This window comes from Pseudomonas lini, assembly GCF_001042905.1.
Lineage (GTDB): Bacteria > Pseudomonadota > Gammaproteobacteria > Pseudomonadales > Pseudomonadaceae > Aquipseudomonas > Aquipseudomonas lini.
In genome coordinates this window covers 515,577-573,247 of the sequence record NZ_JYLB01000005.1, presented here as the reverse complement: position 1 = coordinate 573,247, position 57,671 = coordinate 515,577, and the positions used below count along the sequence as shown (strand labels likewise).

The window sequence follows — 57,671 nt, the reverse complement described above, 5'->3', positions numbered from 1 at the left end:
CCGAGCAGGTCAACCAGCCACTGCACGGTTTCCGGCAGCTCTTCCTTGTTATCGATCTTCGGCACGTCGTCGTTGTGTTTCTCGACGTCGGTTACCTGAACCACCAGCATGGCGTGGTGAGCGGTCAGGGAGCGGCCGCTTTCAGAGAAGATGTTCGGGTGCGGCAGGCTCTGCGCGTCGCAGAACTCCTTGAGCATCCCGACCACGACACCGGCGTAATCGTCCATGTCGTAGTTGATCGAACTGGCGTTACGCGAGTGAGTACCGTCGTAGTCCACACCCAAACCGCCGCCGACGTCGATGTGATCCACCGGCAGGCCAAGGTTGCGCAGCTCGCCGTAATAACGGATCGCTTCCTTGAAGCCGTGCTGGTAGTCCGCCAGGTTGGCGATCTGCGAACCCATGTGGAAGTGCAGCAGGCGAATGCCCTGGTCCAGGCCTGCAGCGCGGAAACGCTCGACCACCGACAGCAGTTGCGCCGCCGACAGGCCGAACTTGGATTTTTCACCACCGGTGTCTGCCCACTTGCTTGACGCCAGGGACGACAGACGCACGCGCAAGCCGACCTGCGGCTTGACCTTGAGCGACGCTGCTTCTTCGATCACCAGACCGACTTCAGATTCTTTCTCGATCACGATGAACACGTTGTGGCCGAGCTTCTGGCCCATCAGCGCCAGACGGATGAACTCGCGGTCCTTGTAACCGTTGCAGACGATGGTGCCGCCCTTCGGCGCCAGCGCCAGTACCGCCAGCAGTTCCGGCTTGGAGCCGGCTTCCAGACCGATGGAAACGTTCTGGGTGGCGATGATGTTTTCGATCACCGCTTCTTGCTGGTTGACCTTGATCGGGTACAGAGCAGTGTACTTGCTCTGGTATTCCAGGCGTTCGATGTTGGCGTCGAACGCACCCGTCAGCTGACGCACGCGGTCTTGCAGGATGTCAGGAAAACGCACCAGCAACGGTAAGGACAAACCGCTTTTGCGCAGTTGGTCGACTTGCTCGAAGAGGTCGATAGGCGAACTGGTCGGGCCGTTCGGACGAACTTCGACGCGACCGGCGTCATTGATCGCGAAATACCCGGCCCCCCAATGGCGAATCCCGTAAACACTGCGGCTGTCCGCAACTGTCCATTGGCTGCCATCGTCTTTGCGTGTGCGTCGTACGGACATCGAAGTCCCCTATAAAGAAGTCATAGAGCGTCGCCTGGGTTCAGGCCGGCGCAGTCTAAAGTATGAAAATGACGGTTCGTCAACGAGGGGGTAGACCTCGCTGACCGCAGTGAGTTTAGAAACCGGTCATGAACAGGCTCTGTGAAAACCATGGAGACGACGCCAGACCTGAATGAAATCGGGACTGGATCAAGCCGCGGGTGGTTTTCACAGAGGCTGCTAGCCGCCGGACTTCTTCGCCTTGAAACCGTGTTTGATCAGCTCGGCCAAGAGTAGCTCGACATGATCGCCCTGGATTTCGATGATTCCGTCTTTCAACGCCCCGCCGGTCCCGCAACGTTTTTTCAACGTGGTGGCCAGATCCTTGAGCGCGTCTTCGGCCAACGGCACACCGGTGATGGTGGTCACCGTCTTGCCGCCACGACCCTTGCTTTCGCGACGCACGCGAGCGATGCCGTCGCCGGCCGGGATAACGGTTTGTTTGCAGATGCAGGCATCCACCGGTTGACTGCAATCCGGGCAATGACGACCTGCGTCGGTGGAAAATACCAGGCCACCAAGGGCGGCGAAGGATGCGGCTTTTTTGGCCACCGGCAATCCTCTTGGGAGGACAAAGACTGGTCGTGGCAGGGCCATCGACCGCGAAGCCCCACTCAGGCAGGGGCAGCGCTACTGAAACGGTACAGCTCTGTGTATGAGCGTAGGAGCTGACGAGTGCAACGAGGCTGCGATCTTTTGATTTTGCCGTTAAATCAAGATCAAAAGATCGCAGCCTCGTTGCACTCGTCAGCTCCTACAACAAGCATTACCGGTTCAGTTTGAAAAGGTCGCGCAGTGTAACGGCAAAAACGCCGATTGCTAAGAGCCAATCGGCGCCAATTTATAGCTCTTTTGCGACGTTATTCCCTTGGGCGCGAAGATAGCGCTGCAAGGCCGCCAGAGAGTCCGGGCAATAAGGCTTCTGCGTGATTTCCAGCAGGACCTGATCGATCGGGATGAAACGCGCTTCAAGCACTTCTTCCGGTTGCAGGATCAACGGGCCGTCCCACACCGCCGAAAACGCCGAACACCAGAGTCGGTTGCCGGTGTCCTCGAAGAAAAAGTGATCATGGGCGGTCAGTTCCACACCGCTCACGCCCAGCTCTTCTTCCAGCTCACGGGCCGCCGATTCGGCGTAAGTCTCAGTGGCCAGCACCATGCCGCCGGCCGCCACGTCCCAGTAACCGGGGTATATCGCTTTGCTCAGGGTACGTCGGTGCACGCACAGTTCACCGGCAGAATTGAACAGCATGATGTAGGTGCCGCGCCCGATCAGCTCGCGTTCGCGCAGCTCGGAGCGGACCAGCGCGCCGAGCAGGTTGTCCTGCTCGTCGACCCAGGCGATCTGTTCGGCATCGGAGGCCGCGCGATGGGCGGCCTCACGCATGTCATCAACGGAACTATCGACCATGACTCAGCCCTGATTGAGCAGTTGACGCAAATCGATCACCGCGGCGTTGGCCCGGGAAATGTAATTGGCCATGACCAGCGAATGGTTGGCCAACACACCGAAGCCGCTGCCGTTGAGGATCATCGGGCTCCAGACCGGCTCTTGCGAAGCCTCTAGCTCACGAATGATCTGGCGCACGCTGACTGTGGCGTTTTTCTTCGCCAGCACATCGGCGAAATCGACTTCGATCGCGCGCAGCAGGTGGGACAACGCCCAAGCCTGACCGCGGGCCTCATAGAACACGTTATCGATCTGCAGCCATGGGGTTTCGACGACTTCTTCGTCAACTTGCGGCACCTGACCGAGCGCCGGCACTTCGGTTTTCAGCGCGGTGTTGAGCTTGACCCGACCAACACTGGCCGACAGCCGTTGCGACAGCGAACCCAGACGGGTTCCGACATCACCCAGCCAATTGTTCAGGTTGTCGGCGCGGGCATAGAACAGCGCACTTTTCTGGTCAGGCCCCGACAGACGTGCCTGATAGCGGCTCAGGGAGTTGATGCCTTCCAGGTACTCGGATTCACTGGATGGCAGCACCCAGCTTTTGTTGTCGAAGTTGAAACGCGGCTCGGCCTTGGCCAGGTCGGCGTCTTCGGCGGACTGCGACTGCGAGCGGGCGAAGTCTTTACGCAACGCACGACTCAGGTCGCGGACCTGGACCAGCACGCCATATTCCCAGCTCGGCATGTTGTCCATCCACAGGCCCGGCGGGAAACGGTCGTTGGAAATATAGCCCCCCGGTTTGGTCAGCAAAGTACCGGCGACGGTCTTGAGGGTTTCCACCGTGGTGTACCCGACAACCATCTGCTTGCCTTCTTTCTCGGCCGCCACCTGGGCATTCTGCTGAACCGGGAACAGCGCCGGCTCCTGGCTCCAGTACCAGCCCAGCGCGATCGCCACCAACAGGTAAAGAACAATCAGAGTGGCCAGCGCCCGGCTGAACAACAGGCCGCCAAAATAACTGCGGGTGGCCGATTTCGGTTCAGCGGCACGCTCAGGCGCGCTGCCTGTGCGGTTCTTCCAGTCCAGCATGGCGGTATCCTTTCAATCACTTGAGTTCATCGGTTCGACCACAACCATACAACAACGTGCCTTTGACCGGCACCTGCCGTTGGGCTTATCCCGAAAATTACCGCCCGAACCTGTGGAAACCGTTGCCAATGAACTCAAGCATCCATGCCCGCGCTAAACGCCGATGACCTCCATTGAAATCTGCCGCACCTCGGCCGGCGCAAAAAGATGGGCGATGCCTTCGCCGTCGGTTTTTCTCTGGGCAGCCTGCCCGTCCACGGTCGCGATGTAATGCTGCTGCGCCAGCGGCTCGGCCGTTACGCTGTCGACGAGGCGGAAGATTCTTGGCGATCGTGAGGCCTGGACTGGCGGATTCTTCATCAATTCGATGATCTTCTGATCGAAGATCCGGACCGGTATCGGCCAGTCGCCAAAGTCAGCCTCCGCCCGGATCAGCCACCATTCGCCACGCTCGACCTGCTCCAGCACCTCGCTGTCGATATCAATCAGCAGGTCCGCACGCAACTCGTCGAGGCCTTCGACGGGTTGCCGATCAAGCAACGCCTGGCGCACGTGATCCAGCGCTTGCTCACTGGAATATGCATGCTGGCGCTCCCACGCGGACAGATGCATTTCATTGACCAGCCTCATACTTGAGTCTCGGCGCTCCATTCGTCAGAGCCCATGGTTCGGCTGATCTCATGCCGCCAATAGATCCGTCGGTAACTGAAGTGGACCTTTTCCAGCTGAGTGAGGTAAGCAGTAGCGGGATCCTGGCAATGCGGCATCAGCACTTCGGCGCCGATGATCACCGCGTCTTCAAGCTCCATCGTGTAGAAATGCTCCTGCGTTCCGTGAGCCGAGGTGCGATACCACTCGACGCGGCACTTGCTGAGCAACTCCCCGGAGCACAGAGCGATGTTGATCAGCGGTGATGCCTTGTCGATGGCTTTGGTGACGACCAGGGGTTTGTGCATCCGACGCCCGGCTCCCGACCCTTTCGGTACGAAGATGCCGTGGCTGAGGGCCTGAATCATGATCTGGTCTTCACGACCCAATTGGTAGACGTTGCCCACCGATGCCTCGGTGAAGGCCCCGGCGCTGATCAAGCCTTGTCGTTCACCTTTGAGGGTCATGAAAGCGGGGGTTGGCATGGTGCGGCTCCTTTTTAGTTGGGTTGCGGGGCGGGGAAGTGACTGGGTTCGTCGTACATGTCTTCGATTTCGTCGAAGGGCGTCCAGGGTTTGGCGAGTGCGAGGGTGATGAGGTAGCGTTCTTCGGTCGGATTTCGGTAATCCTCGAAGCGACCCAGGACCAGCATGACCTGATACTTGTCGCCGGCTTGCCAATTGGATTGCCCGTGCAGAATCCCTTTCCGAAGCCAGGCTCGCCATTCAGGGGTATCGGCGATCGTGGGATTTCTTCGCAGCCCCTTCGCCACCCAGCCTTTTTCACGCCATTGGTCTTGCAGGTCGAGAACCACCTTGAGGGCATCATCGATTAGTAGCGGCTCGACCTGCGGGGACATGCGGATGCCGTAAATGACATTGTCATCAAAGTCGACAGTAAAAAAGCGCGCCGCAGGCGTGGTGAACCCAAACTGCGGATCGACGAATCGCAATCTTGCATCGGTCATGGGAATACCGAACCAGATGTGCCCGCGTATCTCCGGACTAAAGGGGGCTGAAGAGTTTCTGCGCAGATCTTCATACGTCCCCCCCATTTCCAAGACGATTTCGGGTTCATCCCAGAGAGGTTGCGTCAGCTGATGTATGGCGGCCCATGTCAAGACAGCCAGCAGTAAAAGGTTCGCCGCGTAGCGCCAATCGAACAGCCGTGGTCGCAGATTCATAGCTTGCTACCGCTCGATACGATCTCGTTAATCGACTGTTCTAATGCATTACGGTTGTGGTCGTTGAGCATCTGATCAAAGCGTGCTGCTGCCTGAAGTACGAACTCCATTCGCTGATTGATCTCTGACAAGTCCGCCAGTGGGTTGCTGCCAAAGCCGATGGTGCGACCATCCGTGACGCGCTGGCATTGACTGGTGAGTGTCAACTCAATTGCCTGGGCAACACCTGAAGGAAAACCTGTGACGTAGGAAGCGTGGTTGCCTCGCAGCAAAGCTGTCAGTTGGCGGTCTTTATAAATTGTCGGCTGCAGAATATTTTTTTGTTCATGCAACGCCAAATACTCCACGCTCCTGGCAATGTCCCCTGCTTCTATCGCCTCAAAAGCCAGCAAAACTTCGGGATAATCCCGTCCGAACTGGAGTTTTTCCTGCCCAACCGGCCATAGCACCGGAAACTTTGGATGCCCATAGATTTCGACCCGAGCGTCCAGGCACTGCTTCAACTCCTTCAATCCCCGCTTCGCATAAAACTCATGCAGCGGATAAACATCCAGAAACAACGTGGTATTCCCCAACGCCATCATGTCGTACACATGTCGGAATTGTTGCTGCACCAATGACAAGTCCTCTTCTGCGGAACGGAAATCCACAGAGGGCACAGGATTGCGAGCATCGGCTTCTTTATAGTCACGCAACGCGCCTGCCTGTTCGGACATCCTGTCCGGAGTCAAAATCCCTGACTCACGGCGACTGTCCCGCAAACGCTGCCGCGCTTCATACTCATCGCGAATAAGATCAATGCTGTCCGCCGCATGGAGCAGTCCGCAACCAACCTGCTTCGAGGCGAAGGCCGCTAACCCTGCCCACTGGAAGCGCCGGTCATGCAGCCACAATCGGGCGTAAGCGGCATTGATCGCGCGGTTACGCTCTACCGGGTCAGCAATCAATTCACCATCCGGTGCGACGATTTTTTCTGCCTCACGCTGATAGGTACGCCAGAGGCATGAGCAAGTAAGAATCGGCACGTCCGTAACCAGGGTCTTGCTGCCATAAAGCCGCACCTCCTTACACTCACAGTCAGCAACGGGCGTGCTGTTGTGATTCAGGCGCTGATCATCGATGGGGTGTTCTTTGAAACACTGGGTCATGGTTTGCGGACGAGCGTCTAAGGGAATCCCTGAACCCTAACAGTCGTAAACGCCGCCCGAATCATGCCAATGAAAAATCAGAAATCCCTGACAGACGACGTATGCCGGACGCTCGGAAGTTCCTCTGAAACAAGCGGGAAACGTCCAGAAACAGCCTATACGCTGGCTCATGTGGACATCGACCGGAAAAACAAAACCGACCGGTCAGAAACTGAATGAAGTCGCTTTGCAGATTATTGACGTACGACACTCATGCAATCGAAAAGAGGTGCTAGCATAGAGCCACCAGTCGATCTCAGCATGCACCCTAACTAGTAGTCAGGATATGACCGAGCCAGAAGACCCCAGCCGTGAGCGCCTCAAGCACCACTTTGCCCAGCGGGTAATTCATCAGGCACGTCAAATTCTTGAGATATGGCAACGCCTGCAACGCAACGAATGGTCCACCACCGACTTGTCGGAGCTGAGTGAGGCCAATCTGCGCTTGCTGCGCTTTGCCGAACGTTTCGAACAGCCGGAACACACCCAGCTGGCGCGCCACATCGGCCAGTCGCTGGAAGCGGTCGACGCCAATCGCGGACGTCTGAGCAGCGGACTGATCACTGACCTCAATCGCCTGATGCAGCGCCTGTCCCGCACCGGCCTGCGTCATGGCGACCAGCTCGAACACACTTTTCTGCCGCCGCTGCGCAAACCGATCTACGTGATGTTGCAGGATCACGACCGGGCCGAGCGGCTGGCCAAGCAACTTGAATTCTTCGGGCTCAGTGCCCAATCCCTGGACAGTGTCGCCGCGTTCCGCTCCTCGATGGTCGAGCGGTTGCCGGCGGCGATCGTCATGGATGTCGACTTCAGTGGCGCCGGCATCGGCCTGAAACTGGCGGCCGAAGCCCAGGAAGGCCTTGAACAACCCTTGCCGCTGTTGTTTTTCAGCCTGCACGAAACCGATACCCCGACCCGCCTCGCCGCCGTGCGCGCCGGAGGCCAGGAATTTCTCACTGGCACCCTCGAAGCCTCGAGCCTGCTGGAAAAGATCGAAGTCCTGACCTGCGTCGCCCAGTACGAACCCTATAAAGTGCTGATCATCGACGATTCCCGCGCCCAGGCCTTGCACACCGAACGCCTGCTCAACAGCGCCGGGATCGTCACGCGGACCTTGATCGAACCGATCCAGGCCATGGCCGAACTGGCGGACTTCCAGCCGGACCTGATCATCCTCGACATGTACATGCCGGCCTGCACCGGTACTGAACTGGCCAAGGTGATCCGGCATAACGACCGCTATGTCAGCGTGCCGATCATTTATCTGTCGGCCGAAGACGACCTGGATAAGCAGCTCGACGCCATGAGCGAGGGCGGCGACGACTTCCTGACCAAACCGATCAAGCCACGGCACCTGATCACCACCGTGCGCAACCGCGCGGCGCGGGCACGCAATCTGAAGGCGCGGATGGTGCGCGACAGCCTGACCGGTTTGTACAACCACACCCACATTCTGCAATTGCTCGAAGACTGTTCATTCCGCGCCCGCCGCGAAAACAAGCCGCTGAGCTTTGCGATGCTCGACATCGACCACTTCAAACGGGTCAACGACGGCCACGGCCATCCCATGGGCGACCGGGTGATCAAGAGCCTGGCGCTGTTCCTCAAGCAACGGTTACGCAAGACCGACTTCATCGGCCGTTACGGCGGTGAAGAGTTCGCCATCGTCATGCCGGACACTGATATCGAATCGGCCTACAAGGTGCTCGATGAAATCCGTCAGCGCTTTGCCGAAATTCACTACCCGGCTCAGCCCCAGGACCTCTGGTGCACCTTCAGCGCCGGCGTCGTCGAATTGCGCGAAGACTCTGACAGCCTGCTGATGGCCAGCCAGGCGGACGAGGCGCTGTACCGTGCGAAGAACGCCGGACGTAACCGCGTACAAGCCGCGCGGGAGTCAAAGCAAAGTGCCACTTTTTCATCGGAATCGACCCATTCGGTCATAACTCTGTAACAGAAACGCAATAACTTCAGGCACTTACCATTCTGCCGTTGGTAGACCATGATGCGCCTGAAGCTGTTGACCAATCTCAATACCCTCCTTCTGGTCGCCGTGTGCGTGGCCCTTGGCGCCACACTCTGGTGGTCGCAAAAAGCCCTGGAGCGCCCCTATCTGTTGATGGAGCGTTACTTGGGCCTGTCTCAGCAGTTCCAAAATGAAGTGGCGCGCAACGTCGAGGATTACCTGGCCAGCGGCAATGCCCTGCGCCTGAGCAGCGCCAGTCAGGCCCTCGACACCTTGCAAAAGGAACTCGGTGAGTTACCACCGGCATTGGCTGACACCTTGCGTCCGAGCCTGTCGAACCTGGCTGAATTCAGCAAAACCGACCTGCTGGCCGCTGGCAAACTCGCGGGCGACCCGCAAGCACTGCTGCTGCAAGCCGAACGCGAACTCGGCGCCAGCCTCGATCAGCTCAGCCAATACGCCAGCGGCAATGCGACGTATCTGACGCCCTTGCTCGTTGCCTCCCAGCATCTGGGCAAACTGTCACTGGCCCGAGACAAACTGGTCAGCAGTGGTCGTAGCGAGCTGGCCGCCGATGTCGAACGCGAAGTCGCCAACATCCGCACTCAAGCCGAGCAACTGGACGCTTTACCGCTGCTTGGTGTGACTGCCAGCACTGAATCGAACACCGATGATTTCGCCGCGATGATGGGGCTGGAGAACACCGAGAAAACCGTCGCCGAAGATGCCGGCGTCGGCCTCAAGCGTGAACTCAATAGCTTGCTCACCCGCTACCCTTCGGAACTGGCGCGCACTCGCGAACAGATCCAGAAACGCGCCGACCTCAGCACCGCGACGCACTTGAAAATCGCCGCCGTGCAGCAGTCCATCGCCGAGCTGGAGCCGGTGGTGCGTGCCCAGCACGGGCAGATTCAGAGCGAAGTGCGGTTGATGCAAGGGGTGATGATCGGGCTGATTCTGCTGATCGCATTGCTCATCGATACCTTGCAGCGACGCCTGGCCCGAACCCTGACCAACCTCGCCCCGGCGCTGTCGACCTGGGCCGAAGGTGACTTCAGCCGCGACATTCAACTGGGCGCGACCAACCGCGAACTGCATGACATTCAAGCCTCGCTCAATCGCTTGCGCGCCTATCTGGTCGACCTGGTAGGCACCATTCGCCTCAACGCCGAGCAAGTCGCCGGCAGCAGCCGAACGTTGGCCGAATTGAGCAATGACCTGCACAGCGGCGCCGAGCATCAGGCCGGCGACACCGCGTTGATCCGCGACTCTCTCGGTGAACTCGAGGCGACGATTCAACAAGTCGCCGGTGACGCCAGCCAGGCTGCCGATGCCAGTCGTCATGCAGGACTGGCGGTGGAACACGGTCAAAAAGTGATCGGGCTGAGCCTCACCGGCCTGCATGCGCTGGTGGGCGAAGTGCAAGGCAATGCGCAGATGATCGAACATCTGGCCGAAGAGTCGGCGACCATCGGCGGTGTGCTCACGGTGATCCGCTCGATTGCCGACCAGACCAACCTGCTGGCCCTGAACGCCGCCATCGAAGCGGCCCGCGCCGGAGAAATGGGCCGAGGATTTGCGGTAGTCGCCGAAGAGGTTCGCTCACTGGCGCAACGCACCGCCGGGGCCACGGCGGAGATCCAGACGCTGATCGCCGGCCTGCAAACCGCCGCGCGGCAATCGGTCGAAGGCATGCGCGCTCAGGTCGAACACGCCGAAGCCACGGCCAATCAGGCTCAGGCGGCTGACGGTGCGCTGGATAAAATCGTCGGGGCGATCCAGACCATTTCCGACACCGCCGTGCGCATCGCCGATGTCACTGCCCAGCAGAGCGGCGCTGTCAGCGAAATCCGCGATCACAGCGAACGGATTCACCAATTGGGTGGGGATAACTTGCTGCGCATCGGCGAGGGACGTGAGCAAGGGGAGAATTTGTTGGTGCTGGGTGGACGGTTGCATACCGCCGTTCAGGCCTTCCGAGTCTAAGGGCTGCGGGCCCGAACGCAACTAACGAGCTGGACTATTGTATGAAACGTCTATTTAGCTATGCGGTGGTTTTTAGTCGTCGTTTTGATGCTAGGGTTTAGCGCTTCAATTAATCGTGCGAGCACAGGAGTGCCCCGTGATAGTTCCACCTTCGCCCCCAGGCGTATCTGTGGAGGAAAACATAGCAGTTGGCCTCCATAAAACCGCATACACAATCGTCACCTCCTGCCTGCTGGCGGTATGCCTGGTTTACATCGGCTGGACATGGCTTATGTCTTCCAGCACCCCGGTGCTGACCGATGTAGTACTCAAACTACCCCTTGGCGAAAATGGCTTCATCTACGGTGTCAAGGATGATCGAGGCGGAGCAACGGTGCCGTTCAGCTATCGATACTATGCCTATCGCGAACTGACATCCGACGAACAAATAGCGTCTGAACTCAAGACTGCCGGTCCGTTTCTCGTCACCCGAGATCCAGCCGTAAAGGTCGATGTCCAAGGCTCGGTCATCAATGTATCGACCAACCAGGAAGTCTACGAGTATCACAGCAGCACGCTGTTTCGGCATACCAACAGCACCCATTACACCCCTGTAACAATCAACTTGTGCAACCACTCCAGCGATCAATCAACAAAGTAAGCTCGACGCTGCCCACCGGAGCGACCAGAAAAACCGTCAAGATGGCGGTCTATATACAACCGTTCAGGCCTTCCGCGCCTGATAATCCGCCATCGCGGGCAAGCCCGCTCCCACAGGGTATGCGCTGTCCTTGTGGGAGCGGGCTTGCCCGCGATGGCGTCAGAACAACCACCGCAAAATGCCCCGCCCTGCACACCCCGTCACTGTCCGCTATCATGCCCACACTTTCGATACGCGAGATTGTCATGCGCCGTTTGCTCTGCCTGCTGTTTTTAGTGCTCGCCCTGCCGGCCTCTGCCGCCGGGTTGCTGGACAGTCGGCCCAGTTCCACCCTGGGTTCGATCAACAACAGCGCAGACTTCCTGCCGGTGCGCGCAGCCTTTAAATTGAGCCTGGTAGAAAGCACGCCGCAATCGATCAAGCTACGCTTCGTCGCCACCGAGGGTTACTACCTCTATCGCCATCGCTTCCAGTTTCGCGCCGAACCGGCCGACATTGGCCTCGGCGCAGCGCAACTGCCCAAGGGCGAACAAAAGCACGATGAGTTCTTCGGCGATGTCGAGGTTTACCACGGCATTCTCGATATAGACCTGCCACGCACTGATTCCCGCGCCTTTACGCTGGTCGTGACCTATCAGGGCTGTGCCGACAAAGGCCTGTGTTACCCGCCCGAGACCGAGCGCCTGAGTATTGATGGCAGTGACGCCGCGACCACATCCTGGAGCTGGCGCGAACTGGCGCTGTTTTTTCTTGCAGGTGTTGGCCTGACCTTCACCCCCTGCGTGCTGCCGATGCTGCCGATCCTTTCCGGGGTGGTCCTGCGCGGGCAGGTCGGTGGTTTACGCGGTTTCAACTTGTCGCTGGCTTATGTGCTGCCAATGGCCGTCTGTTTCGCCCTGCTCGGTGCATTGATGGGAATGTTCGGCGCACAGCTCAATCTTCAGGCGCGCTTGCAGTCGGCCTGGGTGCTGGTGCCGTTCGCGATGTTTTTCGCAGTGTTTGCCCTGGCCATGTTTGGCGTATTCGAACTGAAACTCCCCCATGCCATCAGCAGCCGCCTGGACCGGATTGCCGGGCGTACCGAGGGTGGTTCGTTGTGGGGCGCGGCGGTGCTGGGCGTGGTGTCGAGCCTGCTGGTTTCGCCTTGTGTTTCGGCACCACTGGCCGGCGCGCTGCTGTACATCAGCGCCAGCGGCGATGCTCTGGGCGGCGGATTGAAATTGTTCATGCTCGGCCTGGGCATGGGTGCTCCGCTGTTGCTGGTGGCAACCGGCGGCGCGGCTTGGCTGCCGAAAAGTGGTCCATGGCTGATCTACGTGAAAAACGCGATTGGGGTGCTGCTGCTGGGGCTGGCGATCGCTTTGCTCAGCCGGGTATTGCCGGGCCAGATCACTTTGCTGTTAATCGGCTTGCTCGCCGGTGGCGTCGGGTTGTTTATGGGCGCACTGGAATTCGTCTATAAACCGCCAAGAAAACGCCTGGGGCAATTGCTCGGGATGTTCCTGCTGTTTTATGCCCTGGCCTGTTGGTATGGCGCCTTCAGCGGCCAAACCGATCCGTTCAACCCCATTGGTCAACCGCGCAATGTCGCCGGCAACGGTCAACCGCAAATCGTCGGCAACTGGCAAACCATTACCACGCCAGCCGAACTGGACCGCGTCCTCGCCGAAGCCAAATCCTCCGGAACGCCACTGCTGCTCGACTGGTACGCCGACTGGTGCATCAGTTGCAAAGTCATCGAACACGAAGTTCTCAACGATGCCAATGTTGTCGAACGCCTCAAAGGCTATCGATTGATCCGTTTCGACATCACCGCCAGCAACGCCGAACAACGCGCCCTGCTCGACCGCTACGCGCTATTCGGTCCTCCGGCGCTGATGTTTTTTGGCAAAGATGGCGTCGAACGTGCCGATGTGCGGGTGATCGGCGAGATCAACGCGAAAAACTTCGCCGAACGTGTTGCGAAAGCAAATGACCGGATTTAATTAGCCGGTCACATATTTCGCGTAAACATCGGCCATCGTGCTGGCTATTGCATAGAACTGGACAGTCACAAAGGCTTTGCGGCATAGTCGCCTGGTTCTGACAATTGCACACAGATGACAAAGGAGCAGCAGATGGCGACCCTATTGGTTTTACACGGCCCCAACCTGAACTTGCTCGGCACCCGGGAACCGGGCGTCTACGGTGCAACGACGCTGGCGCAGATCAATCAGGATCTGGAACAGCGGGCGCGCAATGCCGGCCACCATTTGCTCTACCTGCAAAGCAACGCCGAGTACGAATTGATCGATCGCATCCACGCGGCTCGCGACGAAGGTGTGGACTTCATTCTGATCAATCCAGCAGCTTTTACGCATACAAGTGTCGCATTACGTGACGCGCTGCTGGCAGTGAGCATCCCATTCATCGAAGTGCATTTATCTAACGTGCACAAACGCGAACCTTTCCGCCATCACTCTTACTTCTCCGACGTAGCGGTGGGAGTGATCTGCGGCCTTGGCGCCAGCGGTTATCGACTGGCCCTGGAGGCCGCACTAGAGCAGCTTGAAAGACAGGCAACGGCTTGAACAACAAGCGTTAAACGCCCCTGACCGACCCTTGGGAGTTGATGATTCATGGATATCCGTAAAGTTAAGAAACTGATCGAATTGCTGGAAGAGTCCGGTATCGACGAGCTCGAGATCAAGGAAGGCGAAGAGTCCGTACGCATCAGCCGTCACAGCAAGACGCCGGCTCAGCAGTACTACGCTCCCGCTCCTATGCATGCTCCGGCGCCTGCGCCTGTCGCTGCTGCCCCGGTTGCCGCCGCTGCTCCTGCAGCTCCGGCTGCGCCTGTGCTGAACGGCAACGTTGCCCGTTCGCCGATGGTCGGTACTTTCTATCGCAAATCTTCGCCGTCCTCGCCGTCCTTCGTTGAAGTCGGCCAGACCGTGAAGAAAGGCGACACTCTGTGCATCGTCGAAGCCATGAAGATGATGAACCACATCGAAGCTGAAGCCAGCGGTGTGATCGAATCCATCCTCGTCGAAGACGGCCAGCCGGTTGAGTACGACCAACCGCTGTTCACCATCGTTTGAACCGCGGAGAAACTTTGATGACTGCGAAGTTGGAAAAAGTTCTGATCGCCAACCGCGGTGAGATCGCCCTGCGGATTCTGCGTGCCTGTAAAGAGATGGGCATCAAGACTGTCGCCGTTTACTCCAAGGCCGACAAAGAGCTGATGCACCTGGGCCTGGCAGACGAATCCGTCTGCATCGGTCCGGCCTCGGCCGCGCACTCTTACCTGCACATTCCGGCCATCATCGCCGCTGCTGAAGTGACTGGCGCCACCGCCATCCACCCAGGCTACGGCTTCCTTGCGGAAAACGCCGACTTTGCCGAACAGGTCGAGAACTCCGGCTTCGCGTTCATTGGCCCGAAAGCCGAAACCATTCGCCTGATGGGCGACAAGGTATCGGCCAAGCACGCCATGATCGCTGCTGGCGTTCCAACCGTTCCGGGTTCCGACGGCCCACTGCCTGAAGACGAAGAAACCGCTCTGCGCATCGGTCGCGAAGTCGGTTATCCGGTGATCATCAAAGCCGCTGGCGGCGGTGGTGGTCGCGGCATGCGCGTCGTTCACAAGGAAGAAGACCTGATCTCTTCGGCGAAACTGACCCGCTCCGAAGCGGGCGCAGCGTTCGGCAACCCGATGGTCTATCTAGAAAAATTCCTGACCAACCCACGTCACGTGGAAGTTCAGGTGCTTTCCGATGGCCAGGGCCATGCTATCCATTTGGGCGACCGCGATTGCTCGCTGCAACGTCGTCACCAGAAGGTTCTCGAAGAAGCGCCGGCACCGGGCATCGACGAGAACGCGCGCGAGGAAGTTCTCGCACGCTGCGTCCGGGCTTGCATCGACATTGGCTACCGTGGCGCCGGCACCTTCGAGTTCCTGTACGAAAACGGCCACTTCTACTTCATCGAGATGAACACTCGTGTCCAGGTAGAACACCCGGTATCGGAAATGGTCACAGGCATCGACATCGTCAAGGAGATGCTCAGCATCGCCGCTGGCAATAAGTTGTCGTACACCCAGGATGACGTCGTTATCCGCGGTCACGCGCTGGAATGCCGGATCAACGCCGAAGACCCGAAAACCTTCATGCCTAGCCCAGGCACGGTCAAGCATTTCCATGCTCCAGGCGGCAACGGCGTTCGCGTCGATTCGCACCTGTACAGTGGTTATGCCGTTCCGCCGAACTACGATTCGTTGATCGGCAAGCTGATCACCTACGGCGCAACCCGTGACGAAGCCATGGCGCGCATGCGCAATGCGCTGGACGAAATCGTTGTCGACGGGATCAAGACCAACATCCCGCTGCACCGCGATCTGGTCCGTGATGCTGGCTTCTGCGAAGGCGGAGTCAACATCCACTACCTGGAACACAAGCTGGCTGGCGAAAAGCATTAAGCTGTGATCCATACCAACAAAGCCGCTTTCGAGCGGCTTTGTTGTTTCTGGCGGAAAAGAAAGATCAAAAGATCGCAGCCTGCGGCAGCTCCTACATTTTGAACGCATTCCCCTGTAGGCGCTGCCGCAGGCTGCGATCCTTTGCTTTTCAACCATGGTCGTCTTCTGCCTCGCGCTCGCGTAAACTTGCGCGCTTCTCGCAGCCCGCTAGGCTGCAATCTATATTTTTCAAAGGTGCCCGCCATGCCTTGGCTGCAAGTCCGTCTCGCCATCAGCCCAGAACAAGCCGAAACCTACGAAGACGCGTTCCTTGAAGTGGGCGCCGTGTCGGTGACCTTCATGGACGCCGAAGATCAGCCGATTTTCGAGCCGGAACTCAATACCACCCCACTGTGGTCGCACACGCACCTGCTGGCGCTGTTCGAAGGTGGCACCGAAGCCGCCAGCGTACTGGCCCACCTAGAACTGCTGACCGGCAGCCCGTTGCCCGAGCATCACAGCGAAGTGATCGAAGACCAGGATTGGGAACGCAGCTGGATGGACGGTTTCCAGCCGATGCGCTTCGGTCAGCGCCTGTGGATCGTCCCGAGCTGGCATGCCGCGCCCGAGCCTGACGCGGTGAACCTGCTGCTGGACCCAGGCTTGGCGTTCGGCACCGGTACTCACCCGACCACCGCGCTATGCCTGGAATGGCTCGACGGTCAGGACCTGAAAGATTGCAACGTGCTCGACTTCGGTTGCGGCTCGGGGATTCTGGCGATTGCCGCCCTGCTACTGGGCGCCAAGCAAGCCGTCGGCACGGACATCGACGTGCAGGCGCTGGAAGCCTCCCGCGACAATGCCGGGCGCAACAACATTGCCGACGAACTCTTCCCGCTGTATCTGCCGCAAGACCTGCCACAGGTTCAGGCCGACGTGCTGGTCGCCAACATTCTTGCCGGCCCGCTGGTTTCGCTGGCGCCGCAACTGTCCAGCCTGGTCAAGCCGGGCGGTCGTTTGGCGCTGTCGGGCATCCTCGCTGAACAAGGTGACGAAGTCGCCGCCGCCTACGCTCAGGACTTCGATCTGGACCCGATCGCCAATCGCGACGGCTGGGTACGCATTACTGGCCGTCGGCGCTAGAATGAACGCCTGCATAAACCGGATTGCCGCATGACCGACAGCTTCGTCACCCAGTGCCCGCATTGCCAAACCAGCTTCCGCGTCAGCCATGCTCAGTTGAGCGTGGCCCGTGGAGTGGTTCGTTGCGGCTCGTGCTTGCAGGTGTTCAACGCCGCCAAGCAGTTACTCGAGCAGCGGGCCGGCAAGGAGACGGTCAAACCGGTTGCACCGGCGCCCGTCGAACCGACCGTGCAGCGAGCCATCAGCCAAAAGCAATGGACCGCTGCCGAAATGGATCTGGACAGCCTGGATCTGGACGAAGAGCTCGCCCGGCTCGAACAGCGGGAAATCCAGCCAACAACGGAATTCACTCGGCCCCGCGAAGACAGCCTCAGCGCTCGCCGAGATATCACCGAGCACGACCAGGAGCCCTGGTCCGACAGTCTCTTCAGTGAATCGGCCGCCGATCGCGCACAAACCCTCGACGCGCCCACACCAGAACCGACGATCGAGCCGAGCAAACACTCGCGCACCGAGCCTTCGCTGTCGCTGGAGCCCGTGGAACTGGGCGACGAGCCCGAAATACAACAGCTGCGCCTGCACGACCCGCTCGACGCCCCGATCCCCTTTGGGGGCCTGTCGGCGACCACCGAGGAGATCGACGACGATCTGCCCTCGGTCGAGCCCCTGCGCAAGCGACGCGAACGCAGCGCACCGACCCTGCGCGCGGAAGAGCTGAAGGACCTGACCGACGATCCGTTGCAACTGGACTGGCAAAAACGTCGTTCACCCTGGGGTCGGCGCTTTTTCTGGCTGCTGCTGATCCTGCTCGGCGCCGCCGGCCTCGCCGGCCAATACGTCGCCTACCACTTCGACGAACTGGCACGCCAGGACCAATACCGTCCATGGTTCCAGCAACTGTGTCCGCAGATCGGCTGCACCGTGCCATCCAAAGTCGACATCGCGAAAGTCAAAAGCAGCAATCTGGTAGTCCGCAGCCACCCGGACTTCAACGGCGCCCTGGTGGTCGATGCCATCATCTACAACCGTGCGCCCTTCTCCCAGCCCTTCCCGCTGCTGGAGCTGCGCTTTGCCGACCTCAACGGCCACCTGATCGCCAGCCGTCGCTTCAAGCCCGGCGAGTACCTCAGCGGCGATCTCGAGGGGCTGGCGGAAATGCCGCCGCAAACGCCGATCCATATCGCGCTGGACATTCTCGATCCAGGCTCCAAGGCGGTGAACTACAGCCTGAGCTTCCACTCGCCCGAGTGAAACGGTTCACCGTTACAGGCTTGACGGCAGATTTCTGACTGTGCCCGTTCAAACCAAACCGCTGGCGATAACAGAATAACTGTTCAGATTTTGTTCAATTCAGCCTTTATCCAGTCATCGAGAGCGGGTATCATGCCAACCCTTTTTCGAACTCTCATGATCCGGCCCCACAACAGGGAAGTCCTATGTCGGCGGTACGCATCGGTCCATATACATTGCACAACGGCTTGATCCTCGCCCCCATGGCGGGTGTCACCGACCAGCCCTTTCGTCAGCTGTGCAAACGACTGGGCGCGGGCCTTGTAGTCTCGGAAATGGTCACCAGCGACATGAGCTTGTGGAACACCCGCAAATCGCGGATGCGCATGATCCACGAAGGCGATCCCGAGCCCCGCTCGGTACAGATCGCTGGCGGAGATGCGCAGATGCTGGCGGATGCGGCCCGGGCCAACGTTGAACTGGGCGCACAGATTATTGACATCAACATGGGCTGTCCGGCCAAGAAGGTCTGCAACAAGGCCGCCGGCTCCGCCCTGTTGAAAGATGAAGCATTGGTGACCGAGATCCTGCAGGCCGTGGTGGCCGCGGTCGATGTGCCGGTCACCCTGAAGATCCGCACCGGCTGGGACCGGGCGAACAAGAACGGCCTGACCGTGGCGAAGATCGCCGAACAGGCAGGCATTACGGCGCTGGCGGTGCATGGCCGCACCCGTGCCGATCTGTATACCGGTGAAGCCGAGTACGACACCATTGCCGCGATCAAGCAGGCGGTGTCGATTCCGGTCTTCGCCAATGGCGATATCGATTCGCCCGAGAAAGCCCGGTACGTGCTCGACGCGACCGGTGCCGATGGCCTGTTGGTGGGTCGGGCTGCCCAGGGGCAGCCATGGATTTTTCGTGAAATCGACCATTATCTGCGTACCGGCGAAAAACTCCCGGCACCGGAACTGATCGAGGTGGAACGTATTCTGCTTGAGCATCTGGCTGCGCTGCATGCCTTCTATGGCGACGTCATGGGCGTGCGCATAGCTCGCAAGCATGTGGGCTGGTATCTCGCAACCTTGCCGGGCGCCAGGGAGTTCCGCGCCCACTTCAATCGTTTGGAAGATACGGAAGCACAATGCGCCTACGTTCGGGCCTTCTTCGCCGAACGCTACAAGAGCCTGACAGGGGACGGAGAAGGGGTGGCTGCATGACGATGATGACCGAGACTTTAGTGAGTGGAACAACACCCGTGAGCGACAACGTGAATTTGAAACAGCACCTCAATACGCCGAGCGAAGAAGGTCAGACCCTTCGCGGGAGTGTCGAGAAGGCGCTGCACAATTATTTCGCCCACCTTGAGGGCGCTGCCGTCACGGATGTGTACAACCTGGTGCTCTCCGAAGTCGAGGCTCCCCTGCTCGAATGCGTGATGAACTACGTCAAGGGCAACCAGACCAAGGCCAGTGAGCTGCTCGGGCTGAACCGGGGCACCCTGCGCAAGAAACTCAAGCAGTACGATTTGCTGTAAGCATTCAATCAAACCAGAAAGGCGCCCGCTTAAAACCGGTCGCCTTTTTTGCTGACTCCTTTGCTTTTGATGGAAATTGAAATGACCGACCAGACTACCCGCCTGCCGATCCGCCGCGCCTTGATCAGCGTTTCCGACAAGACCGGGATCCTTGAATTCGCCAAGGAGCTCGAAGCCCTGGGCGTCGAGATCCTCTCCACCGGCGGGACGTTCAAGCTGCTGCGTGACAACGGCGTTGCCGCAGTGGAAGTCGCGGATTACACCGGTTTCGCAGAAATGATGGACGGTCGGGTGAAAACCCTGCACCCGAAAATCCACGGCGGGATCCTCGGTCGTCGCGGTGTCGACGACGCCATCATGAACGAGCACGGCATCAAGCCGATCGATCTGGTTGCGGTCAACCTGTACCCGTTCGAAGCCACCATCAACAAGCCAGGCTGCGACCTGCCGACCGCTATCGAAAACATCGACATCGGCGGCCCGACCATGGTCCGTTCGGCAGCCAAGAACCACAAAGACGTGGCTATCGTGGTGAATGCCAGCGATTACGCCAACGTCCTGGAAAGCCTCAAGGCCGGCGGCCTGACCTACGCTCAGCGTTTCGACCTGATGCTCAAGGCCTTCGAACACACCGCCGCCTATGACGGCATGATCGCCAATTACATGGGCACCGTGAATCAGGCGGCTGAAACCCTCAGCACCGAAGGTCGCAGCGAATTCCCGCGCACCTTCAACAGCCAGTTCATCAAGGCGCAGGAAATGCGCTACGGCGAGAACCCGCACCAGAGTGCGGCGTTCTACGTTGAAGCCAAGCCTGCCGAAGTCGGCATCGCCACCGCGACCCAACTGCAAGGCAAAGAGCTGTCGTTCAACAACGTGGCCGACACCGACGCCGCGCTGGAATGTGTGAAGAGCTTCGTCAAGCCGGCCTGCGTGATCGTCAAGCACGCCAACCCGTGCGGCGTGGCCGTTAGCCCGGACGCTGAAGGCGGCATCCGTCAGGCCTACGAACTGGCCTACGCCACCGACACCGAGTCGGCGTTCGGCGGCATCATCGCGTTCAACCGTGAGCTGGATGCTGAAACTGCAAAGGCCATCGTCGAGCGTCAGTTCGTCGAAGTGATCATCGCCCCTAGCGTCAGCGAAGAAGCTCGCGCCATCGTGGCTGCCAAAGCCAACGTACGCCTGCTGGCCTGCGGCGAATGGTCGGCTGATCGCGCTCCGGCCTGGGACTACAAACGTGTCAATGGCGGTTTGTTGGTACAGAGCCGCGACATCGGCATGATTGGCAGCGAAGACCTGAAAGTCGTGACCAAGCGCGCCCCGACCGAACAGGAAATCAACGACCTGATCTTCGCCTGGAAAGTCGCCAAGTACGTGAAGTCCAACGCCATCGTCTACGCCAAGAACCGTCAGACCATCGGTGTTGGCGCCGGCCAGATGAGCCGCGTGAACTCCGCGCGTATCGCTGCGATAAAGGCTGAACACGCAGGTTTGCAGGTAGCAGGCTCGGTGATGGCCTCCGACGCCTTTTTCCCGTTCCGCGATGGTCTGGACAACGCGGCCAAGGTCGGTATCACTGCGGTGATCCAGCCAGGTGGCTCGATGCGTGATAACGAAGTGATTGCTGCAGCTGATGAAGCCGGCATCGCCATGGTCTTCACCGGCATGCGCCACTTCCGTCACTAATACGACGATCAACTGTGGGAGCGGGCTTGCCCGCGATGCAGGCGCCTCGGTTTGCCAGGCAGACCGAGGTGATGCTATCGCAGGCAAGCCAGCCCCCACAGAAAAGCAGCTCAGCGCTGCCTCCAGAATTAGCGTCATCCGAGGTTTTTGAAATGAATGTTTTGATCATTGGCAGCGGTGGCCGTGAACACGCCCTGGCCTGGAAAGTGGCTCAGGATCCGCGCGTGCAGAAAGTTTTCGTTGCCCCGGGCAACGCCGGCACCGCCATTGAAGCCAAGTGCGAGAACGTCGCTATCGACGTGCTCGCCCTCGAGCAGCTTGCAGATTTCGCGGAGAAAAACGTTTCCCTGACCATCGTCGGCCCGGAAGTACCGCTGGTCGCCGGTGTCGTCGATCTGTTCCGCTCCCGTGGCCTGGATTGCTTCGGGCCGACCGCTGGCGCTGCTCAGCTGGAAGGCTCGAAAGCCTTCACCAAAGACTTCCTGGCTCGCCACAAGATCCCGACTGCCGACTACCAGAACTTCACCGAGATCGAGCCAGCCCTGGCTTATCTGCGTGAAAAAGGCGCACCGATCGTGATCAAGGCCGATGGCCTGGCCGCCGGTAAAGGCGTGATCGTGGCCATGACCCTGAGCGAAGCCGAAGACGCGGTGCGCGACATGCTCGCAGGCAACGCGTTTGGCGACGCCGGTTCCCGCGTGGTGATCGAAGAGTTCCTGGATGGCGAAGAAGCCAGCTTCATCGTCATGGTCGATGGCAAGAACGTATTGCCGATGGCCACCAGTCAGGACCACAAACGCGTCGGCGACGGCGACACCGGCCCGAACACCGGCGGCATGGGCGCTTACTCCCCGGCCCCGGTCGTCACGGCCGAAGTCCACCAGCGGGTCATGGACCTGGTGATCTGGCCGACCGTGCGTGGCATGGCCGAGGAAGGTAACGTCTACACCGGTTTCCTCTATGCCGGCCTGATGATCGACAAGGCGGGTAACCCAAAAGTTATCGAGTTCAACTGCCGTTTCGGCGATCCTGAGACCCAACCGGTGATGCTGCGTTTGCAGTCGAGCCTGGTGTTGCTGGTCGAGGCCGCCCTGGCGCAAGCGCTGGACAAGGTCGAAGCGCAATGGGATCCACGTCCGAGCGTCGGCATCGTATTGGCCGCCGGCGGATACCCGGGTGACTACGCCAAAGGCGTTGCCATCAACGGCCTGGATGCAGCCGCGGCACTGGAAGGCAAAGTCTTCCATGCTGGTACTGCGCTCAAGGACGGTCAGGTGGTGACCGCCGGTGGTCGGGTGCTGTGCGCAACCGCCATGGGCACCAGCGTCGACGCAGCCCAGCAGCAAGCTTACAAACTGGCAGCTAAAATCGACTGGGAAGGCTGCTTCTACCGCAAGGACATTGGCTACCGCGCCATTGCCCGCGAGCGTGGCGAAAATCAGGAATAAGCCATCCATTCGGCCAGGCAAGGGCTTGCGGCCCTTGCCTGACTATTCCGGCGCCGCGCATAGTTATACTCTGGCATTAACCTACGAAGGGATTTCGCCGTGCGCTGGCTCAGGATTGCCATAGGCTTCACCGTCACTCTGCTGACCTTGCTCTGCATGCTCCCGGCCCAGGCCGCGCAAGGCAGTGGCTGGGCGGTATTGCTCGACGAACAGGGCGACCTGCAGCTGAGCGACATCCGTTCCAGCCGCTACACCAATCAATTCAGCCCCATCGAACTCGAGCGCCTCACCGCGGCCGCGCCCGAGGGTGCGCTATGGCTGCGTTTCAGGCTCGCGCCCGGCAAGCATGAACAGTTGCTGCGAGTGTTCGCACCGGACCTGTCGCACCTCAATCTGTATGTGCTCGACGGCGACCAGTTGATCGATCAATTGAATACCGGTGGCGGGCAGCTCCAGGCTACGCGCCCCCTCCCCAGCAGCGACTTCATGTTGCCGCTGCCACAAAGCGACAAAACCCTCGACGTTTACTTGCGGCTGGTCTCCGAACACCAGTTGCGGCCTTACATCACCCTGCAATCGGCGGTCATGACCGCGGCTACTCAGAACCTGACGCTGATCTACGGGCTGCTCTTTGGCTGCATCGCAATGCTGATCCTGCATAACCTGACCCGTTATGCCTATACACGCTCACGCAGCAGCCTCTGGCTGGCGGCGTGCGAAGTATTGTTGCTGCTCAGTCTGGTGTTGCTGCTGAATCTGGCCGGCCCATGGTTACCGAACTGGCCCTCCTTGCAGACACCTGGTGCCTACCTCGCCTTGTTGCTGACCGCACCTTGCGGCCTGATGTTCGCCTACCGTTTCTTCGCCCCTCTCGGCCCACACCCACTGAACAAGCTGCTGCTGGGCGACATCCTGCTCATCGTGGTCTGCGGTCTGCTGTTGCTGTTCGTCAACACACTGCCGCTGAACCTCATCACCTATGGGCTGGTTGCCCTGGCCGGCCTGAGCATGTTGTTCGTCAGCGCCCATCACTGGCAAAAAGGTTATCGCCCGGCGCGCCTGTTCGTGGCGGCCATGGTGGTATTCAACCTCGGCACATTGATTATTCTGCCCGCGCTGCAGGGGCTGACCCTTGTCGCGCCGCAAGGGCTGATCATTATTCTGCTGGTGTTTATCTGTATCAGTGGCCTGTTGATGAGTATTGCCTTGGGCGAGCGACAGCGCAGCATCACCGAAGACCGTTTCAGCGTCAGTCGCGATCTGGCCGCCAGCAATGCAGAGATCAACGCCAAAGCCGAATTCCTGGCGAAGATCAGCCACGAAATCCGCACCCCGATGAATGGCGTGCTGGGCATGACCGAACTACTTCTGGGCACACCGCTGTCGGTCAAGCAACGTGACTATGTGCAGACCATCCATAGCGCTGGCAACGAGCTGCTGACACTGATCAACGAAATTCTCGACATCTCCAAACTCGAGTCCGGGCAGATCGAACTGGACGACGTGCAGTTCGACCTCAACGCCCTGATCGAAGACTGCCTGAGCATCTTCCGCGCCAAGGCTGAACAGCAGAACGTCGAGCTGATCAGCTTTATCCAGCCGCAAGTACCACGCGTCATCAGCGGAGATCCGACGCGTCTGCGCCAGACCTTGCTGAGCCTGCTGGAAAACGCCCTGAAGAAAACCGACGAAGGCGAGATCCTGATCGTCGTCGCCCTCGACGAACGTAGCACCAAACCGCGACTGCGCATCGCCGTGCAGGACAGCGGCCAGCCCATGGAGGCGGAAGAACGCGACGCGCTGATGCATGCCGAACTGCACAGCAAGCACTTCCTCTCGGCCACCAGTCTGGGGGGCAATCTTGGGCTGGTCATCGCCCGTCAACTGATCCGTTTGATGCAAGGCGAGTTCGGCATCAAGAGCGGCGCCAACCAGGGCAGCACTTTGTGGCTGACCCTGCCGCTGGACCCGGACCGTCTCGAACATCCGACGTCGGACCTGGACAGCCCGTTGCAAGGCGCACGCGTACTGGTCGTGGACGACAACGACACCTGCCGCAAGGTGCTGGTGCAGCAGTGCAGCGCCTGGGGCTTGAATGTCAGCGCCGTGCCATCCGGCAAGGAGGCCCTGGCGCTGCTGCGCACCAAGGCCCATCTGCGCGATTACTTCGACGTGGTCCTGCTGGACCAGAACATGCCCGGCATGACCGGCATGCAACTGGCCGCCAAGATCAAGGAAGACCCGAGCCTGAACCATGACATTCTGCTGATCATGCTCACCGGCATCAGCAACGCCCCGAGCAAGATCATCGCGCGCAACTCCGGGATCAAGCGCATTCTCGCCAAACCGGTGGCCGGCTATACACTCAAGACCACTCTGGCGGACGAGCTGAACCAGCGCAACAAAGGCCTGTCCGTCTCCCAGCAACTGCCCACCGGCCCAACCCTTCCGGTCAAGGTGCCCAGCGATTTCCGCATTCTGGTGGCCGAAGACAACAGCATTTCGACCAAGGTCATACGCGGCATGCTGGGCAAGCTCAACCTGCAACCGGACACCGCCAGCAATGGCGAAGAAGCCCTGATGGCGATGAAGGCCCAGCGCTACGACCTGGTGCTGATGGACTGCGAAATGCCGATCCTCGACGGCTTCTCCGCCACCCAGCAGCTGCGTGCCTGGGAAGTCGGCAATCAGCGGATACGCACCCCCGTGGTAGCGCTGACCGCACACATCCTCGCCGAGCACAAAGAGCGCGCGCGCCAGGCCGGCATGGACGGGCACATGGCCAAACCGGTCGAGCTGTCGCAGTTGCGCGACCTGATCGAACACTGGGTTGCCCAGCGTGATCAGCAGAACCGTGCAGCGGTTCAGACCTCCTGAGCCGACAGACCCCGCAGCGCCTGATAGACTCCCCACGACGTCCCTCGCCAGTGAGCTTGCCATGCTCCATGTGTTGTTCAGCGTTTACCTGAAGATGCTGGTGCTCTACAGCCCGTTCTTCGTGTTGTCTTGCTTCATCAGCCTGACCCGCGGCTATTCGCGCAAGGAGCAACGACGCCTGGCCTGGAAAGTGGCGACCGCCACGCTGGTTTCCAGCGTCTTGCTGTACCTGTTCGGGCGGGTGATTTTCAATGTCTTCGGCATCACCGTGGACGCCTTCCGCATCGGCGCTGGCAGTGTGCTGTTCATCTCGGCGCTGGGCATGGCCCAGGGCAAGTCGGCAGTGCAGACCGATAACGTGCAGCAGGATGTGACCATCGTTCCGCTGACCATTCCGCTGACCGTCGGCCCCGGCACCATCGGTGCGCTGTTGGTGATGGGCGTGAGCCAGCCGCACTGGGACGACAAACTCACCGCGATCCTCAGTATTGCCCTGGCCAGTTTCACGGTCGGCGTGGTGCTTTATTTGTCCAACCGGATAGAACGGATTCTCGGCGATCAGGGCTTGCAGATTGTCAGCCGACTGATGGGGTTGTTTGTCTGCGCGCTGGCGGCGCAGATTATTTTTACCGGGGTGAAGGGCTATCTCGTGCCTGGCGCCGGTGCCTCATGAAAAAGGCTGCGTGGAATCAACCCCGCAGCCTCGCGTAACCCCCAGAGACAGATTGCCCGCTTCCGGGTCTACGCCTCGACGGCCTTCGCCAGCAGTTTCACCAGCTCAAGACTGACACCCTCCTCCAGGTCCTGCATCAGATCCTCAAGGGTGACGAACAGCGGATCGCCGGAAACATTGATCAGCAGTTCAAACGTGTCCCGCGATTCCGCTCCGGCGGACTCGACACTTCGAAAAACCAGGCTACGCCCGTCATCTGGATCGGTCAGCAACAAATGCCCCTCGGCCAGCGTGATCCGCCAGTGATCCATAGGCGGCAGTTGCACGATCAATTGGCGCTTTCGGGGTGCTGGCTGATGAAAGTCGATGATCAGGCAGTCGAGCCGTAACCAGGCGGCTTCTGAGATCAGGCATGTCATCCCGCCATTGAGACCCAACACCAGTGTGGTGACACCGTCCGGAATCAGCATCAGCAAGTCCTCGATATTGTCCCGGGTCTGGATCGTCATTACCTGGGCCGTTCGACTCACCGTGTCTGCATACATCCAGACATCATGGTCCGGCACCAGCCATGCACCGTTTCTGTTACTGAACACCTCATGGGTGATGGTGTTGTACAGCAGCGCAATTTCGCCATTGCGCACACCCAGATAAGCAGGCCAATGCCCGTTGGTTTGTACGGTCGAGTAGTACAGGCGCCTGGCACTTGTGTCATACCAGGCAAAGAGATCATCGAATCTGCCCGCCGTTAAAACAGGTGCGTGGGAGCGGCCGGCAATCAACTGGAGCAGCTTGTTTTCCCGCGCCTGCCGGGTGCCAAGACCAAAGAAGAAATCGCTTTCGACACCGACGATACGAGGTGCTTCACCTTCAAACAGCTCGATCCATACATGCTCTCGGGTCAGGCCACGCAATCCCGCGCCTTCGGGTGCGATCCGGGTGAAAGACCATTGCGCAGCTACCCGCTGCATTGCCGGCAGCCGATCTCGATGCAACAGGCGCGTGCCGTTGGCAAAGGCCGCCGCAAATGCTTCGGGCTCCATGAAGGGCTGACGATAGACCTGCCCCGAGGCCGAATCCCATAACCATGCAGCCTTTTTGTCCGGGGTCTGCGCCAATAGCTGTACGGATTGATTCGGCCTCATGTCGGCAATCAGCATGCGCCGCCCCAGGCACCAGACACGCAGGAACGCATTGCCCGGGACATTCTGCACACCCGACACTTCAAAACCGTCGGCGGCCAACGCTTCGGCAAGTGCCAGAACGCTCGCGTGCCATTCGAAACCATCACCTGCAGCCGCTGCGGCCTGTGCCAGCCAGTCCCCGCTCAGCGCGACAAGCTGCGATTCATCAGTCCTGCTCAGTTGAAACAGCATGCCGTCCTGAGTGAGCGCAATGTGGCGCTGCTCCTGGTAAAACACCTCGACCACCTCGTGAGGCAGAATCTTTGTAGCAGACGCGGACGGCTCGTCATTCTGCGCCGTCACTCGCTGTCGGTAGAGACTGCGATGGCGCTGATCATAGAACAGGAACGTATCGCCGTCGGCGTCCTGGGTGTTCAGCAAAATCAGACTGCCAGAGTCCGCCTCCAGGTTTGGCCGAATCACGAGCCCGTCATCCCGTCGCAACCAGAGGCTGATGGGGTTGCGAGAATCCTCGTGCCAATAGGTGATTGAGGTCAGGGGAGCGCATTGATAATCCACGACACTCACGGCATCGAAAGGCGCGAGCTTCGAATTGCGCACCATCAATTCGTAATCCCAAAAGAAATACGCAAGGGAGACCGTGTTCCTGCGTTGCAGCAATGCCTTCTGGCCCTCGGTCAGAGCGCCTATGACAGAAAACAGCGAGAGGTCATTTGCGCCGAGCAGGTAAGTCATCTTCATGTCACGACCGTTACGCAGCACGACTTTCTGAACGATCCGCATCAGCCCTCCCTCCAGTTCCTGGAAGGCCGAAATCCTTGAGCCCGGCACTGGATCCATCAACCGGTAAATCCGGTTGACCTGCCCGGTGGTCACATCCGTCCGCCAGATCAGAACATCATCGGGGACATAGTAGTACGCGTACTTGTCGACAATGGCGCCCAGGCAAGCGACTTTCTGATAGGCCGGATCCAGGCCACGGACAAACAGGAAACGGTCTTCGTTGCGGTCGTATTGGGCCGTGGTGTAAACCGGTTTGAGGGGATCGCTGTAGGGAACAGGAAAATCCCGCACAGTCGTGTAGCGACCGGCCAGACGCATGGAACGCGCGAGCTCGCGGATAGACGCCTGTGCAGCGGAAGCATTACCGCCCGAGCCGATCGCGATCTCGGAGATGAGCAAGCTTCCCTGCTCCCAGTCCACTTGATACGACTGCTTGTCCAGTTGCAAAAGCAAAGGCGACTGGTCAGGGACATGGACCTGGATCGCGCCCAACTGCACACGAGCCCCTTCAATTTTCACGTCGCTCTCAGCCAGCCAGGTTGCACTCAATGCCCAGGCCATTGACGGCGCATCCGTGGTCTTTATAAGCGTGATCGCCCGGACACCCTCGGCCAGCACCATCGTGCATTGCCCACCCCTCCCCAGAATTTCGTAGGACAGGTAATTGTGCAGCTCTCTTGGCAATTTCGGCACGTGGAGAAAGCGGTTCCTGCGATCCAGTACTACGTTGATCAACGTCTCCGCGTAATTGGGTATCAGTTGATGCAGCACGTATTCGCTCGGGAACCTGTAGAAACTGAACCAGAACTGGCGCTCCCCTGCACTGTCGTACTCGAGTTTCAGCGCCGTTTCAAAATGCTCCCTGCGGGAGGTCGAGCCTGGCAGTGCCTTATAGTCGAATCCGAAGTAGCAATGCGGCATGCACGGGAGCACGACAACATCAAAGTCTGCGGCATCGGGAAGCGTGCTTTCGTATGCATAGCCGAGCGACTCACGGATGCTGATCGACAATAACCGATCCGGATTGCCCTTCGGCGGATGCAACTCATGGGGAATGGCCGCGTATATATCCAGGACGCCGCCGTAACGCAGTAGCCGTGCACCGAGGTCCAAGTGTGTGACGACGACATAGGGGCTGATACACAGCGCATCGTCGATCCGCGAAAACCCGCCGCTGCGATAACCCTGATCAATCAGATTCAAATACTTGCCGACCTGTCGGGCCCGCTCCAGTATTCCGCTGAAACCTTCGACCAACGCACCGATGCCGACCGCCAGCCCCCCCAGAATGACACTCGCCCCACCCAGAAACGCAGCCGCGGTGCCGGCTCCGACCAGGGATGCGCCAAGCCCGCCCAGCCCTGCCACCAGGCCTGCGGAATCGAACGCCAGTTGGGTAGCGAACTGGGCAATCTGAGCTTCATTCTCGGCATTGGCCAGCAGATAAATATCGAATCCGACCGCAGCCAATTGAAGAATATTGCCTACCCCTTCATTGGCCACGTGCCCCAAGGCATTGATCACCACCGACGAGGTGGTTTTGGCGACCAATAGGCTGTTAGTGAACGCGATACGCACCAGATTGATCAGCTCCACAACATCCACCACGATGCCGTGGGTCAGTTGTGCATAAGACAGGTAGCCATGCAGGCGCACCGCAGACGTTAATGCCGTCGTCCCGTTTCTGGAGGACTCCCGATCCTTCAGAGCGAACAACAAGGCCTGAATGGCGAATCCGGCATTGAGCGTATGAACGGCACCCGCATCGGTCGGATCAACCACACCGGGGCGGGGCGCCTTGACCGACAGCGCCTGGTAAATGTCTGTCAGGTGAGATTTGATCGTGTCCAGATGCAGGTCATCGGTCACGACTCTGCGGGTCTGACCGGCGTCCCTGGCATTGACCAGGGTAATTTCACGCTGGCCTGTCGCACTGGTCTTCAATGACTCGAAGACCGGCACAAAGTCACGACTCAACTGATGCTCTGCCTGCAAGCGAGTGGTGGCGCTTTCGATCTGCCGCGCCCAACCCTGGGCGTCCAGCCGCGCCAGGCCATCACCCAGCCGGGCATTTTCCGACAATGAACGGACACGTAATGCCGCGTGATGCTGCCAAGGCTCAACTGACCGTCCACCGACCATCTGCTCGCGACTCAGCAAATCGCCGACAGTCACTCGCGAAGGCAAAGGCTTTTCGGCAATGCTCGAACCGTTGAGATCTATCACATCGAAAGACGCATTCGACATCTCGCCGAGGCCATAGAGCCTGGCAATCACGTCATCCTGCAAAAAGTTGTTGATGCCTTGCTGCAGATCCTCTGCCCGCATGAAAGCAAACAGGCCGAAATTGGGGTCATAAAATCGATAGGATGTCTCTCCGTGCTCCACGACCTTGCTCACCAGCATCGAGTGATTGTCAGTGTTGAGCATCAAGCTACCGGTGGAGCTTTTCGCTTCCAGTGCCTGCATGGCCACGCCCAGATTCACAGCCGCCGTTTTTTCGCCGAACTGCGACATGGGAAGGCCGCGCAACTCATCCAGAACATGAAGCAGCGCATGGGTTTCAGCGGCATCAGGCGTGAGGTTGGCAATCGCCAGTTTGCCGATCAAGGCCCGCTCTGTCGTGTGGCCACTTTCAAGCGCTGCGGCCATGACCAGCGCCAGCGGATAACAACGCCGACCCGGATCTCCACTGCCGCGTACCAGCAGCTCCTGTGGCGCCTGTTTGACAGAGTCGGCCCCGGCCTGGAAAAACCGTTCACGGACTGAATGCCCTCGGCGCAGAATCGACGCCCGGTATTCGTTTCTGGTGGCCGTTTCGATTCTGTGGACGTGCTCCCCCCACTGCCGCACGCTCAATGGTTCGGCAAGGGCCTGGGCCTTCAGTACCCGCGAGTTTTCTGAAACCTGCCCGGACAGGGATGAGGCATTGTGGCCGGCTTCGAACATCGCCGGACGCCGGTTGAACAGGGTCTGCTCGATCAAGTCGTAACGTGCGAATAACCCGCGATCCTGAGTGCTTTCGGCGAGGGCGACCGTCTCCTTCCAGGCAGGTGCGAACCCCTCCTGATCCAGAGTGGGTGCACCGAACAGGCCGCCAAATACGACACGGTGCAGCGGGCTCAACTGCTCCGCAGGCAACTTGCCGCCAGCGATACGCGCCAACGCCTCGTTCATACTGCCAAGCGACTCGGCGCCTATCGATATAGGAAGCTCGCTGGCCGGTTGCGCCAGGATTTTCTGTCGTGTCTCAAAGTCGAGGGCAATGCGATCGTTGAACGTGATGTCGCCGCTCAACTTGTCATTCATCGCGCGCCTGAAGGGTTCGCCCAGATCATCAAGCAGCTGTTGCAGCACCGATGTCAGCAACACGGGTTTGCCTTCGATCACCGGCCAGCCCTGCTTAAACGTCAACGTCCGGCTGTTGAGCAGCTCATTTACGTTGCCCTTGTAATGGTTGTTGTAGAAGCCTTCCTTAATTCTCTTCGTTTCCAGTTCAAACCAATCCGGTTCTGTCTTGGCGTTGTCCTTCCAGCTATGGTGGGTCTCCTCTTCGGTCGCCAGATTGAAGCCGTCAAAAAGATCGACCCGGTCACTGATTGGCTGACGGGCACTGGCCATCAGCTGCTCATTGACGAAATCGCTCAATCCATTCGATACCGCTGATGGCCCGCTCATGACGATGGCCGATTGGGCACCGAATTTGATGCCATCGGCGTCGTAGTTCATAACAGCCTGCGAGAACTGGTCGTGAGCGCGCAAAGCGTCGCCCCAATCTGATATCGGGCCGTACAGCTTCTCCATCTCACGGATAATCAGTTCGGGGAACGCATTGCGATCCTCAAGCGAGATGTGGCCTTTTTTAGACTGCTCTACCACCCGGTCTCTGAAGGCATAGTTATTGCGGATTTTATTCATGATCGCGGCAAGTGCCGCAGACCCTGCATGAGCGCTCAACAATGCGTTGGAAAGACCATTGAAGGGTGTGTGGTTTGTAAACTGGTGAGGACTGTTCTTGTTGCCGGCACGCACCCCGTCCGCAGAGACCAGCACATCATTGAACGGCGCAAAAATGTCCCCCAATGACGATACGTTTTTTGCAAACCCGGTTATTGCATCGTTGTTGTCCGCCGGGACAAAGCGGCGCTTGTCAGCATACTGCGAGCCCCGATTCGGCAGCAGTTGCGGATTGTGATCAAGCAATAACTGCATCACACCTATTCGCGCTTCGGCATCAAAACCGGTGAGATCCACCCCACCGATTTTTTCATGCAGGGATGGCAGCAGATCGGCATCAAGGTAGGTGCCGCCTTCAATCTTCAGAGCCTGCAGACGTGTGATATCCGATGCCGCCGCCAAATTGGTGCGAAAGGATATTTCGCGCTCATAAATATCGAACAACGGTTGATCGGATAGCTGCGTGCGAATGTCGCGCAGCAAAATCCCCTTGTGCCCTACAGCCTCCAGCGATTGCAGGTTCCGTGCCTTGAGTGCCTTGAGCGTACTTTCATCCTGGCCATAGGCACTCACCAACAGATCAATTCGTGCCTGATCGGCACTTCCGCCTTCACCGAGGACCCGCTGGATATGTTCAAACATCTGTTGACGAAGTGCGCGTGCTCGTTCGATATAACGATTGGCCAATGTATTGGGTGTATCTGCCATATCTTGAGGTGCGGACATGGCGCCCGAGGCCTTGGCCGACTCAACAATGACTCGATTGGTTTCATGGGCTAACAGTCCGTCGCTGTCGTACCAGAGATTGAGGCTATACCCATCAGGCCCCACCATCTGTTTCCAGACGTTGATGTAATCGCCCTGGATAGCACCAATACCTCCACCCACCCAGACAAAATGCAATTTCTTGGGAACGGGTCTGGCAGAACTTAGCATTCCCACAGTAGTGGACAAGCGAAGATGGTATTCGGCCAGTTTGCCTTGAACTTGCTGCACTGCGCTATTCGAGGCTTTCGGAATGGAGCCGATAGTTTCCTTGAGCAAACTGACCGCTGTCAGTTGTTCGGCAAGGCTGGAGGCCTGGACAGCACCTTCGTAGTAACGCAAGGCATTGCCCTGAGACTCTACATTGAGGAAACGTTTTATTACGGCCTCTAACTCAACCCACTCAAGCGCCTTCGCCCAGTCGCGCCCCATCCGTATTTCTTTCTCACTGCTCAACTTAATATCCTTTTAAATCGGCTGATATCTTTTTAAAAACTCACATCAGGATTTGCATACTCAAGAACCGTCAACCTGGAAAAACTTCCAAATCTCAGCTCAAGGCTATCCCGCCAGACTGCTTTCCAACTCAGCAGGCGCTATGGTGAGAAGTTCACCCAGCGTTGCACTGGCATGCAGGCTCTGCCAAGCGACCAGCCTCTGCACCAGTGTCGAAACGGCATAGGGTCGATGCCCTTCGAACCCGAGCAAGACTTCGCCGCGCAAGTTGACATCCGTCGCATACACTTCACGAAAGATCACACTGTGCCCGCTGTCCGGGTCAATGATCACCAAGTGTTCCTGGACGATACTCAGCAACAGCTTTTCAGGAGTATCCAGCTCCCAGATCAACTTGCCGGGAATCGTTTCCACACTACCCAGCGAGTGCCGGCAGTCGAGAATGACCAACTCGAGCCTCCGCCAGGCAGCCTTCGACAACCGGTAACTTACCGCACCTTGCCCCATGCGCAGGATCAGGCTCGTGACATCGTCGGGCATCAGCGGCAGTACATCGCCGATCTTCATCTGACCTTCAATGACCAGTACCTCGGCATTACGCTGGACATAACTGAGTGGTCCCGCATGCCCCATGCCCGGGTACGTCAGCAGCAGTCCCTCCTTGTCTTCATGAAGCAATACACTGGTTTGCCGTTGCGTTCCCAGCAGCTCGAAGGCCTCTGGAATCGCGGCCTTTGGCACCCGAATAAAACGTTCGGTATCGGCCACGAACCACGTCAAGCTCCCGGGTTCCTCCACCGAAAGCAGCGCGGCATGAGGTTGGCTGTCCGCCAGTTGTTTAAGGGCTTCGTACGCTCGCCCCTTCTGAGTCATGACCCACTCAAGGGTGACGCCGGTGATCAACGCCGGTTCTTGATAAGGCAGCTCGAGCACCACACCTTCACGTGTCATACCGCGCAGTCCGCCGCCCTCAACCGTCACCTCGGCAAATTGCCAAGGCGCCCATTCACGCTCGGCGGCGGGTAGCGCGTCAGCCAGTAGCAATCGCGAGCCTTGGCCGAATGCAGGTTCCAGTCGCTGCGGATCGATGAACGCCTGACGATAGACTTCGCCACTCGAAACATCGAACAACCAGGCCGCCTCGCTATCAGGGGTAACGCTGAGCAGGCGCACTTCTTTTCCATGGCCCAGATCAGCCAGCAACAATCGATTGCCAACGTACCAGGCGCACAACCTGGCGTCGCCGTTGAAGTTGCTCAGGCCAACAAGGGCAAAATGCTCGGCCACGTGTTGCCGGGCAAGCGGTTCCAAAGCGGACCACCAGTGCATCCGATCCTTGAACCACGACTCGCCAAGGCCTCCCAGCGTCAGGTACCCCTGGGGGGTCAGGTTGAAGAACAGGCCCTCCGACGTCAGCGCCAGGTACCCACCTTCGACTGCCACGACATTTACCAGCTTCGCGGGCTGTTCCCATGTATGGGACCAATGCCCTTTGCCATCCACCAGGGTACGTTGCTTGCGGCACAGCTGCTGCTTGAGCCTGTCGTAGATGACAAACACATCGCTGCCGTCAGCCGGTGCGAGCAACGTCAGATCAGTCATGTTCTTGATCGAATCTGCCCAGCCGCGCCCGCGATGGAGCCGTGGAGTGGGACGGATGATCAGGTGGTCACTGTGACGAACCCAGGCCATGTCCCGCGCCTTTGCTTCGAATTTCCAGCAGACCGAAACAAAGGGGGCCGGCTGCCAGTCGACGGTAACAAAGGCATCATTGTCGACAGGCTTAAAGGTGTAATAGCTGCCAAGTACCTGCGACCAGTCGGCCAGTGTGTTGCTGGCACTGAAGACTGATTCCAGCGCCGGATCCATGTCGCGGGTGACCGAGCTCAGCAGCAGTTGTCCGTCATGGATCACGTAGATCAGTACATCGTTGGCCTTATCCTCGTGAGCGATTTCCTGTACGACGTGAATCACCCCCTGCGCGTCCGCCTCTACGCTCTTGATGGTGGCTCCCGTGTATTTAGGCAGCAACCGATAACGATGACTGAGCAGCCCGGTGACCGCGTCGACTTGCCATATCAAGAAATTCTGCGGTTCGTAGTAATAGGCGTAGCCACCAGCCACCGTCCCCAGCAATGCTTCATCGGCGCCCACTACCTCGTCGTTGCGGATGTACAGGAAGCGATCCTCCTTGGCGTCGTACCAGGCGGTTGTGTACCGGGGCTCATCCGGCCTCTCGAATGGAATCAGATAGTTATGCACCGGCGTATACGGCATCACCAAATGATGCTCTTGAGCCAGGGTCTTGAGATGTTCCTGCAACGTCCGCCGATCCATGCCCGGGGGCACATCCTGCTCGACGAGGTTCATCTGCCGTTTTCCGCGATCGAGCTGGAACAGCTGATTGTTGCTGATCCGGATCAGAACGTCATGAAGACCTCGGCCCGTGAACGCCACCTTGACGGTGCCGATCTGCAGACCCGTAGACCCGTCCAGAACAACGTCGCTCTCGCTGGCCCACGCCGCCTCCAGCACCCATCGGGAGGTAGTAACGCTGGGTGACTCAAGTGTCAGACTCACCCCGGGATTGAGCACCAATGCACATTGCTTGCCGGCGCCCTGAATCCGATAGGCGACTTTCCCATGCCATGCCGGGGGCAGAACCGGTACCACCAGCGAGCGCTCGACGGCATCGAGCAGCACATCGATCACTGTTGGTCGATAGGCCGGGAACAGGCGATAAAGGATGTACTCACTCGGAAACGAATAGAAGGAAAACAGGAACAGCCATCCGCCGTCCGCTTTCTTTTTCTCCAGACGCCGGGCCGTATCGAACCCGCTGTCATGGCGCAGCGTTGCGAAGGGCAGCGCCTTGTACTCATAGCTGTAACAGGTTTGTGGTGTACAGGGCAGCACAATGACTTGCCCGGTGGGCGGAGTGAATTTTATCTGGCTAGGAAGGTCCAGCTCCCGACGTATATTGATCGCCCGTTCGTAATCGTTGTCAAAGGTCGGCACTCCGAAATGATCGCGTAGCGGGTACAGCTTGGGGCTGTCGAGCAGCAGCTTGCCGGCGGCCAGATCCAGCGTCTGGACGATCAGCGATGAACGGGGTACCCATGCGGCCAAAGCGCTGTCGAATCGATAGCCTTGACGATGAGCCTTCTCGATTTCATCGAAAAACAGCCCGACCTGTTTGGCTTCTTCGGCAATGGTGGCAAAGCCCTGAACCAGCGCCGCCACCCCCACTGCCAACCCCGCCAGAATCACGGCTGCCCCGCCCAGAAACGCCCCGGCGATGGTGGCGCCGGCAGCGTAAGCGCCCACCGCCAACACCAGACTGGCCGAGTCGAAAGCCAGTTGCGTCCCGAACTGGGCGCGCTCGACATCGTTTTTCGCAGTCGCCAATTGATAAATGTCGAAACCGACATTCGCCAACTGCAACAGTCCTCCGGTCGCTTCACCCACGGCAGGCCCCACAGCCGCTTTGACCACTGGCGCGACGGTATGGGCGATCAATTTCTCTTCAGCCAGTGCCTGCCGGGCCAGACCCACCAGGCCCGCTATGTCGACAACGTTGCCATGCACCAACTGTGCGTAGTTGACATAAGCGTGCAACCGGACAGCCAGGGTCAGAGATCGATCAGGTCCTTCCCTCCCCTTCAACGCGTTCATCAGCGCTTGTATGGCGAAGCCGGCGTTCAAGGTATGGACGCTACCCACATCGGTGGGATCGACGGGATCGCCCGGGACGGACGACTTATTGGCCAAGGCTGCAAAACGTTCCGAGAGGTAGCTTTTAATGCGCAAGAGTCGATGGTCGTCGGTGATGACTCGTACCACGCGCTCAGGGTTTGCAGGGTCGATCAGGCTCATCCGGTATGTCCCGTCCGGCGTGATCTCCAGGGTTTCGAACAACGGCACAAGCTGTGGTGCCAACTGATTCTGCTGCCGGAGGCGAGTTGTCACTTGCTCGATTTGTTGCCCCCACCAATGACTGTCCAGCGCCAATAGACAACTGCCCAGACGATCGTTACTCATCAATGATTGTCCGCGGGCACTGGCCAGACGCTGCCTGACTGGGCGTTGCGACTGTCCCGGCAACGTGCCGGGTTGCAGCAGTTCCGAGACCCTAATTGCGCCCGGCAATGCCACTCCCGACACCCGCGCGCCTTCCAGTTCGATCAGATCGAAAGTCGGACGGGACTCATTACCATAGGCCGCGTAATGCCTGGCCATCTTCTGTTCAAGGAAGAACTGCACCAGCGCCTGCCTGAACAGCGTCGGGTCCTCGAACTCGAATACGCCAAAATTCGGATCGTAAAAGTGATACGTGCTGCGCTCGCCCTCAATGGTTTTAGCCACCAGCATGGCGTGATTATCGGAGTTGAGCATCAGCGTACTGGTGGCTGTTCTGGCTTCTAGAATGTCCACGACCTGATTCAGATCCGAGCGCGCCAGCGCGTTGCCCACCTCATTGAGCTGTACATCCCGCAACGCCTCCAGGCTCTGCAGAAAGATCGCTGAATCGCTCCCTTGCGGCTCGATAACCCCCAGATAGAATCGCTCACGCAAGGTGTTGGCCGCGGCCTTCCCCTCCGATAACGCTGCCGCCATCACCAGGGCCAGTGGATAACAACGTCCGCCCACCGAGTCACCGACGCCCTGCAAGAGTAAATCCTGCGGCACAAGCTTGATGGTGCCCGCTTCAAAACCGTCCAGAACAACACCGACGCGCTCGACAACCTGGTCACGGTATTCAAGTTTCGCCACCTGCTGGATTCTGGCGATGTGCTTGCCCCACTGGCGCAAAGTCAACGGTTGTTCCAGCGCATTTTTCTTCAGCCCCAGAGCAGTTTCCGAATGCACCGGCGGATGATCGGCAGGGCTGGCAAGCCCGGCCAGAAACGCCGGAGCCTGATGTTGGTAAAGCATGTGTTCGATCGCCGCGTAGCGGCCCGCCGTCCCCAGTTCACCGAAGCTGTTGGCGAGGTTTTCCAGTTGCGGGCGAACCGCGTCAAAGCTGCGATTATCCAATGCCTGCGCACCGGTCAAGGCGCCGAGCAGCAGACGCTGCAAGGGACTCAACTGGACGACTTCAACCGTGCCCTTGGCAAGTCCGCTCAGAAGTTCATCGATAGGCAGCTGTTGCGTCTGCGGATCACTCAATGATGCAGGCGGCCGTGCATCGGTACGTTGGGCAAGGATCGACTGGCGATCATCGAAGCTCAGTGGCACAGCCTTGTCGAAGATCACCGCACCGTTATGGCTACGATTCATCATGCGCATGAACGGCTCGCCCAGCTCGTCAGCCAGATGCTGCAACAGGTTCGTGGACAGTACATGGCGCCCCTCGATTACCGGCCAGCCTTCCTCAAACTCAATGCTCTGGTGCTTGAGCAGTTCTGCCATGTGTCCTGTGTAGCGGGCTTTCAGTTCGCCATCGGTCCAACGCTTTTTTTCCGCTTCGAACCAGGCCTCCGTATTCTCAGCATTTTCTTTCCACGAGTGGTCCCTATCCTCCTCCGTAGCGTTGTTGAACCCGGAGTGCAACCGCATGGCATCCCGAAATGCGTCAGCGCCCCCCGGCGTCAAGAACTTGCTTTCGAAGTCCAACAGACCGGCACGCACAGCCCCCGGTCCCGTCAAGAATATCGACCCCTGGGCGTTGGGACGGATGCCGTCACTGAAGTAATCGGCGATCCCCCTACACAAGTCACTGGCGCGAAAATCCTCTCTGCCGGCTTTTTCGTCGACGATATCGAATTCGTTCCTGAGCACTTCCTCCGTTAGCCCATACATGCCATCGCCATCGTAGTTTTTGATTTTGCGCTTGTCGGCCTCGAGCGCAACCGCGAGCAGTACACGCCGGTGGATCTCGAAGCGTTCGATGATGGCTTCCAGCGCAGCTGATCCGGGATGGCTAATAATCAGCGCGTTGGACTCGCCATTGTCGATCATCGCCAACCGTAAACTGTCGGGCCGAACATAACGTTCATCGAACGAAACAAATACCTGCTCTAACGAAGGTGCGCTTTTGGCAAACTTTTCCAGCGCTTCGCGATGTGCCTCAGGGATTCGTTTGGAGTAGTCGGTATAGCGACTGCGCAGCGTCTGGCGACCCGGCATCCATTGAGGATTGTGGTCCAGCAACAATTGCAGAATACCCAGCCTTGCGTCGAACTCTAGCTGGCTAATGTCAATGCCAGCCATGTTCTGAGCAAGCGGCGGCAAGAAATCCACGTCGCTGTAGATCCCGCCCTCACCCTGTTCTACCAGCACCCGCACAATGTCCGAGGCTGCCGCGAGATTGCCGCGCAAGGACATTTCACGGTTATAGAAATCACTCAGTCGAGAGAATGCCTGGAGTTCATGAACATCGCGCAACCGGATGTGTTCGTCATTGAGACTGCCCATGACTTGAGCATTTTTATCCCTTAACGTGCGCAGGGTTACCTCGTCTTGCCCGTAGCCGCGAACCAGCAAGTCTATTCGCGCCTGATCAGCACTCTGACCGAGTTCGGTTGCCTTATTGATGTGCATATACATCTGGCGCTTCAACGCAGTGGCTCGCTCTTCATACCGATCTGCCAAATCATGACCGGTAGTAACCTTTAGCCCATCGCCGGACAACACATCAGCCTTCGCCGCCTCGACAATGATTCGGTTGGTTTCGTGAACCAGTAGCCCATCGCTGTCATACCAGACATTCAGCTGGTAGCCGTCCTTGGCCATCACCCGCTTCCAGATATTGATGTAGTCGCGCTGAATCGCCCCGACACCGCCGCCCAGCCAGACAAAGTGCAGATTCTTCGGCACTTCGGTGGCGGGTAACTTCAGCTGTTCGAGGCCGTTGTGCAGGCGCGTCTCAAAACCCTCGACTCTGTTGTAGAGGTCCGCCAAATCAGGAGTCCCGGCAACACCAGGACTCATGGGCAGTTCCGATTCTGCCGCGCGGCGGCGCCGGCTACTTCCTTCCAAGGCACCCAAAGCCTGCTTGAGCAGACCCAATGGCTCCAACATTTGTGGAGAGTCCAGCACGCCGAAACACCCGAAGTAATATCGGAGCACCGCATCGTATTGATCGGTACCCTTGTACGATATCAAGGCCTGTTCAAGGTCGCCACGATTAAACAGATCCACAAAATTGACATAGCCATCCGCAACAGAAAACTTAGACTCACTCATAAACAACACTTCCATTTATCGTATATAAATAGCCGGGATCGACTCTGGACAATGATGATTCCAACTCAGACACTCACACTTATTCTCAATAAAAAAGTGTCACCCCTTCTGAGCAAACCTCGAAATATCAATACGCTTAAGACCGAAAAAATACTACATCAACCTTCCACACCCAATTAACACCAACAAAGTGCAAAACAAAACTAACCCACCACCCAAACACAGCTCAACTCACAAGGAATTCAATTAATTACAAAGCCAATACCACACCCACTGTTACAGACTTAACTCACACCGCTTCATTTACTGATGACATACACATTAGAGCCCCGAAAAAGGCCTGCATAAGCCCGACCTTATAACAGTCGTCTTAAACCATGAATCGTCACACCTTGAAAAACACCCGCATCAAAGTAGAACTTCCTACAATGCAAGATCAAAGTTCTTCCTGGACAGACGACCCAGTCCCACTCAAACAACCGAACAGGCTTACGCGCACAAATGCCGAAACAATCGGGAAAATAACGGGATTCAGTGAAGGAGGCGGCCCGAGCGGGCCGCCTGGGTTCAGCAGAGGGGTTTGCTGCCATACCAGCGCGGTGTGTACACCCAGTCGCCACCCTCGGCACGGGGGAACACGCAGGTGGTGGACGAGCCGATCAGCACCATGGTGCGCATGTCCACTTGGTCAGGCGTGAGCTCACCGAGTGTGGTGACCCGCAGCGTCTGGCCGGGCCGGCCGATATCACGGCCCAGAACCACCGGAGTTTGCGGCGTACGGTGCTGTGCAACGATTTCCAGAGCACGGCCTAACTGCCACGGCCGAGAACGGGATATCGGGTTATAGAAAGCCAGCGCCAGATCGGCTTCGGCGGCCAGGTCCAGACGCTTCTCGATGATCGACCACGGCTTGAGGTTGTCCGACAGCGACATCACGCAGAAGTCATGCCCCAACGGCGCACCGGCCTGAGCAGCCGTCGCCAGTGAAGCGGAAACCCCGGGCAGAATCTCCAGATCGACGCTGTGCCAGGCCGGGTCACTCGACTCGTGCAACGCTTCGAGCACCGCGGCGGCCATGGCGAACACGCCGGGGTCACCGGACGAGACCACAATCACCGAACGCCCCTGGGCCGCCAGTTCGAAGGCGTGACGAGCACGCTGCATCTCCTCGCGGTTGTCGGTGCAGTGCAGCACTTGATCCGGCCGAAACGGGCCGGCCATGCGTACATAGGTTTCATAGCCGAGCACATCCGTGGCTCTGGCTAATTCAGCCTTCACCGCAGGCACCATCAATTCGGCAGCACCCGGGCCCAGGCCGATCACCGCCAGCCGACCGCGAGGGCGGCCTATCCGCGCGATGTCCAGCGGTTGTTCAGCGATTGCCAACGCCAGGTTCGTGTCGATCGAGATAATTGTCGCGCCGGGAACGGACCCGCGAGCCAACTCACTGGCATCGCTGGCGGTCGACGCAAAACGCAGCGGCACACCCAACTCAAGCGCCGCTTCGCGCAATGCCGGGCTGGCCATCTCCGTGACCGGCGCCAGCATGCACGCCAGCGATTGCCCGGCAACTCGCGCCTGACGCAGCGCCGCGCGAATCGCCTGGGGCAAATCCGCCACACTGGCGCTGACCGCCAGCAAGACACTGCGCGGGTAGATCAACAATTCATTGGCGGCCGGCGTCCGTTCGGCGCTGCCGACATGGATCGACAAATGCGCCTGAGGGTCTTCTGGCAATTGTGCTTGCGCCAACCAGGGCGCAGCGCCTTCGATGCGCACGTGTTCGCCGGCCAGCAAGTCCGAGACGAAGCGCTTGCCCAGCTCCAGATCGCCCAAGGCATAGCCGCTGGGTGGATTGAGCAGGCAGGTGCCGAAACGCAATTCACCGCTGGTAGTGATCGCCGCCGTGACGTCGAGGCCAGCGGCAATCTCCCGTGCCATGACATTCACCCCGCCAAGACCGCCGAGCAGTGGCACCACCGCGCTGCCGTCTTCGGCCACGGCCAGCACCGGCGGCTCGGCACCTTTTTCCAACAGCAATGGCGCCAGGGTGCGGATCACAATCCCGGCGGCGCACAGCGCGATGATCGGCGTGTCTTGTTGATAGAGTTCGCGCAGGGTCGCGCCGAACTCGTGATAAACACGGTCCGCCCCGTCGACCCGTTCGGCCAATCCATGGATCAGTGCGCCCGGGTACACCTGCTGAATCTTGCGCGCGGTCGCGAGGCTGCCATTGCCGAGGATGACAATCGCCGGAGCGGAATGGGCCATCAGCCTTGCCACCTTTCACCGGGAACGATGATCAGCGAGAAATACGGCGAGGACATCGGCTCGACCTGATCCAGCGGGACGATTTTCTGATTGGCCATAGTCGCGCGCTCGACGTACAGCGCACGCTCGGCCAGACCGAGCTCTTCGAGCACCTGACGGACCTTGGGAAAGTTGCGCCCCAGTTTCATGATCACCGCCGCATCAGCATCGGCCAGTCGCCGCTTGAGGTCTTCGTGGGGCAGTACACCCGACAACACCGACAGGCTCTGATTGCGATACACCAGCGGCGCACCGAGTACCGACGCACCGCCGAGCATCGAGCAGACGCCCGGCACCACTTCGGCTTCATAGCGTTCAGCCAGACGATCGTGCAGGTACATGTAGGAGCCGTAGAAGAACGGATCGCCTTCGCAGATCACCGCCACGTCACGGCCCGCATCCAGATGCGCGGCGAGTTGTTCGCCGGCCGCATCGTAGAAATCGCTGATCACTTGTTCGTACGACAACGGCGCCGGCAGCGCTTCGGTGGTCACCGGATACACCAGCGGCAGCAGGGTTTGTGCGTCCTGCAGATGCGCTTCGATGATGCCGAACGCATTGCCCTTCTTGCCCTTGGCGACGAAGTACGCCACCACCGGAGATTCGCGCAACAGGCGCAAGGCTTTGACGGTAATCAGTTCCGGATCACCGGGGCCGACGCCCAGGCCAATCAAACGTCCAGGTTGCTGCATCATTCGATCTCCGTGGCGAGGGCATTGACGGCGGCGGCGGCCATGGCACTACCGCCCAACCGGCCTTGCATGATGACGAAAGGCACGCCACGGCTGTCCGCCGCGAGCATCGCCTTGGATTCGGCGGCGCCGACGAAACCCACCGGGAAGCCGAGGATCAGCGCCGGTTTCGGCGCGCCGGCGTCGAGCATCTCCAGCAGATAAAACAGCGCGGTCGGCGCATTGCCGATCACCACCACGCTGCCCTCCAGGTGCGGACGCCACAGTTCCAGCGCGGCAGCGGAACGGGTGTTGCCCAACTCGCGGGCAAGCTCCGGGACGCTGTCATCGCGCAGGGTGCAGATCACTGGGTTATTGGCCGGCAAACGCGCGCGGGTCACGCCTTCGCTGACCATCCGCGCGTCGCACAGAATCGGTGCACCAGCCGCCAACGCATCGCGCCCGGCCTTGCCGGCGCCTTCGGAAAATTGCAGCCCGTCGATGGCCTCGACCATGCCGCAGGCGTGGATCACCCGCACCGCGAGTTTCTCCAGATCGGCCGGAATGCGCGCCAGGTTGGCCTCGGCGCGAATGATCGCGAAGGAGTTGCGATAGATCTCCTGACCGTCGCGGATGTAATCAAGCATCAAGGGAGCTCCGTGAGCGGGCGTCGAGCAAGGTCGCGACCGCTTCAATAGTAAGATTGCGTGCTTGCAGCGCGCCGAAACCCGGCTGAGCTGCGTCGCGAAAATAGAGGTCGTAGTGACCGGGTGAGACGGCCAGCAACGTCGCTGGCGTGATGTGCGCCGCCGCGCAGGAACGCGTACAGCCAGACAGATGCACATCAAAGACTTGGCCGTGACGTTGCAACAACGTCGCCAGTTGCAGGGCATCGCCTTTGGTGTCGGACAGGCCTTTGCCGCAACCCGCCGAACCGGTGCAGGCGATCAGATGCGCCAAGGCGTCGTCTGCCGAACAGCGCAGGCGCAAATTTTCCAGGCTGTGGATAACTTGAGCAGCATCGAGTTCGTGGATATCGGGCAACAGCAGGCTTTGCCAAGGTGTGAAACGCAGGCTGCCGTCACCTCGTTCACGGGCCAGTTGTGCCGCGCCCCGAAGCATGGCGGGATCGAGTCGGCCCAGAGGCGGCGTCGCCCCGACATAAACACGGCCGGTTTCACGCTGAGGATGAGCGCCTATGTGCAGAACACGAGAGTGCAGAACGTTCGAGTTCGTAACGCGTGACCCGCTCACGATGGACAGTAGCGGCACACGTTCGGCCACTTGAGCGACAAACCCGGCAACCGGGTACTCGGCCAGCAGATGACGCATGCGCGTCTGGTCCGGACGCGCCAGATCGAGGAACAACTCAAGCACCGCGATCACCAGCGCATGGCCATCCTCCAGTCGCACCGCGCCCGACGGAGCCTGAGTCGGGCAACCCGCCAAACCGAAGGCCAACACGCACTCGCCTTCTTGCTCAACGGCGCTCAACCACAGGTCGTGAGGATGTTCGAGCATCGCCAGGCTTTCGCCGCCATCGAGCTGCACGGCAAATTTGGCGCTCAATTGGTGAAAACGCTCATGGCTTTGCAGGCTGGTGAGGATCTGTTCGGCCAACGGGCGCGTATCGAGCAACATCTGCCGGTCGATCCCGGCGCTCGGGCTGAGCATCAGATTGCGTACATCGTCGCCCGCCGAGGTACGCGGGCCCAATCCTGCGGCGAGCAGGCTGTCGATCAAGGCCGTCTGCTCGCTGCCAATCCCGCGAATCTGCAGGTTGGCGCGGTTGGTTGCTTCAATCACGCCCCCGGCAAACCGCTCGGCCGCGCTGGCCACCGCTTCAGCCTGGGCGGCGCTGATTGAGCCGCCGTTCAATTTGATCCGACAAATGCCGCCATCCAGTGCCGGGACAATACGCAGCAACCCCGGGCAGGCCGAGGGGCGTAAGGCGGTGGACATCGGGCGTTCGTTCAAAGGGGCGACCGGCTGTGTGGGAAAGGCGCTTCGCGGGCGAAGGCGCGGTATTATGCCTGCTTTGTCCGACGGCATGAAAAGCCTGCCCGTCGGAACAGTCCGTTTGTGGACTTTTTTTGAGGACGGCAGATGTCACCCTGGCTGACAGTAGTAGGTATCGGTGAAGACGGCTTCAAGGGCCTGGGCAAGAATGCCCGTCGCGCCCTGCTGGGCGCTTCGCGGATCATTGGCGGTCAGCGACAACTGGATTTGCTGCCGGTGTGCATTCGCGGCGAGCGGCAATTATGGCCGAGTCCGTTTTCCCTTGAACCGTTACTGGCACTGCGTGGCGAGCCGGTGTGTGTGCTGGCCAGCGGCGACCCGATGTTCTATGGCGTCGGTGCCAGCCTTTCGCGGCAACTGCCCGGTGCGGAAATGCTGATCCTGCCCGCCCCGTCTTCCGTGTCATTGGCGGCCGCTCGCCTGGGCTGGCCGTTGCAGGACGTAGTGACCCTGTCGGTGGTCGCCCGCCCCGTCGCCGCACTCAACGCCCATGTGTTCAGTGGTGTGCGCTTGCTGGTGTTGAGCAATGACAGCCAGAGTCCGGCAGCCATCGCGGCGTTGCTGCGCGAGCGCGGTTTCGGGCCGAGTCGCCTCACCGTGCTGGAACATCTGGGCGGCGAAGCCGAACGACGTATCGAGGGTGTCGCCAATGACTGGAGCGAGCCGCTGATCGCCGATCTGAACCTGATCGCCATCGAATGCATCGCCGAACCGAACACACCTCGCCTGTCGCGCCTCGCCGGGTTGCCAGACTCTGCTTTCCAGCACGACGGCCAACTGACCAAGCGCGACGTGCGCGCCATCACCCTCGCCCGCCTCGCACCGACACCCGGCGAACTGCTGTGGGATGTCGGCGCCGGCAGCGGTTCGATCGGTATCGAATGGATGCGCGCTCACCCGAGCTGCCGGGCGCTGGCCATCGAAGCCGATGAAGGGCGGCAGTTGTTGATCGAACACAACCGCGACGCCTTGGGCGTCCCCGGTCTGCAACTGATTCGCGGCAGCGCGCCGCAAGCCCTGACCGGACTCGAACGCCCGGACACAATTTTCATCGGTGGCGGTGTCACCCGCGAAGGCGTGCTCGACACTTGCTGGGCGCAACTCAAACCCGGCGGTCGGCTGATCGCCAACGCCGTCACCCTGCAAAGCGAAGTGACCCTGATGGCCTGGCGCGAACGGCATGGCGGTGAACTGACCCGCATTCACGTCGCTCAGGCGCAACCGTTGGGCGAGTTCGACACCTGGCGTCAGGCGCTGCCGATTACCCTGCTGGACGTGACGAAACCCCTCGATGCGTGACGAAACCGCCGAACAACCCGCCCCGCTGCGCAGCGGCCTGACCACCGGCAGCTGCGCCACCGCCACCAGCCTCGCGGCGGCACGCCTGCTGCTCAGCGGCGTGGAGGCGGACGCCGTCGAGATCATTCTGCCCAAAGGCAAACGGGTGCAGATGCGCCTGGAATTCTGTCGATTAATGAACGACGGCGCCGAAGCCGGAACGATCAAGGACGCCGGCGATGACCCGGACGTGACCCACGGTGCCCTGCTCTTTTCCCAGGTGCGCCTGCACAGCGAGCCAGGCATTCGCTTCAGCGCCGGCCGTGGCGTGGGCACCGTCACCCGGCCCGGGCTGGTGCTGAACGTCGGCGAACCGGCAATCAACCCGGTGCCGCGCAAAATGATCAGCGAGCACCTGACGCTGCTGGCCGAGGAGCTGGATTACCCGGGCGGCTTCGAGGTCACGGTAAACGTCGAGGACGGCGAAGCCCTGGCGCTGAAAACCATGAACCCGCGGCTGGGGATTCTCGGCGGCTTGTCGATCCTTGGCACCAGCGGCATCGTCCGGCCATTCTCCTGCGCGGCCTACATCGCCTCGATCCACCAGGGCATCGACGTCGCCAAAACCAACGGTTACCTGCACATTGCCGCGTGCACCGGCAACGCCAGCGAAGACACCATGCGCCGAGTCTATGACTTGCCGGAAATCGCCCTGATCGAAATGGGCGACTTCGTCGGCGCGGTGCTCAAGCATTTGCGCAAAGTGCCTGTGGCTAAACTCAGCCTGTGCGGCGGCTTCGGCAAAATCAGCAAACTGGCGGCCGGGCACATGGATTTGCACAGTCGGCATTCAAGCATCGACCTGCCGCAACTGGCCGAATGGGCTGCGACAGTCGGTGCCGATGCGGCGTTGCAACAGGCGATCTGCGAAGCCAATACCAGTCAGCAGGCGTTGGCGATGGCCAGCGCTGCCGGGATCGCGCTCGGCGATGCGGTGTGTCAGCACGCTCTGGACTTTGCCCGCAGCGTGGTGCCGGCGCAGGTTCAGGTGGAAGTATTCGCCATCGATCGCCAAGGCGGGATTGTCGGTCATGCAGGAGTTTTTCGATGAAGCGCGTGTTGTTGCTCGGCGGCGTCACTGAGGCCCTGGCCATCGCCCGGACTCTGGGCCCGGAACACATCTATAGCCTGGCCGGTGTCGGTCGCGTGCCGACGGATCTGAACTGCCAGATTCGGGTTGGCGGTTATGGCGGCGCTGAAGGTCTGGCGCAATTCATCCGGGATGAAGACATTGATCTACTGCTGGATGCGACCCATCCCTACGCAGCGCAAATCAGTCAGAACGCCGCCACCGCCGCGAAGTTGAGCGGCATTGCGTGCTGGGCTTTGCGGCGCCCGGCCTGGCAACCACACGCTGGGGATGACTGGCGCGAAGTCAGCGACTGGGCCGAGCTGATCGAAGCACTGAAACCCTTCCGCCGACCGCTGTTCACCCTCGGCCGCGAACCGCTGCAGCATCTGCACGAAATCCCGCCGGAGCAATTCTGGACGTTGCGTGCGCTGGACGTTTATCCCGGGAATGAGCGCTGCGAAGTGATCGGCGCGCGTGGGCCGTTTCTGATCGAGGATGAACGCGAGCTGTTCGAGCGTCGGCAGATCGATGTGCTGATCAGCAAGAACAGCGGCAGCACCGCCACCGAGCCGAAACTGGAAGTGGCGCGGGAACGTGGAGTGCCGGTGCTGGTGTTGAAGCGGCCGGTGTTGCCGGGAGTTGAGCGGGAGTTTTGTTCGGTCGTACAGGTATTGGAAGCGCTGAGGTAATTAACTTTTACTGGCCTCAAAAGATCGCAGCCTTCGGCAGCTCCTACAGAAGTACGCATTCCAACTGTAGGAGCTGCCGAAGGCTGCGATCTTGGCGATAGCGAACACACTGGAAGGATCTCGGTGACGAACTAATTCCTACAAGTTGAGCAGACCGAACTCACGTCACCCTCAAAAGTGGCTGACTGGTTTAGCCCGAATTCCAAGCCTATATTCCTGAGCATCCGCTAACGCTTCGCTCAGAGGCCCTGATGTCTGAAAAATTCACACGCTTCGATATCACTGAGTTTCTCCTGGCACCTGCCGACATGTGGAACTTCATCAAGGCCTGCGAAGAGGAAGACCCGGGCGATGGGAGTTTCAATCGTGTGGCGCTCAGAGATGTCAAACACACAATCCGGGCAAGAATCCAAATCGACCCTCAATTCGCCCAGGCATTAAGAATCGAAGTCGCTACACTCTTTCAAAACGGCGAGGCTGAGCTTGCACGTCGGCTGCTCGACATGCTGACTGACGCACTGCGACACCACACCGCACGCGGCCTTTTTACTTATCGCCCCTGATCAGGCTAAATAGCCGCGCCTGATTGCTCACTCAACCGGATCTGCCCTCATGTCCCGACAACGGCTCGCATTTGCCTGGATCGCCTGCTTTGCAGTGCTGTTCAACATGCTCGCCATGCCGATGTCCGGAGCGATGGCGCAGACGGCGAAATCGCCTGCAGAGCAATTGTTGTGGGGCAGTTTCTGCTCTTCCAACGGCACCAAGCTGGTGGCGATTTCCCTGGGCGACATCGAGCAGAAAGCTCCGCAGAGCGACGATCATTCCAACATGCAGCATTGCTGGTGCTGCTCGGGTTCCGCGCCATTGGTGGCGTTGCCGGGGCATGCGCAGCAGTTGTATTTCGCGCGTTTTGAGGCCAATCGAAGCCTGCCGCCTGCCACGCTCGACACCCCTACACGCCAGCAATGGCCGAGTCTCAACCCCCGCGCATCCCCTCTGGTGTGATTCCTTCTCGCAATTGACCTGCGTTTTGAATCGTTCTGGAGAACTGCCATGTTGAACAAACTCATCGTTCTGGCTGTGTTGCTGCTGCCTGCCTGTTTTGCCAATGCTCACGAATACAAGGCTGGCGAGCTTGAGATCGCCCATCCGTGGTCGCAAGAGTTGCCGCCTAACGCGCCTACCGTTGCCGCGTATTTTGTGATTCACAACAACGGCAAAACCACCGACCGACTGCTCAGCGTCGACTCACCGATCGCAGGCGTTGCCCAGCTGCACGAGCACGTGATGCAAAACGATCTGATGAAAATGCAGCAAGTGCCCAGCGTCGAGATTCCGGCTGGCGGCGAAGTTACTTTCGCACCAATGGCGTATCACGTGATGCTGCTGGAATTGAAAGACCGCAGCCTGTTGAGCGACGGCAAACGCTTCCCGCTGACGATGCACTTCGAGAAATCCGGCGATGTAACGGTCGAGGTCGCGGTGCAGAAAAAAGCGCCTGAAGGCATGCAAGAGCACATGCACGCCCAGTAATCGTCCAAGCTGAATACGCCCATGCGTGCGCTTAGCGTCAGGTCATCCGTGCCCCGCAGTCAGTCAATGAGCCTGACCCGCGGCAGCTGGATCAGCCTGTTCGCCATGCTGATGATCTTTATCGGTCCGCTGATTTCTCAGTCGATGCCGATGGATCAACGCGCCTCAATGTCCATGAGCATGCCCATGGACATGCAGGCCATGGAGCATGGCGCGCAACCCGCCGCCGAGCACTGTCCGCCCAAAGCCGACCATCACGCACTCTGGGAAAAATGCGGCTATTGCAGCCTGCTGTTCAATTGCCCGGCGCTCACTGGCGGTCAGTCCTTCGTCGCCTTCGACAGTCCACAGACAACCACTTTCAGCACTCCCGCTACCCGCCTGGGCCACGCCCGGCAAACCTTCTTCCCCGGTGCCCGCACCCGCGCCCCGCCCATCGTCGCGTAAACACCCACTTCCAATTTCACACGGTTTAGAAGACAGCCGCAGGCTGCCGGCCGTGTCGTTTACGACTGTTCGATGGAAATTGTCATGTCCAGGTTTTCTGCTGACACACGTTTGGGCGCTGCCCAGGCTTCTTTTGCCCTGAACGAATCTCGCGTTCGTTTCAGGCACGCCACCGCCGTTCTTTGCGGCTTGTTGCTGACTCCGCTGGCGCTGGCCGATGAACACGCCGATCACACCGAAGAACTGACCCCGACGGTGATCACCGCCATCGCGCCGAGTTCGCCACTGACCATCGTCACCAACCCCAAGGACCCGCGCCAACCGGTGCCGGCCAGTGACGGTGGCGACTATCTGAAGACCATCCCCGGCTTCGCGCTGGTGCGCAACGGCGGCACCAACGGTGATCCGGTGCTGCGCGGCATGTTCGGCTCGCGACTGAATATCCTCACCAACGGCAGCATGATGCTCGGCGCCTGCCCCGGCCGCATGGACGCGCCGACCTCGTACATTTCACCGGAAACCTACGACAAGCTCACCGTTATCAAAGGCCCGCAAACCGTGCTTTGGGGCCCCGGCGCATCGGCCGGCACCGTCCTGTTCGACCGTGAGCCGGAAAGCTTCGGCGAACTCGGCACCCGGGTGAACGCCAGCGTGCTGGCCGGTTCCAACGGCCGCTTCGACAAAGTGGTGGACGCCGCTGCCGGTGGGCCGCTGGGTTACGTGCGAGTGATCGGCAACACCGCGCACTCCGACGACTACAAGGATGGCAACAACGACACCGTGCCCTCGCGCTATGACAAGTGGAACGGTGACGTCGCTGTCGGCTGGACGCCGAGCGCCGACACGCTGCTGGAACTGACCGCCGGCAAGGGCGATGGCGAAGCCCGTTACGCCGGGCGCGGCATGGACGGTTCGCAGTTCTTGCGCGAAAGCCTGGGCCTGCGTTTCGAGCAATCAAACATCGGTGAGGTGCTGGATAAGGTCGAGGCGCAGGTCTACTACAACTACGCCGACCACGTGATGGACAACTACACCCTGCGCACGCCGTCGGGCACCGGGATGATGGCCGGCCCCATGGCCTCCAACGTCGACCGCCGAACCCTCGGCGCGCGGATCAAAGCCACCTGGCGCTGGGCTGATGTGCAACTGATCAGTGGCCTGGATGCACAGACCAACGAACACCGCCAACGCAGCGCGATGGGCGTCGACGCCTACAAGGATGTGCCGCGCAACAAGGACACCGACTTCCACAACTACGGCGTGTTCAGCGAACTGACCTGGTACGCTGCCGACCGTGATCGGTTGATCACCGGGGCACGCCTGGATCGCGCGTCGGCCAAGGATTATCGGCAGACCCTCGGCTCCGGGATGATGGCCCGTCCGAACCCGACGGCCGACGACACCCGCGCCGACACACTGCCGAGCGGTTTCGTGCGTTACGAGCATGACCTGGCCGACAGCCCAACCACGCTGTATGCGGGCCTCGGTCACTCCCAGCGTTTCCCGGATTACTGGGAGCTGTTTTCGCCCAAGTCCGGTCCCGCCGGTTCGGTGAATGCCTTCGACTCGATCAAACCGGAGAAAACCACCCAGCTCGACTTCGGCCTGCAATACAAGACCGAAGACCTCGAAGCCTGGGCCTCGGGTTACGTCGGACAGGTGCGTGACTACATCCTGTTCAACTACACGCCGGGGATGATGGGCATGACCTCGCAAGCCGAGAACATCGACGCGCGAATCATGGGCGGCGAACTCGGCGCGGCCTACAAGCTGACGGCCAACTGGAAAGCCGACGCGACCCTGGCCTACGCCTGGGGCAAGAACAGCAGCGATGGCAGTGCCCTGCCGCAGATGCCACCGCTGGATGCACGTTTCGGCCTGACCTACAGCGAAGACAACTGGAGCGCTGGCGCCTTGTGGCGGGTGGTTGCGGCGCAAAACCGCATCGACCAGAACAAGGGCAACGTGGTCGGCAAAGACTTCGACACGAGCTCGGGTTTTGGCGTGTTCTCGCTCAACGGTGCGTACCGGATCAACAAGAACTGGAAGGTCAGCAGCGGCGTCGACAACCTCTTTGGCAAGGCCTACGCCGAACACTTGAACCTGGCGGGCAACGCCGGTTTCGGCTTCCCGGCCAATGATCCGCAAGCCATCAACGAACCGGGGCGCACGCTCTGGACCAAGGTCGATATGAGTTTCTAAAAGCATCGCGGGCAAGCCCGCTCCCACATGGGCGACGTTGAACCTGTGGGAGCGGGCTTGCCCGCGATCGGTTGCGCAGCAACCGCACTAAACAATAAAGAACTACGCCTAGCGGAGCACACGAATGAAACAGCCCAAACCGAATTTCTACAACCTGGCCTGGCGCTGGCATTTCTATGCCGGCCTGTTCGTCGCGCCATTCATGGTGATGTTGGCCCTGACCGGCATCATCTACCTGTTCAAGCCGCAACTCGATCCGTTGATGTACGGCAGCCTGCTGAACGTCCCGGCCGCTCATCACAAAGTCTCCGCCGACGACCTGCTCAAACGGGTGAAAGAGGCGTATCCACAAGGCCGGATCAAACAGTACCTGCCGCCGGTCAACGCTGAACGCAGTGCGCAATTTGTGGTGATCAACGAAGGTCATGAACTGAACGTGTTCATCGATCCGTACCACGGCGACATCCTTGGCGAGCAAGACGCGAAGAAGAATCTGCAAGCAGTCGCGCGCTCGATTCACGGCGAGTTGATGATCGGCACCGTCGGTGATCGGCTGGTGGAACTGGCCGCCGGTTGGGGCGTCGTGCTGGTGGTCTCCGGGGTATTTTTGTGGTGGCCGCGCGGCCAGTCCGCCGGGATTCTCTGGCCACGCTTGAACAGTCGCGGCCGAGTGCTCTGGCGTGACCTGCACGCGGTGACCGGGTTCTGGGGCGCGGCATTGCTGCTAGTGATGCTGCTCAGCGGCATGACCTGGACCGGGTTCTGGGGCAAGCAATACGCCGACCTCTGGAACCGCTTCCCGGTAGCCATGTGGAATGACGTGCCGAAGTCCGACGTCGAGGCCCGCAGCCTCAACAGCGTCACACGCCAGACCGTGCCCTGGGCCATGGAAAACACGCCGATGCCGATGTCCGGCGACCACGCCGAACACATGGCCCACACCAGCACGCAAGCGGGTCCGGCAGCGCCAACCATCAGCCTGCAAGACGTGCAAAACATCGCCGTGCAACGCAAGGTTGAGCCCGGTTACAGCATCACCTTCCCCACCACGGCCTCCGGCGTATTCACCATCGCGCTATTCGCCGACGACCCACGCAACGACGCCACCCTGCATGTCGACCAGTACACCGGCAACGTCCTCGCTGACGTGCGCTGGCAGCATTACAGCAACGTCGCCCGCGCCACCGAAGTCGGCGTGATGCTGCACGAAGGCAAGATGTTCGGCCCGTTCAATCAGATCATCGTGCTGCTGATCTGCCTGATGATTTTGCTCAGCGCCGTCAGCGGTGTGGTGATCTGGTGGAAGCGCCGTCCACAGGGCAAATTTGGTGTACCGCCGTTGCGTCACGACCTGCCGAAATGGAAAGCCGCGATGGTCATCATGCTTGGGCTGGCGGTGATGTTTCCGTTGGTGGGGGCTTCGCTGGTGGTCGTGTGGGTACTGGATCGGGTGCTGCTGTCGCGCTTGAGCCGGCAAACTGAATCCACTTCAGCTTCATCATGAAGCAGGTGAGATGCGTGTTTTAGAGAGGCCTGTAGACTTCCCGCGCTTATCTCATGGTCTTTTTTAGTGTTACTGTATAACCCAAACATGCCATTCTGATTAAAATTCCCCATCGCGGGCAAGCCCGCTCCCACAGGATTTGCGCGATCCCTGTGGGAGCGGGCTTGCCCGCGATGGCGTCATCAGCATCACCCAATATCTCAGAGCAAATGCATGACCTCGCTGAACCTCACGAACCTCGCCTGGACACCTCTGGGCCACGGCCATTGCCATCACCAGTTCCAGCTGCGTGATGCATCACTGCACGTGGCCGCCGGTGAGTTCGTCGGGTTGATCGGCCCCAACGGCAGCGGCAAAACCAGCCTGTTACGTTGCGCCTATCGTTTCAGCAAACCGGAAAGCGGTGAGGTCAAACTCGATCACCACAACGTCTGGAAGCAATCCTCACGCTGGTGCGCGCAACGCATCGCCGTGGTGTTGCAGGAATTCCCCGACGCCTTCGGCCTGACCGTCGAAGAAGTGGTCGCCATGGGCCGCACGCCGCACAAAGGGTTGTTTGATGGCGACACCCTTGAAGACCGAAAACTCGCGACCCACGCCCTCGAATCGGTCGGCCTCAAAGGCTTCGAAGACCACGCCTTTGCCACCCTTTCCGGCGGTGAAAAACAGCGTGTGATCCTCGCCCGCGCCCTGGCCCAGCAGCCGCAATTGCTGATCCTCGACGAGCCGACCAATCACCTCGACCCGCGCTATCAGCTGGAGCTGTTGCAACTGGTCAAGCGTCTGCAGATCGGCACGCTGGCAAGCATTCACGACCTCAATCTGGCGGCGGCCTTCTGCGATCGGCTGTACGTGATCAATCACGGGCGCATCGTGGCCAGCGGCACACCCAAAGAAGTCCTGACCACACAACTTTTGCACAACGTGTTCGGCGTCAACGCCTTGATCGATGACCATCCCTTGCACGGCTACCCACGAATCACCTGGATAACCCAACCATGACTTTGCGTTCCCTGCTTTGCCTCGCGCTGTTGCTGGGCAGTGCCCAAGCATTGGCCGAGGCCACCCACTACCCGCTGACAGTCCAGAGCTGCAACCGCGAAGTCACCTTCAAGGCAGCGCCGAAACATGCGGTCAGCCATGACATCAACATGACCCAGATGATGCTCGCCCTCGGCCTCAAACCAAGGATGGCGGGATATAGCGGCGTGACGGGCTGGAAGTCGGTGACGCCCGAGATGCAGACCATCCTCGACGGCTTGCCGGAGCTGGCGGCCAAGTACCCGTCGGTGGAAACCCTGCTCAACGCCAACGTCGATTTCTTCTTCGCGGGTTGGGATTACGGCATGCGCGTCGGCGGTGATCTCACGCCGCAAACCCTGCAACCGCTGGGCATCAACGTCTACGAACTCACCGAGTCCTGCGCCTTCGTCATGAAGCGCCCGCCCGCGAGCCTGGAAGACACCTACAACGACCTGCGCAACCTCGGGAAAATCTTCGACGTGCAGGATCGCGCCAACGCCGTGATCGCCGAGATGCAGGCGCAAGTCGCCGAGGTGCGCAAGGATCTGCCGACGGACAAACCTCGGGTATTTCTCTACGACAGCGGTGAGGACCGGGCCATGACTTCCGGGCGCCTCGGCATGCCTCAAGCGCTGATCGACGCTGCCGGTGGGCGCAACATCCTCGACGATGTCGAGGCGAGCTGGACCCGGGTGAATTGGGAGAACGTGGTCGAGCGTAATCCGCAGGTGATTGTGATCGTTGATTACGGCGAAGTCACCGCCGCGCAGAAGGAACAATTCCTGCTCAACAACCAGGCCCTGCAATCGGTGGACGCGATCAAGAACCAGCGCTTCATCGTCATTCCGTACGTGCAGGCCACGCCCGGGATCGACAACGTGCTGGCGGTCGAAACCCTGGCCAAGGGTTTCCACGGCGAATGATTGATCGTCGCTATGCCTTGTTACTGATCGCCCTCGGCGCGCTGTTGTTGGTGTCGTGCGTGGTGTCGTTGGGCTTCGGCCCGGCGCGGGTGCCGGTGGAGGTGGTGTGGCGAATATTGCTGCACAAGATTTTGGGGTTCGGTGCTGCGGACTGGACTGCCGGCCAGGAACACATCGTCTGGCTGATCCGCGTGCCGCGCATGTTGCTCGGCGCGCTGGTGGGCGCCGGTCTGGCGTTGATCGGCGCGGTGCTGCAAGCGGTGACGCGCAATCCGTTGGCCGATCCGCACCTGCTCGGTGTGACCTCCGGCGCGACCCTCGGCGCGGTGATCGTGGTGCTGCATGTCGGTGAGATTGTCGGGTTGCTGACCTTGCCGATTGCGGCATTTATCGGCGCGTTGTTGAGCATGTTGATTGTGCTGATGATCGCCAATCGCAATGGGCGGCTAGACAGTGATCGGCTGCTGTTGTGCGGCGTGGCGGTATCGTTCGTGATGATGGCGATCGCCAATTTGCTGTTGTTTCTCGGTGATCACCGCGCCAGTTCCGCAGTGATGTTCTGGATGCTCGGCGGGCTCGGATTGGCGCGCTGGGAATTGCTCGCGGTGCCGGCCGCCAGTGTGTTGCTCGGGTTGGTGTTGTTGCTGGGGATGGCTCGGCCGTTGAATGCGTTGATGGCGGGTGAGCAGACGGCGGTGACCCTCGGCCTGAATGCTCGCACCGTGCGGTTGCGGGTGTTTTTGATTGCGTCGTTGATGACTGGAGTGTTGGTGTCGATCAGTGGGTCCATCGGGTTTGTCGGGCTGATGGTGCCGCACATTGCGCGGCGGTTGGTTGGGGCTGAACACCGGCGACTGCTGCCGGTGTGCGTCCTGCTCGGCAGCTTGTTCCTCGTCTGGGTGGATGTGGCCGCACGCACACTGATCGCCCCGGAAGACTTGCCCATCGGCGTCGCCACTGCGGCGATTGGCGGATTGTTCTTCATCGGCCTGATGCGCCGCCGCTGACCTCTTTTCTCCAGATGCACACAGGCCCCTGTAGGACTGTGGACTGTAGGAGCTGTCGAGTGAAACGAGGCTGCGATCTTTTGATCTTGATTTTTTAAGATCAAAAGATCGCAGCCTCGTTTTACTCGACAGCTCCTACGGTAATCCGCGTCAGACGGAATTCCGTGTCAGACGAGAATTCCGTGTCAGACGAGAATTCGGTGGCAGACGAGCATTCGGTGGCAGACGAGCATTCGGTGGCAGACGAGCATTCGGTGGCAGACGCGGGATTGATCGTTCCCACGCTCCCGCGTGGGAACGCCGC

General features: G+C 59.6%; 41 protein-coding genes (1 of these 41 only partly in view). 27 read left to right on the top strand and 14 right to left on the bottom strand.

Annotation, left to right across the window (positions count from 1 at the left end; all coding sequences use genetic code 11):
• From speA to TU81_RS17870, 8 genes are all read right to left on the bottom strand, one after another.
• Positions 1–1,169: the 5' portion of an arginine decarboxylase gene (gene speA / locus TU81_RS17905; RefSeq protein WP_008069058.1), read on the bottom strand. The gene continues 745 nt to the left of window position 1, outside the view; the window shows 1,169 of its 1,914 coding nt (coding positions 1–1,169); its start codon is at positions 1,167–1,169; its stop codon lies off the left edge, out of view.
• Between the two features lie 219 nt (positions 1,170–1,388).
• Entirely contained in the window at positions 1,389–1,760 is a 372-nt protein-coding gene (locus tag TU81_RS17900) for a translation initiation factor Sui1 (protein WP_007907444.1), read from the bottom strand.
• 289 nt (positions 1,761–2,049) lie between these two features.
• Positions 2,050–2,619 (bottom strand): NUDIX hydrolase, encoded by a 570-nt coding sequence (locus TU81_RS17895; protein WP_007907443.1) that lies wholly within the window; start codon positions 2,617–2,619, stop codon positions 2,050–2,052.
• Positions 2,620–2,622: 3 nt separating this feature from the next.
• Positions 2,623–3,690, bottom strand: a complete 1,068-nt coding sequence (locus tag TU81_RS17890; protein ID WP_048396187.1) for a DUF2333 family protein — start codon at positions 3,688–3,690, stop codon at positions 2,623–2,625.
• Between the two features lie 153 nt (positions 3,691–3,843).
• Positions 3,844–4,320 (bottom strand): hypothetical protein, encoded by a 477-nt coding sequence (locus TU81_RS17885; protein ID WP_038978789.1) that lies wholly within the window; start codon positions 4,318–4,320, stop codon positions 3,844–3,846.
• Complete coding sequence (locus TU81_RS17880; protein ID WP_038978788.1) at positions 4,317–4,823, bottom strand: Hcp family type VI secretion system effector; 507 nt, start codon at positions 4,821–4,823, stop codon at positions 4,317–4,319. Before TU81_RS17880 ends, TU81_RS17885 begins: the two co-directional genes overlap by 4 nt.
• A gap of 14 nt (positions 4,824–4,837) precedes the next feature.
• Positions 4,838–5,521, bottom strand: a complete 684-nt coding sequence (locus tag TU81_RS17875; RefSeq protein ID WP_038978787.1) for a hypothetical protein — start codon at positions 5,519–5,521, stop codon at positions 4,838–4,840.
• Positions 5,518–6,669 (bottom strand): DUF2515 family protein, encoded by a 1,152-nt coding sequence (locus TU81_RS17870; protein WP_038978786.1) that lies wholly within the window; start codon positions 6,667–6,669, stop codon positions 5,518–5,520. The genes TU81_RS17875 and TU81_RS17870 overlap by 4 nt, the downstream gene beginning before the upstream one ends.
• A 325-nt stretch (positions 6,670–6,994) precedes the next feature.
• On the opposite strand from TU81_RS17870, the gene gcbA reads away from it, so the two are divergent.
• The 15 genes from gcbA (at position 6,995) to TU81_RS17795 (ending at position 26,332) form a co-directional block, all read left to right on the top strand.
• Positions 6,995–8,665 carry a diguanylate cyclase GcbA gene (gene gcbA, locus TU81_RS17865; protein ID WP_048396186.1) on the top strand — a complete coding sequence of 557 codons (1,671 nt, stop codon included), beginning with the start codon at positions 6,995–6,997 and terminating at the stop codon, positions 8,663–8,665.
• A gap of 48 nt (positions 8,666–8,713) precedes the next feature.
• Complete coding sequence (locus TU81_RS17860) at positions 8,714–10,663, top strand: methyl-accepting chemotaxis protein (RefSeq protein WP_390176093.1); 1,950 nt, start codon at positions 8,714–8,716, stop codon at positions 10,661–10,663.
• A gap of 136 nt (positions 10,664–10,799) precedes the next feature.
• Positions 10,800–11,303 carry a hypothetical protein gene (locus TU81_RS17855; RefSeq protein ID WP_231983806.1) on the top strand — a complete coding sequence of 168 codons (504 nt, stop codon included), beginning with the start codon at positions 10,800–10,802 and terminating at the stop codon, positions 11,301–11,303.
• Between the two features lie 245 nt (positions 11,304–11,548).
• Positions 11,549–13,288: a protein-disulfide reductase DsbD gene (locus TU81_RS17850; protein WP_048396185.1), complete on the top strand. Its 1,740-nt coding sequence runs from the start codon at positions 11,549–11,551 to the stop codon at positions 13,286–13,288.
• Positions 13,289–13,420: 132 nt separating this feature from the next.
• Entirely contained in the window at positions 13,421–13,873 is a 453-nt protein-coding gene (gene aroQ / locus TU81_RS17845; protein WP_048396184.1) for a type II 3-dehydroquinate dehydratase, read from the top strand.
• A gap of 48 nt (positions 13,874–13,921) precedes the next feature.
• Positions 13,922–14,383: an acetyl-CoA carboxylase biotin carboxyl carrier protein gene (gene accB, locus TU81_RS17840; protein ID WP_038978781.1), complete on the top strand. Its 462-nt coding sequence runs from the start codon at positions 13,922–13,924 to the stop codon at positions 14,381–14,383.
• 17 nt (positions 14,384–14,400) lie between these two features.
• The gene (accC, locus tag TU81_RS17835; protein WP_048396183.1) at positions 14,401–15,759 is read left to right on the top strand and encodes an acetyl-CoA carboxylase biotin carboxylase subunit; all 1,359 of its coding nucleotides are present in this window, start codon (positions 14,401–14,403) and stop codon (positions 15,757–15,759) included.
• 243 nt (positions 15,760–16,002) lie between these two features.
• Positions 16,003–16,881, top strand: a complete 879-nt coding sequence (gene prmA / locus TU81_RS17830) for a 50S ribosomal protein L11 methyltransferase (protein ID WP_038978779.1) — start codon at positions 16,003–16,005, stop codon at positions 16,879–16,881.
• 30 nt (positions 16,882–16,911) lie between these two features.
• Positions 16,912–18,132, top strand: coding sequence for a DUF3426 domain-containing protein (locus TU81_RS17825; RefSeq protein ID WP_048396182.1), 1,221 nt, complete (start codon positions 16,912–16,914; stop codon positions 18,130–18,132).
• 185 nt (positions 18,133–18,317) lie between these two features.
• Positions 18,318–19,328, top strand: a complete 1,011-nt coding sequence (dusB, locus tag TU81_RS17820; RefSeq protein WP_007907421.1) for a tRNA dihydrouridine synthase DusB — start codon at positions 18,318–18,320, stop codon at positions 19,326–19,328.
• Complete coding sequence (gene fis, locus TU81_RS17815; RefSeq protein WP_007907419.1) at positions 19,325–19,645, top strand: DNA-binding transcriptional regulator Fis; 321 nt, start codon at positions 19,325–19,327, stop codon at positions 19,643–19,645. Before dusB ends, fis begins: the two co-directional genes overlap by 4 nt.
• Positions 19,646–19,726: 81 nt before the next feature.
• Positions 19,727–21,334, top strand: a complete 1,608-nt coding sequence (gene purH / locus TU81_RS17810; protein WP_048396181.1) for a bifunctional phosphoribosylaminoimidazolecarboxamide formyltransferase/IMP cyclohydrolase — start codon at positions 19,727–19,729, stop codon at positions 21,332–21,334.
• Positions 21,335–21,486: 152 nt separating this feature from the next.
• Positions 21,487–22,782 (top strand): phosphoribosylamine--glycine ligase, encoded by a 1,296-nt coding sequence (purD, locus tag TU81_RS17805; protein WP_048396180.1) that lies wholly within the window; start codon positions 21,487–21,489, stop codon positions 22,780–22,782.
• A 99-nt stretch (positions 22,783–22,881) separates the two neighbouring features.
• The gene (locus tag TU81_RS17800) at positions 22,882–25,659 is read left to right on the top strand and encodes a hybrid sensor histidine kinase/response regulator (protein WP_038978775.1); all 2,778 of its coding nucleotides are present in this window, start codon (positions 22,882–22,884) and stop codon (positions 25,657–25,659) included.
• Between the two features lie 61 nt (positions 25,660–25,720).
• Positions 25,721–26,332: a MarC family protein gene (locus TU81_RS17795; RefSeq protein WP_038978774.1), complete on the top strand. Its 612-nt coding sequence runs from the start codon at positions 25,721–25,723 to the stop codon at positions 26,330–26,332.
• Between the two features lie 68 nt (positions 26,333–26,400).
• Here the strand turns inward: TU81_RS17795 and TU81_RS17790 are convergent, their stop codons facing one another.
• The 6 genes from TU81_RS17790 to cobG all read right to left on the bottom strand — a co-directional run bounded on the left by TU81_RS17790 (position 26,401) and on the right by cobG (position 45,569).
• The gene (locus tag TU81_RS17790; protein ID WP_231983807.1) at positions 26,401–33,438 is read right to left on the bottom strand and encodes a TcdA/TcdB pore-forming domain-containing protein; all 7,038 of its coding nucleotides are present in this window, start codon (positions 33,436–33,438) and stop codon (positions 26,401–26,403) included.
• Positions 33,439–33,543: 105 nt separating this feature from the next.
• A complete protein-coding gene (locus TU81_RS17785) occupies positions 33,544–40,626 on the bottom strand; it encodes a TcdA/TcdB pore-forming domain-containing protein (RefSeq protein WP_048396179.1) in 7,083 nt (2,360 codons plus the stop codon).
• A gap of 567 nt (positions 40,627–41,193) precedes the next feature.
• Positions 41,194–42,897, bottom strand: coding sequence for a precorrin-3B C(17)-methyltransferase (cobJ, locus tag TU81_RS17780; protein ID WP_048396178.1), 1,704 nt, complete (start codon positions 42,895–42,897; stop codon positions 41,194–41,196).
• Positions 42,897–43,628, bottom strand: a complete 732-nt coding sequence (locus TU81_RS17775; protein ID WP_030128260.1) for a precorrin-2 C(20)-methyltransferase — start codon at positions 43,626–43,628, stop codon at positions 42,897–42,899. Before TU81_RS17775 ends, cobJ begins: the two co-directional genes overlap by 1 nt.
• Positions 43,628–44,254: a precorrin-8X methylmutase gene (locus TU81_RS17770; RefSeq protein WP_007937188.1), complete on the bottom strand. Its 627-nt coding sequence runs from the start codon at positions 44,252–44,254 to the stop codon at positions 43,628–43,630. The genes TU81_RS17775 and TU81_RS17770 overlap by 1 nt, the downstream gene beginning before the upstream one ends.
• Complete coding sequence (gene cobG / locus TU81_RS17765) at positions 44,247–45,569, bottom strand: precorrin-3B synthase (protein ID WP_048396177.1); 1,323 nt, start codon at positions 45,567–45,569, stop codon at positions 44,247–44,249. Before cobG ends, TU81_RS17770 begins: the two co-directional genes overlap by 8 nt.
• A 144-nt stretch (positions 45,570–45,713) precedes the next feature.
• Here cobG and TU81_RS17760 point away from each other — a divergent pair, with 144 nt between their 5' ends.
• The 12 genes from TU81_RS17760 (at position 45,714) to TU81_RS17705 (ending at position 57,367) form a co-directional block, all read left to right on the top strand.
• A complete protein-coding gene (locus TU81_RS17760; RefSeq protein WP_048396176.1) occupies positions 45,714–46,925 on the top strand; it encodes a bifunctional cobalt-precorrin-7 (C(5))-methyltransferase/cobalt-precorrin-6B (C(15))-methyltransferase in 1,212 nt (403 codons plus the stop codon).
• Positions 46,918–48,015: a cobalt-precorrin-5B (C(1))-methyltransferase gene (locus tag TU81_RS17755; RefSeq protein ID WP_048396175.1), complete on the top strand. Its 1,098-nt coding sequence runs from the start codon at positions 46,918–46,920 to the stop codon at positions 48,013–48,015. The genes TU81_RS17760 and TU81_RS17755 overlap by 8 nt, the downstream gene beginning before the upstream one ends.
• Positions 48,012–48,725: a cobalt-precorrin-6A reductase gene (locus tag TU81_RS17750; protein WP_048396174.1), complete on the top strand. Its 714-nt coding sequence runs from the start codon at positions 48,012–48,014 to the stop codon at positions 48,723–48,725. Before TU81_RS17755 ends, TU81_RS17750 begins: the two co-directional genes overlap by 4 nt.
• Positions 48,726–48,976: 251 nt before the next feature.
• The gene (locus TU81_RS17745) at positions 48,977–49,288 is read left to right on the top strand and encodes a hypothetical protein (RefSeq protein ID WP_038978767.1); all 312 of its coding nucleotides are present in this window, start codon (positions 48,977–48,979) and stop codon (positions 49,286–49,288) included.
• Positions 49,289–49,337: 49 nt separating this feature from the next.
• Complete coding sequence (locus TU81_RS17740; RefSeq protein ID WP_038978766.1) at positions 49,338–49,733, top strand: DUF2946 domain-containing protein; 396 nt, start codon at positions 49,338–49,340, stop codon at positions 49,731–49,733.
• Between the two features lie 48 nt (positions 49,734–49,781).
• A complete protein-coding gene (locus tag TU81_RS17735) occupies positions 49,782–50,261 on the top strand; it encodes a copper chaperone PCu(A)C (protein ID WP_038978765.1) in 480 nt (159 codons plus the stop codon).
• A 21-nt stretch (positions 50,262–50,282) separates the two neighbouring features.
• Positions 50,283–50,708, top strand: coding sequence for a DUF2946 domain-containing protein (locus tag TU81_RS17730; RefSeq protein ID WP_038978764.1), 426 nt, complete (start codon positions 50,283–50,285; stop codon positions 50,706–50,708).
• A gap of 84 nt (positions 50,709–50,792) precedes the next feature.
• Positions 50,793–52,910, top strand: coding sequence for a TonB-dependent copper receptor (locus TU81_RS17725; RefSeq protein ID WP_048396173.1), 2,118 nt, complete (start codon positions 50,793–50,795; stop codon positions 52,908–52,910).
• Positions 52,911–53,034: 124 nt separating this feature from the next.
• The gene (locus TU81_RS17720) at positions 53,035–54,414 is read left to right on the top strand and encodes a PepSY-associated TM helix domain-containing protein (protein ID WP_048396172.1); all 1,380 of its coding nucleotides are present in this window, start codon (positions 53,035–53,037) and stop codon (positions 54,412–54,414) included.
• 213 nt (positions 54,415–54,627) lie between these two features.
• Entirely contained in the window at positions 54,628–55,416 is a 789-nt protein-coding gene (locus TU81_RS17715) for an ABC transporter ATP-binding protein (RefSeq protein ID WP_048396171.1), read from the top strand.
• Entirely contained in the window at positions 55,413–56,360 is a 948-nt protein-coding gene (locus tag TU81_RS17710) for an ABC transporter substrate-binding protein (RefSeq protein WP_048396170.1), read from the top strand. The genes TU81_RS17715 and TU81_RS17710 overlap by 4 nt, the downstream gene beginning before the upstream one ends.
• Positions 56,357–57,367, top strand: a complete 1,011-nt coding sequence (locus TU81_RS17705) for a FecCD family ABC transporter permease (RefSeq protein ID WP_048396169.1) — start codon at positions 56,357–56,359, stop codon at positions 57,365–57,367. Before TU81_RS17710 ends, TU81_RS17705 begins: the two co-directional genes overlap by 4 nt.
• Positions 57,368–57,671 lie beyond the last annotated feature (304 nt).

Excerpts from the sequence above, each read along its gene's own strand:
- TU81_RS17895 (WP_007907443.1), bottom strand. The coding sequence starts at position 2,619 with ATGGTCGATAGTTCCGTTGATGACATGCGTGAGGCCGCCCATCGCGCG.
- TU81_RS17890 (WP_048396187.1), bottom strand. The coding sequence starts at position 3,690 with ATGCTGGACTGGAAGAACCGCACAGGCAGCGCGCCTGAGCGTGCCGCT.
- TU81_RS17885 (WP_038978789.1), bottom strand. The coding sequence starts at position 4,320 with ATGAGGCTGGTCAATGAAATGCATCTGTCCGCGTGGGAGCGCCAGCAT.
- TU81_RS17880 (WP_038978788.1), bottom strand. The coding sequence starts at position 4,823 with ATGCCAACCCCCGCTTTCATGACCCTCAAAGGTGAACGACAAGGCTTG.
- TU81_RS17875 (WP_038978787.1), bottom strand. The coding sequence starts at position 5,521 with ATGAATCTGCGACCACGGCTGTTCGATTGGCGCTACGCGGCGAACCTT.
- TU81_RS17870 (WP_038978786.1), bottom strand. The coding sequence starts at position 6,669 with ATGACCCAGTGTTTCAAAGAACACCCCATCGATGATCAGCGCCTGAAT.
- gcbA (WP_048396186.1), top strand. The coding sequence starts at position 6,995 with ATGACCGAGCCAGAAGACCCCAGCCGTGAGCGCCTCAAGCACCACTTT.
- TU81_RS17860 (WP_390176093.1), top strand. The coding sequence starts at position 8,714 with ATGATGCGCCTGAAGCTGTTGACCAATCTCAATACCCTCCTTCTGGTC.
- TU81_RS17850 (WP_048396185.1), top strand. The coding sequence starts at position 11,549 with ATGCGCCGTTTGCTCTGCCTGCTGTTTTTAGTGCTCGCCCTGCCGGCC.
- aroQ (WP_048396184.1), top strand. The coding sequence starts at position 13,421 with ATGGCGACCCTATTGGTTTTACACGGCCCCAACCTGAACTTGCTCGGC.
- accB (WP_038978781.1), top strand. The coding sequence starts at position 13,922 with ATGGATATCCGTAAAGTTAAGAAACTGATCGAATTGCTGGAAGAGTCC.
- accC (WP_048396183.1), top strand. The coding sequence starts at position 14,401 with ATGACTGCGAAGTTGGAAAAAGTTCTGATCGCCAACCGCGGTGAGATC.
- prmA (WP_038978779.1), top strand. The coding sequence starts at position 16,003 with ATGCCTTGGCTGCAAGTCCGTCTCGCCATCAGCCCAGAACAAGCCGAA.
- TU81_RS17825 (WP_048396182.1), top strand. The coding sequence starts at position 16,912 with ATGACCGACAGCTTCGTCACCCAGTGCCCGCATTGCCAAACCAGCTTC.
- dusB (WP_007907421.1), top strand. The coding sequence starts at position 18,318 with ATGTCGGCGGTACGCATCGGTCCATATACATTGCACAACGGCTTGATC.
- fis (WP_007907419.1), top strand. The coding sequence starts at position 19,325 with ATGACGATGATGACCGAGACTTTAGTGAGTGGAACAACACCCGTGAGC.
- purH (WP_048396181.1), top strand. The coding sequence starts at position 19,727 with ATGACCGACCAGACTACCCGCCTGCCGATCCGCCGCGCCTTGATCAGC.
- purD (WP_048396180.1), top strand. The coding sequence starts at position 21,487 with ATGAATGTTTTGATCATTGGCAGCGGTGGCCGTGAACACGCCCTGGCC.
- TU81_RS17795 (WP_038978774.1), top strand. The coding sequence starts at position 25,721 with ATGCTCCATGTGTTGTTCAGCGTTTACCTGAAGATGCTGGTGCTCTAC.
- TU81_RS17785 (WP_048396179.1), bottom strand. The coding sequence starts at position 40,626 with ATGAGTGAGTCTAAGTTTTCTGTTGCGGATGGCTATGTCAATTTTGTG.
- cobJ (WP_048396178.1), bottom strand. The coding sequence starts at position 42,897 with ATGGCCCATTCCGCTCCGGCGATTGTCATCCTCGGCAATGGCAGCCTC.
- TU81_RS17775 (WP_030128260.1), bottom strand. The coding sequence starts at position 43,628 with ATGCAGCAACCTGGACGTTTGATTGGCCTGGGCGTCGGCCCCGGTGAT.
- TU81_RS17770 (WP_007937188.1), bottom strand. The coding sequence starts at position 44,254 with ATGCTTGATTACATCCGCGACGGTCAGGAGATCTATCGCAACTCCTTC.
- cobG (WP_048396177.1), bottom strand. The coding sequence starts at position 45,569 with ATGTCCACCGCCTTACGCCCCTCGGCCTGCCCGGGGTTGCTGCGTATT.
- TU81_RS17760 (WP_048396176.1), top strand. The coding sequence starts at position 45,714 with ATGTCACCCTGGCTGACAGTAGTAGGTATCGGTGAAGACGGCTTCAAG.
- TU81_RS17755 (WP_048396175.1), top strand. The coding sequence starts at position 46,918 with ATGCGTGACGAAACCGCCGAACAACCCGCCCCGCTGCGCAGCGGCCTG.
- TU81_RS17750 (WP_048396174.1), top strand. The coding sequence starts at position 48,012 with ATGAAGCGCGTGTTGTTGCTCGGCGGCGTCACTGAGGCCCTGGCCATC.
- TU81_RS17745 (WP_038978767.1), top strand. The coding sequence starts at position 48,977 with ATGTCTGAAAAATTCACACGCTTCGATATCACTGAGTTTCTCCTGGCA.
- TU81_RS17740 (WP_038978766.1), top strand. The coding sequence starts at position 49,338 with ATGTCCCGACAACGGCTCGCATTTGCCTGGATCGCCTGCTTTGCAGTG.
- TU81_RS17735 (WP_038978765.1), top strand. The coding sequence starts at position 49,782 with ATGTTGAACAAACTCATCGTTCTGGCTGTGTTGCTGCTGCCTGCCTGT.
- TU81_RS17730 (WP_038978764.1), top strand. The coding sequence starts at position 50,283 with ATGCGTGCGCTTAGCGTCAGGTCATCCGTGCCCCGCAGTCAGTCAATG.
- TU81_RS17725 (WP_048396173.1), top strand. The coding sequence starts at position 50,793 with ATGTCCAGGTTTTCTGCTGACACACGTTTGGGCGCTGCCCAGGCTTCT.
- TU81_RS17720 (WP_048396172.1), top strand. The coding sequence starts at position 53,035 with ATGAAACAGCCCAAACCGAATTTCTACAACCTGGCCTGGCGCTGGCAT.
- TU81_RS17715 (WP_048396171.1), top strand. The coding sequence starts at position 54,628 with ATGACCTCGCTGAACCTCACGAACCTCGCCTGGACACCTCTGGGCCAC.
- TU81_RS17710 (WP_048396170.1), top strand. The coding sequence starts at position 55,413 with ATGACTTTGCGTTCCCTGCTTTGCCTCGCGCTGTTGCTGGGCAGTGCC.
- TU81_RS17705 (WP_048396169.1), top strand. The coding sequence starts at position 56,357 with ATGATTGATCGTCGCTATGCCTTGTTACTGATCGCCCTCGGCGCGCTG.